44 protein-coding genes, 1 pseudogene and 1 riboswitch (1 of these 46 running past the window's edge) are annotated in these 57,671 nt (G+C 41.0%); of the genes and pseudogenes, 31 read left to right on the top strand and 14 right to left on the bottom strand.

The genetic code is table 11. The features are described from left to right. The 3 genes from nifJ to AACS98_RS16365 all read left to right on the top strand — a co-directional run. Positions 1 to 827 carry the final stretch of a pyruvate:ferredoxin (flavodoxin) oxidoreductase gene (gene nifJ, locus AACS98_RS16375; protein WP_066381775.1) on the top strand. Its footprint begins 2,791 nt before the window's first position, so the window shows 827 of its 3,618 coding nt (coding positions 2,792-3,618); its start codon lies off the left edge, out of view; the stop codon is at positions 825 to 827. 94 nt (positions 828 to 921) lie between these two features. Further along, positions 922 to 1,953: a dihydroorotate dehydrogenase-like protein gene (locus tag AACS98_RS16370; protein WP_066381773.1), complete on the top strand. Its 1,032-nt coding sequence runs from the start codon at positions 922 to 924 to the stop codon at positions 1,951 to 1,953. A gap of 110 nt (positions 1,954 to 2,063) precedes the next feature. Continuing rightward, on the top strand, positions 2,064 to 3,164 hold the full coding sequence (locus AACS98_RS16365; RefSeq protein WP_066381726.1) for an ATP-dependent 6-phosphofructokinase: 1,101 nt from the start codon (positions 2,064 to 2,066) through the stop codon (positions 3,162 to 3,164). Here the strand turns inward: AACS98_RS16365 and AACS98_RS16360 are convergent. Both AACS98_RS16360 and AACS98_RS16355 read right to left on the bottom strand, forming a co-directional pair. After that, positions 3,161 to 3,391: an AbrB/MazE/SpoVT family DNA-binding domain-containing protein gene (locus tag AACS98_RS16360; RefSeq protein ID WP_066381724.1), complete on the bottom strand. Its 231-nt coding sequence runs from the start codon at positions 3,389 to 3,391 to the stop codon at positions 3,161 to 3,163. The two genes, AACS98_RS16365 and AACS98_RS16360, sit on opposite strands and share 4 nt — an antisense overlap. Positions 3,392 to 3,484: 93 nt before the next feature. Next, positions 3,485 to 6,799 carry a PAS domain S-box protein gene (locus AACS98_RS16355; RefSeq protein ID WP_232317161.1) on the bottom strand — a complete coding sequence of 1,105 codons (3,315 nt, stop codon included), beginning with the start codon at positions 6,797 to 6,799 and terminating at the stop codon, positions 3,485 to 3,487. A 910-nt stretch (positions 6,800 to 7,709) separates the two neighbouring features. On the opposite strand from AACS98_RS16355, the gene AACS98_RS16350 reads away from it, so the two are divergent. The 5 genes from AACS98_RS16350 (at position 7,710) to AACS98_RS16330 (ending at position 12,508) form a co-directional block, all read left to right on the top strand. Next, positions 7,710 to 8,039 carry a putative quinol monooxygenase gene (locus AACS98_RS16350; RefSeq protein WP_066381721.1) on the top strand — a complete coding sequence of 110 codons (330 nt, stop codon included), beginning with the start codon at positions 7,710 to 7,712 and terminating at the stop codon, positions 8,037 to 8,039. Between the two features lie 1,077 nt (positions 8,040 to 9,116). Then, positions 9,117 to 10,280 (top strand): helix-turn-helix domain-containing protein, encoded by a 1,164-nt coding sequence (locus AACS98_RS16345; RefSeq protein ID WP_066381720.1) that lies wholly within the window; start codon positions 9,117 to 9,119, stop codon positions 10,278 to 10,280. A gap of 172 nt (positions 10,281 to 10,452) precedes the next feature. Continuing rightward, positions 10,453 to 10,947 (top strand): hypothetical protein, encoded by a 495-nt coding sequence (locus tag AACS98_RS16340; protein ID WP_066381719.1) that lies wholly within the window; start codon positions 10,453 to 10,455, stop codon positions 10,945 to 10,947. 40 nt (positions 10,948 to 10,987) lie between these two features. Beyond that, entirely contained in the window at positions 10,988 to 11,857 is an 870-nt protein-coding gene (locus AACS98_RS16335) for a polyphosphate kinase 2 family protein (RefSeq protein WP_066381717.1), read from the top strand. A 429-nt stretch (positions 11,858 to 12,286) separates the two neighbouring features. After that, complete coding sequence (locus AACS98_RS16330; RefSeq protein ID WP_066381715.1) at positions 12,287 to 12,508, top strand: DUF4327 family protein; 222 nt, start codon at positions 12,287 to 12,289, stop codon at positions 12,506 to 12,508. Between the two features lie 175 nt (positions 12,509 to 12,683). Here the strand turns inward: AACS98_RS16330 and AACS98_RS16325 are convergent, their stop codons facing one another. After that, positions 12,684 to 12,914 (bottom strand): hypothetical protein, encoded by a 231-nt coding sequence (locus AACS98_RS16325; protein ID WP_066381713.1) that lies wholly within the window; start codon positions 12,912 to 12,914, stop codon positions 12,684 to 12,686. A gap of 409 nt (positions 12,915 to 13,323) precedes the next feature. On the opposite strand from AACS98_RS16325, the gene ppsA reads away from it, so the two are divergent. The 8 genes from ppsA (at position 13,324) to AACS98_RS16285 (ending at position 22,040) form a co-directional block, all read left to right on the top strand. Continuing rightward, the gene (gene ppsA, locus AACS98_RS16320; protein ID WP_066381712.1) at positions 13,324 to 15,777 is read left to right on the top strand and encodes a phosphoenolpyruvate synthase; all 2,454 of its coding nucleotides are present in this window, start codon (positions 13,324 to 13,326) and stop codon (positions 15,775 to 15,777) included. A gap of 129 nt (positions 15,778 to 15,906) precedes the next feature. Further along, a complete protein-coding gene (locus tag AACS98_RS16315) occupies positions 15,907 to 16,431 on the top strand; it encodes a universal stress protein (protein WP_066381711.1) in 525 nt (174 codons plus the stop codon). Positions 16,432 to 16,459: 28 nt separating this feature from the next. Continuing rightward, positions 16,460 to 17,974, top strand: a complete 1,515-nt coding sequence (locus tag AACS98_RS16310) for a pyruvate kinase (protein ID WP_066381710.1) — start codon at positions 16,460 to 16,462, stop codon at positions 17,972 to 17,974. A 463-nt stretch (positions 17,975 to 18,437) separates the two neighbouring features. Further along, positions 18,438 to 18,932 carry a hypothetical protein gene (locus tag AACS98_RS16305; RefSeq protein ID WP_066381709.1) on the top strand — a complete coding sequence of 165 codons (495 nt, stop codon included), beginning with the start codon at positions 18,438 to 18,440 and terminating at the stop codon, positions 18,930 to 18,932. Between the two features lie 86 nt (positions 18,933 to 19,018). After that, the gene (hemB, locus tag AACS98_RS16300; protein ID WP_066381708.1) at positions 19,019 to 20,026 is read left to right on the top strand and encodes a porphobilinogen synthase; all 1,008 of its coding nucleotides are present in this window, start codon (positions 19,019 to 19,021) and stop codon (positions 20,024 to 20,026) included. A gap of 224 nt (positions 20,027 to 20,250) precedes the next feature. Continuing rightward, positions 20,251 to 20,517, top strand: a complete 267-nt coding sequence (locus AACS98_RS16295) for a hypothetical protein (protein ID WP_066381701.1) — start codon at positions 20,251 to 20,253, stop codon at positions 20,515 to 20,517. A gap of 273 nt (positions 20,518 to 20,790) precedes the next feature. After that, complete coding sequence (locus tag AACS98_RS16290; protein WP_066381700.1) at positions 20,791 to 21,204, top strand: DUF1636 domain-containing protein; 414 nt, start codon at positions 20,791 to 20,793, stop codon at positions 21,202 to 21,204. A gap of 83 nt (positions 21,205 to 21,287) precedes the next feature. Next, complete coding sequence (locus tag AACS98_RS16285) at positions 21,288 to 22,040, top strand: cobalt-precorrin-6A reductase (RefSeq protein WP_066381699.1); 753 nt, start codon at positions 21,288 to 21,290, stop codon at positions 22,038 to 22,040. 168 nt (positions 22,041 to 22,208) lie between these two features. Here AACS98_RS16285 and AACS98_RS16280 read toward each other — a convergent pair whose 3' ends face one another. The 3 genes from AACS98_RS16280 to AACS98_RS16270 all read right to left on the bottom strand — a co-directional run bounded on the left by AACS98_RS16280 (position 22,209) and on the right by AACS98_RS16270 (position 24,380). Then, positions 22,209 to 22,400, bottom strand: a complete 192-nt coding sequence (locus AACS98_RS16280) for a DUF2795 domain-containing protein (RefSeq protein WP_066381696.1) — start codon at positions 22,398 to 22,400, stop codon at positions 22,209 to 22,211. Between the two features lie 164 nt (positions 22,401 to 22,564). Continuing rightward, a complete protein-coding gene (locus AACS98_RS16275) occupies positions 22,565 to 23,134 on the bottom strand; it encodes a Uma2 family endonuclease (RefSeq protein WP_066381694.1) in 570 nt (189 codons plus the stop codon). Between the two features lie 34 nt (positions 23,135 to 23,168). Then, entirely contained in the window at positions 23,169 to 24,380 is a 1,212-nt protein-coding gene (locus tag AACS98_RS16270; protein ID WP_066381692.1) for a bifunctional cobalt-precorrin-7 (C(5))-methyltransferase/cobalt-precorrin-6B (C(15))-methyltransferase, read from the bottom strand. Between the two features lie 97 nt (positions 24,381 to 24,477). Next, positions 24,478 to 24,570: riboswitch (adenosylcobalamin-variant (AdoCbl-variant) riboswitch) on the top strand. A gap of 46 nt (positions 24,571 to 24,616) precedes the next feature. On the opposite strand from AACS98_RS16270, the pseudogene cobG reads away from it, so the two are divergent. The 5 genes and pseudogenes from cobG to AACS98_RS16245 all read left to right on the top strand — a co-directional run. After that, positions 24,617 to 26,020: pseudogene (gene cobG / locus AACS98_RS16265) on the top strand (precorrin-3B synthase); the annotation flags it as partial. Between the two features lie 93 nt (positions 26,021 to 26,113). Further along, the gene (locus AACS98_RS16260; protein WP_232317162.1) at positions 26,114 to 26,740 is read left to right on the top strand and encodes a precorrin-8X methylmutase; all 627 of its coding nucleotides are present in this window, start codon (positions 26,114 to 26,116) and stop codon (positions 26,738 to 26,740) included. A 2-nt stretch (positions 26,741 to 26,742) separates the two neighbouring features. Continuing rightward, positions 26,743 to 27,447: a precorrin-2 C(20)-methyltransferase gene (locus tag AACS98_RS16255; protein ID WP_066381689.1), complete on the top strand. Its 705-nt coding sequence runs from the start codon at positions 26,743 to 26,745 to the stop codon at positions 27,445 to 27,447. A 145-nt stretch (positions 27,448 to 27,592) separates the two neighbouring features. After that, positions 27,593 to 29,314 carry a precorrin-3B C(17)-methyltransferase gene (gene cobJ, locus AACS98_RS16250; protein WP_066381687.1) on the top strand — a complete coding sequence of 574 codons (1,722 nt, stop codon included), beginning with the start codon at positions 27,593 to 27,595 and terminating at the stop codon, positions 29,312 to 29,314. A gap of 1,023 nt (positions 29,315 to 30,337) precedes the next feature. Next, positions 30,338 to 30,688, top strand: coding sequence for a hypothetical protein (locus tag AACS98_RS16245; RefSeq protein ID WP_066381685.1), 351 nt, complete (start codon positions 30,338 to 30,340; stop codon positions 30,686 to 30,688). 148 nt (positions 30,689 to 30,836) lie between these two features. Here the strand turns inward: AACS98_RS16245 and AACS98_RS16240 are convergent, their stop codons facing one another. Continuing rightward, positions 30,837 to 31,385 carry a pentapeptide repeat-containing protein gene (locus AACS98_RS16240; RefSeq protein WP_066381683.1) on the bottom strand — a complete coding sequence of 183 codons (549 nt, stop codon included), beginning with the start codon at positions 31,383 to 31,385 and terminating at the stop codon, positions 30,837 to 30,839. Between the two features lie 760 nt (positions 31,386 to 32,145). Here AACS98_RS16240 and AACS98_RS16235 point away from each other — a divergent pair. After that, positions 32,146 to 32,796 carry a hypothetical protein gene (locus tag AACS98_RS16235; RefSeq protein WP_066381682.1) on the top strand — a complete coding sequence of 217 codons (651 nt, stop codon included), beginning with the start codon at positions 32,146 to 32,148 and terminating at the stop codon, positions 32,794 to 32,796. Here the strand turns inward: AACS98_RS16235 and AACS98_RS16230 are convergent. Further along, positions 32,763 to 33,686 carry an SGNH/GDSL hydrolase family protein gene (locus tag AACS98_RS16230; protein WP_066381771.1) on the bottom strand — a complete coding sequence of 308 codons (924 nt, stop codon included), beginning with the start codon at positions 33,684 to 33,686 and terminating at the stop codon, positions 32,763 to 32,765. The genes AACS98_RS16235 and AACS98_RS16230 overlap by 34 nt on opposite strands. 618 nt (positions 33,687 to 34,304) lie before the next feature. On the opposite strand from AACS98_RS16230, the gene AACS98_RS16225 reads away from it, so the two are divergent. The 4 genes from AACS98_RS16225 to AACS98_RS16210 all read left to right on the top strand — a co-directional run bounded on the left by AACS98_RS16225 (position 34,305) and on the right by AACS98_RS16210 (position 42,458). Continuing rightward, the gene (locus AACS98_RS16225; protein WP_066381680.1) at positions 34,305 to 37,187 is read left to right on the top strand and encodes a glycerol-3-phosphate acyltransferase; all 2,883 of its coding nucleotides are present in this window, start codon (positions 34,305 to 34,307) and stop codon (positions 37,185 to 37,187) included. 501 nt (positions 37,188 to 37,688) lie between these two features. Next, positions 37,689 to 37,964 carry a hypothetical protein gene (locus tag AACS98_RS16220; RefSeq protein ID WP_066381678.1) on the top strand — a complete coding sequence of 92 codons (276 nt, stop codon included), beginning with the start codon at positions 37,689 to 37,691 and terminating at the stop codon, positions 37,962 to 37,964. A gap of 1,216 nt (positions 37,965 to 39,180) precedes the next feature. Further along, positions 39,181 to 40,848: a bicarbonate transporter BicA gene (gene bicA, locus AACS98_RS16215; RefSeq protein ID WP_066381675.1), complete on the top strand. Its 1,668-nt coding sequence runs from the start codon at positions 39,181 to 39,183 to the stop codon at positions 40,846 to 40,848. Between the two features lie 194 nt (positions 40,849 to 41,042). Continuing rightward, positions 41,043 to 42,458 carry a cation:proton antiporter gene (locus AACS98_RS16210; RefSeq protein ID WP_066381674.1) on the top strand — a complete coding sequence of 472 codons (1,416 nt, stop codon included), beginning with the start codon at positions 41,043 to 41,045 and terminating at the stop codon, positions 42,456 to 42,458. A gap of 79 nt (positions 42,459 to 42,537) precedes the next feature. On the opposite strand, the gene AACS98_RS16205 is transcribed toward AACS98_RS16210, so the two are convergent. After that, entirely contained in the window at positions 42,538 to 43,116 is a 579-nt protein-coding gene (locus AACS98_RS16205; protein ID WP_066381672.1) for a GNAT family N-acetyltransferase, read from the bottom strand. Between the two features lie 349 nt (positions 43,117 to 43,465). Between AACS98_RS16205 and bioB the strand changes: the two genes are divergently transcribed. After that, positions 43,466 to 44,470, top strand: coding sequence for a biotin synthase BioB (gene bioB, locus AACS98_RS16200; RefSeq protein WP_066381669.1), 1,005 nt, complete (start codon positions 43,466 to 43,468; stop codon positions 44,468 to 44,470). Between the two features lie 220 nt (positions 44,471 to 44,690). On the opposite strand, the gene petL is transcribed toward bioB, so the two are convergent. Further along, positions 44,691 to 44,786, bottom strand: a complete 96-nt coding sequence (petL, locus tag AACS98_RS16195; RefSeq protein WP_066381667.1) for a cytochrome b6-f complex subunit PetL — start codon at positions 44,784 to 44,786, stop codon at positions 44,691 to 44,693. Positions 44,787 to 45,393: 607 nt separating this feature from the next. Between petL and aroB the strand changes: the two genes are divergently transcribed. From aroB to AACS98_RS16180, 3 genes are all read left to right on the top strand, one after another. Next, positions 45,394 to 46,488, top strand: a complete 1,095-nt coding sequence (gene aroB, locus AACS98_RS16190; RefSeq protein ID WP_066381770.1) for a 3-dehydroquinate synthase — start codon at positions 45,394 to 45,396, stop codon at positions 46,486 to 46,488. Between the two features lie 302 nt (positions 46,489 to 46,790). Further along, the gene (locus AACS98_RS16185; RefSeq protein ID WP_066381664.1) at positions 46,791 to 47,318 is read left to right on the top strand and encodes a type IV pilin-like G/H family protein; all 528 of its coding nucleotides are present in this window, start codon (positions 46,791 to 46,793) and stop codon (positions 47,316 to 47,318) included. 164 nt (positions 47,319 to 47,482) lie between these two features. Next, positions 47,483 to 49,702, top strand: coding sequence for an O-linked N-acetylglucosamine transferase, SPINDLY family protein (locus AACS98_RS16180; protein WP_066381663.1), 2,220 nt, complete (start codon positions 47,483 to 47,485; stop codon positions 49,700 to 49,702). Positions 49,703 to 49,858: 156 nt separating this feature from the next. On the opposite strand, the gene AACS98_RS16175 is transcribed toward AACS98_RS16180, so the two are convergent. The 3 genes from AACS98_RS16175 to AACS98_RS16165 all read right to left on the bottom strand — a co-directional run bounded on the left by AACS98_RS16175 (position 49,859) and on the right by AACS98_RS16165 (position 55,217). After that, complete coding sequence (locus AACS98_RS16175; RefSeq protein ID WP_066381661.1) at positions 49,859 to 50,491, bottom strand: transposase; 633 nt, start codon at positions 50,489 to 50,491, stop codon at positions 49,859 to 49,861. 108 nt (positions 50,492 to 50,599) lie between these two features. Beyond that, positions 50,600 to 54,559 carry an FkbM family methyltransferase gene (locus AACS98_RS16170; protein WP_231866929.1) on the bottom strand — a complete coding sequence of 1,320 codons (3,960 nt, stop codon included), beginning with the start codon at positions 54,557 to 54,559 and terminating at the stop codon, positions 50,600 to 50,602. Positions 54,560 to 54,809: 250 nt separating this feature from the next. Beyond that, on the bottom strand, positions 54,810 to 55,217 hold the full coding sequence (locus AACS98_RS16165; protein WP_066381660.1) for a tetratricopeptide repeat protein: 408 nt from the start codon (positions 55,215 to 55,217) through the stop codon (positions 54,810 to 54,812). A gap of 754 nt (positions 55,218 to 55,971) precedes the next feature. Here AACS98_RS16165 and AACS98_RS16160 point away from each other — a divergent pair. Then, a complete protein-coding gene (locus AACS98_RS16160; RefSeq protein ID WP_066381657.1) occupies positions 55,972 to 56,190 on the top strand; it encodes a DUF4327 family protein in 219 nt (72 codons plus the stop codon). A 58-nt stretch (positions 56,191 to 56,248) separates the two neighbouring features. Here AACS98_RS16160 and AACS98_RS16155 read toward each other — a convergent pair whose 3' ends face one another. Continuing rightward, positions 56,249 to 57,532, bottom strand: coding sequence for an FHA domain-containing serine/threonine-protein kinase (locus tag AACS98_RS16155; protein ID WP_066381768.1), 1,284 nt, complete (start codon positions 57,530 to 57,532; stop codon positions 56,249 to 56,251). Positions 57,533 to 57,671: the final 139 nt, after the last annotated feature.

Here is a 57,671-nt window from a genome sequence, read left to right as displayed (position 1 = left end):
TTTGGGAACAGCGCGATCGCGTGCAGCTACTCAAACAACGGTTAGCAGCCATCGCCAACGAACACCCCAAAGCCCAACAACTCTTAAGTCTGGCTGATTATCTCGTGAAAAAGAGCGTCTGGATTATCGGCGGTGACGGTTGGGCTTATGATATCGGTTTTGGCGGATTAGATCATGTCATAGCCAGTGGTCGCAACGTGAATATTCTCGTGTTAGACACAGAAGTGTATTCTAACACAGGCGGACAAATGTCCAAATCTACACCCAAGGGGGCGGTAGCTAAATTCGCGGCTGGCGGTAAACCGGCGACGAAAAAAGACTTGGGTTTAATCGCCATGACTTACGGTAATGTTTACGTGGCGAGTGTAGCGATGGGTGCAAAAGATGAACATACCCTCAAAGCCTTTTTAGAAGCTGAAGCTTATGATGGCCCTTCCATTATTATTGCTTACAGCCATTGTATAGCCCACGGCATCAACATCAGTACAGCCATGCAGAATCAAAAAGCCGCCGTTGATTCTGGTAGATGGTTATTGTATCGCTATCATCCCGACCTAGTGAAGCAAGGTAAAAATCCCCTACAACTTGACTCACGTACACCCAGATTACCTGTAGAAGAGTCAATGTATCGAGAAAACCGCTTCAAGATGTTAACAAAAATTAACCCAGAAGTTGCTCAAGAATTGCTGCAAGAAGCGCAAAATGATGTGCATTTGCGCTGGCAAATGTACCAATATTTAGCGGCGCGACAAGTAGCAAATGGTACTAGCAATAAATCAGAGAAGAACGGGAAAGATATCTCGCATTCTCCAGGTTTAGGGGTATGAGGATTCAGGAGTGTCCGGGTTGTCAAGACCTCAATCCTACACTCCTAAACTGCCTAATATGTATGTCTATTTAGATACAAAGGATTATAGCAATATGGATTTAAGCACAAATTATATGGGGATGAAATTGCGATCGCCACTGGTGCCTTCAGCATCGCCCCTGACGGGAGACATTGATAACATTGTGTGGATGGAAGATGCCGGTGCGGGTGCGATTGTCCTGCCTTCCCTGTTTGAAGAACAGTTGAGCATGGAAAGTTACGAACTGCATCATCATCTTACCTATGGAACCGAAAGCTTTCCTGAGTCTTTGAGCTACTTCCCCGAACCGGAAAATTTCCGCCTTGGCCCCGACGAATATCTAGATTTGATTTACAAAGCCAAACAAAAGGTTAAAATTCCCATTATTGCCAGTCTTAACGGTGTGTCACTAGATGGCTGGACTGACTACGCCAGAATGACCGAACAAGCTGGAGCAGCTGCCTTAGAATTAAATATTTACTCTGTGCAAACCAACCCAGACATCACAGGTGAGCAGATAGAGCAGAGCTATATCAATATGGTGAGGACAGTGAAAGCCTCGGTTTCTATTCCTGTATCAATCAAGCTCAGTCCTTATTTTACCAACATGGCCAACATGGCGCAGCGTTTAGATCATGCTGGTGCTGATGCCTTAGTGCTATTTAACCGCTTTTACCAGCCAGATATTAACTTAGAACACCTAGAAGTAGAACCCCATGTATTGTTAAGTACACCCCAAGCCATGCGTTTACCGTTACGCTGGATTGCGATTTTATACGGTCAGATCAATGCTAACTTAGCCGCTACCAGTGGCATTCACAACGCCCATGATGTGTTAAAGATGCTGATGGCTGGCGCAAATATCACCATGCTGTGTTCTGTGTTATTACGACATGGAATCAATCATCTGCGATGTATAGAAAAAGAAATGCTTCAATGGATGGAAAAACACGAATATGAATCTGTACAACAGATGCAAGGCAGCATGAGCCAGAAAAACTGTCCTAACCCCACAGCCTTTGAACGCGCTCAATATATGCGAGCATTGCAAACATATAAACCAGAATGGGGGCGAGTTTACGAACCTTCTCATTATCACGGATGAGGGATTGGGGACTGGGGATTGGAAGGGACTGGATTTTTCCCCTCCGCCTCCCCTGCCTCCCCTGCCTCCCCTGCCTCCCCTGCCTCCCCACTCCCTACTCCCTAATTTTTATGCGTAAACGAATTGGCATTCTTACCAGTGGCGGCGACTGTCCGGGACTCAATTGTGTGATTCGAGCCGTTGTCAGCCATGCTACACTTACTTATGATTGGGAAGTATTAGGTATTCCCTACGCTACTCAAGGTTTATTGGAGCGTCAAACGATCGCTCTCAATTGTCACGGTTGGGATTTGCGCGGTATCGATCCCCTGCTGAATATGGGCGGCACAATTCTCGGCACGATTAATAAGGGCGATACCTTAAGTCGTGTAGATGAAATGCTCGCCAGTTATGAGGCGTTAGGTTTGGATGGGTTGATTGCCATTGGTGGTGATGGGAGTTTAGGCATTATCAATCAACTGGCGCAAAAAGGTAATTGGAATTTAGTTGCTATTCCCAAAACTATAGATAATGATGTCGCCCTGACGGAACGAGCCATTGGCTTTGATACGGCTGTGAATACGATTGTTGATGCTTTAAATCGTCTCACCTTTACCGCCGCTAGTCACGATCGCGTCATGGTTGTGGAAGTCATGGGACGCTCCGCCGGGCATTTAGCACTCCACGCCGGAATCGCTGGGGGTGCAGATGTAATTTTAATCCCAGAACTAGAATACACAATCAAGGGATTATGTCAACATCTAGCAGAATTGCGCGATCGCTGGCGGCGCAAATTTGGGATAATTGTAGTTGCCGAAGGTGCAAAATTGTGCGTAGACGATATGTGCAATTTAGGCAACAAGGAAATCAAAACAGATAGTGCTACCGCTTCTCTCCCCACCCCCAAATGCGGCAAAGGTCAATATATCGCCGAACAAATTGCTTTTTGCAGTCGTGATATGATTGATACCAGAGTTTCTGTTTTAGGACATATTCAGCGTGGTGGGATACCATCAGCATTAGACCGTTTGACAGCCACAGTTTTTGGGAAAGCAGCCGTTGATTTAATCGCTCAAGATAAGTATGGTCAAATGCTAGCTTGGCAAAATGGCCAAGTTGTCTCTGTTCCCATTCAAGAAGCTGTAGCCCAAAGTCCCTTACACGTAGATCCGCATGGCTATTTAGTACAGAGTGCGCGTTCTTTGGGGATTTATGTAGGCGAGAAAAGTTAAAAAATAGCATTATTCATATCTTCAAGAGTCTTGGGACTGCCTTGATACTGCAAACAACCTGCAACATCATCCAAAGTGGTTTCAGGAAAAGTTTTTCTGGGTTTTAAAAGAATCCCATCACCAATTGCAATTACTATTAGTTCCTGGCCAACTTCCCAACCGTGAGATTTGCGTAATTCTTCAGGAATCATGACTCGTCCTTCATCAGACAATTTAGTAATTTCCATCTCTGTTACCAAGCAGAAAAAATATTGATATTGCTAGTATTTTAGCTAATTCGGGCAGCAGCCTCAGTGCATCGATGCCTAATGCCCTGTTTCCTAATTCCTGCCTCCGAGTGTATTGTGCAAGGTATATAACAACTCTTTAGCCGTGAAAGGTTTGGGCAGAACTTGCTGCACACCCATCTCAGATGCTTTTGTTAAGCCTTCCGTGGAACTGATGCCGCTAGAAGCAATAATCTGCACGTTACAGTTCATTCTTTGCATAGTGCGAATGGCAGTAGTTCCATCCATTTCTGGCATCATTAAATCCATGAGGACGACACTAATTTGATGCTTGTGTTGGGCATAAAGTGCGATCGCCTCAATGCCATTACAAGCTGTGATAATTCTATAGTTGTGACTCTCTAGGATCATCTGAACAATTTCACAGATTTGGGGTTCATCATCCACAACTAAAATCAATTCTCTGTTGCCTTGCGGTATTTCTAACTCGTCTGTGGTTAAATCTGGCATTGCTTGTACTGCTGGCAAGAACAGCTGAAATTGACTACCTTGACTCACTTTGCTCAATACAGTCATAAAACCGCCGTGGCTTTTGGTAATCCCTAATACAGTCGCCAAACCTAATCCAGTACCAGTACCTACTTCTTTAGTCGTAAAGAATGGTTCAAAAATTCGATCTAATACTTGGGGCGGCATCCCCACACCTGTATCTATAACTTTTACTAAAATGTAATGCCCGACTTTGGCATTCAGATTCATGCTGGCATAAGCCTCATCAATAAACACATTTTCCGCCGTGATGGTAATTCTACCGCCCTGTGGCATGGCATCACGGGCATTAACTACCAAGTTCATTAAAACTTGATGTAATTGGGTGATATCTCCAGAAACAGCCCAGAGGTCTGATGATAAATTAGTGGTAAATTCAATAGATTTAGGGAAAGTCTGTTTACCAATTAAGATAATGTCAGCAATCAGGTGTTTGAGTTGTACGATGGTGCGTTCTCCTTTAAATCCCCGCGCAAAGGATAACACTTGCTTGACTAAGGCGGCTCCGCGTTTGGCGTTGTTTTCCACAATCTCGATCAGTTGTTGCGATCGCTCTGGATTTTTCTGAATTCTAGTTTTGAGTAGTTGAGCCGATGCCACAATCGGAGTCAAAATATTATTTAAATCATGGGCAATTCCACCAGCTAGTGTGCCTAAACTTTCTAACCGTTGCGCCCGGAAAAACTGCTCTTCGAGTTGTTTTTTTTGGGTGATGTCGGTATCTACAATCAAAATTGATTTAGGTTTGCCGGCTGCGTCGCGCATCAATGTCCAACGGCTTTCCACAATCATATCTTTGCCGGATTTAGTCACTTTCTGCAATTCACCATGCCACACCCCAGTCGCAATGACAATCTTCATCGCTTCTTGATGAATGGGAGACATTGGTTCTGAAGATAATAAATCCTGGGATTTTTTGCCTATCACCTCCTCGGCTAACCAACCATAGAGACGCTCGGCTCCTTGATTCCAGAATGAAATCTGATGTTGTAAGTCTTTGACAAAAATCCCATCGGTAGCAATGTCGAGTAGGGCAGCTTGTTCGTGGATTTTTTGTTCAGCTTGTTTACGCTCGGTAATATCAGAAAAGGAAGCCACCACTGCATAAGGACTGGTTTCCTGTTCCCGCAATAGCGGCTGAGAATTAATTGAAATCCAGCTAAGTTGTCCGTTGGGTTTGCAGACTCCCATCACTACATTTGTGCAGGGTTTGCCTGTACGTAATGTCACCATCGCGGGATGCTGTTCACCAGGAAAGGCAGAACCGTCTTCATAAGTGGTATGCCAAGCAGCATCACAACACGCACGCCCTAATATCTGATCTTGAGATAATCCCAAAATCCTCTCCGCACTGGCATTACAAGCGATGATTCTCCCATGATGATCATGTAGCACTACGCCCTCTTGCATGGCTGTAACTACAGAACGATAACGTTCTTCACTTTCTTGTAAGGCAATTTCTGCTTGTTTGCGTTCGCTGATATCTCTAGTTGTCCCTACCATTCTCATCGGCTTACCGAGTTGGTCACAGTAAGTTACAGCTTTGCTGCTTAACCAGTGGATGCTACCATCAGGACAAACAACGCGATATTCAAGCGCAAATTCTTGCTGTTGCTCAATACTCTGCTGCACAGCCCGAATGAAAGATTGTCTGTCTTCAGGATGTAATAGATTGATAAAGTCTTCCTGACTCGGACACAGAGTTGCTGCCGGTAAACCATAGAGTGGCCCCATATTGGCAGACCAAATAGCATCATTAGTCAAGAGATTCCAGTCAAATAGACCCATACAGGCGGATTTCAGAGCTAAACTCAATCTTTCCTCGCTTTGGCGTAGGGCTTCTTCTGCTTGCTTGCGCCCTGTGATATCTTCAGCCATGCCCGCATAACAGTAAATCGTGCCTGACTCGTTACGGATGGGAAAATTGCGCTCCCAAATCCAACGCATTGAGCCATCAGGGCGGAAAATGCGGTATTCTATATTGGTAGCTTGGGCGTGAGTGGCGATCGCTGCCAGAAGGCGATCGCGATCCTCTGGGTGTACAGCTTCCAACCAAGACTCAGGATGACTGTGTAGACTTTCACAAGAGCGTCCCCAAATTTTTTCGTAAGCTGGGTTTACATATAATAATTCTCTAGAGTGATTGCGTTCTATCCAAATTACTGCTTGGTGGTTTTCGGCAAAATGGCGAAATTTTGTCTCGCTCTCTAGTAATGCTTCCTCGGCTCTTTGACGCTCGTTGATTTCTTGTTGCAAACGCTGATAGGATAATTCTAATGCTGCCGTTTGTTCTTCTAGTGGAAAATTCTTTTGACTGGAGCAGTGTCCCGATTTGTAGCTTTGCTGATTGAGTTGTTGTTGCTCTTGTTCTCTGCCTTCAATCATGCTCACCATCTGTGACTGATTCAATGCTTGTAACAAGCCGGTTGTGGTGATCACTCCTAGCAGTTCCCCGTCATCGTCCAAAATTGGCAAATGCTCAAGCTGATAATCCTGAAATAACGACAAGATGCTGAAAAAATTATGGCACTGTGACAGTTTCCTCGTGATTACTGGCTGTGTCATCACTTGCGTCATTGTCACTTCACAGAAATTGATTTTTGATGCCGCCAGTTTCACTATATCCTGCGCTGTGAAGATGCCTACTAACTGTCCTGCGTCTACAACTAAAACATAATTGGTGTTTTGTAAATGCCAATGGCGCGAGTTGAGGTGAGTCAAAGGCCAACTTGTACTTGTTTGTGGATTCATTAAGCTGATGGCATCGACTACATAGCTATCAGAGCTAATCGTCAATGGACAACGGTTGATTACATGATGCGGAAGAGGTAAGTCGATGAGCCGCTCGTTGAATTGCATAGTTAATTCGTCAATTTTCATTATCCTATTGACAACATGACGAGTAAGCGAAACAGGCAGTAAGCTAATGGTACTTTAATCAGCTTGCTGTCAGATGATTACATTTCATAACAGTTTTGAGATACATTGTGATATCGCTATCATTAGGCCGATAGCCTAGTTGATGCGCCACATAGATACAGTCGGGGATGCTATTACTATTTAGGCACTGTTGCTAATTATTCTCTTGTCAATCTAGAAATAGATAACCTCCTACTTTAAAGAGATTATCGTATTTGATGCTTTTACGGATCTACTTGAGTTGAAATTTATCAGATTATTTTTTTTGAGCTAGCGATCGCCTGAATCATTGATGTATTTTAAAATTCTGTCAACTAACTGACACTAACATGGTCTCAGACAAGCAGTCACAACATTCCCAAATTTAATTATTTTGAGTTTTTCTTGCAGGCTTAAGTGACGATTTTTACAAAAATTTAACTTTTATTACTTAACCCAGAAAATATAGAATGGTGACAAAATTTTGATTGTCAATTGATAATTTTCTACCATTAACTATTTTATCTGCCAATTGCCCAAAGAAAAAAAATACTTATAGATAGCATTGATAATAGTTGATAATTTGGCCTGTAAATTTATATTTCTTCAGGAAGATGAATCAGATAACAAATAGCTTCATCATCTGATTTCCCAGTTTTTCCACACAAATATCAAATTAAATCAACTAAATCTTAATTTTTGATTATTTTTTCGCAGATACGTGTCATATTTATTGCCGCTTGTCGTATGGTAGATACAGTAAATACGCCTGAAGTCTAACTGGGAAAACGTATTTACCACCGAACTTATCTGTCAATATTGCCGCTAGCATTACAGATGCTCAACAAGCAAATACGGAGTAAAATTTTATATGGACTTTCAAGATTTTCTCAGACATCAGTTTGCTCATGTAGTGGTTGGAGAATTCAAGCCAGGGCAATTTGAAGTTGCCAAACAACTCTATGAAGAAGCTGTTTCAACCTATAAGACAGGGTTTAAGAAAGCATACCTATTACAAGAACCAGGAACAGATAAAGGCGTATCGATTATTTTCTGGGAAAGTGTAGAAGATATGGCAGCCAATCAAAGTGAGGCTTACCAAAATATCTTAAAACAGATGATGCCCTTATTTGCCCATCCACCACAAACGACTATATACGAACTGGTTTGTGAAATTCAGCCAGCACCAACACAAGAGTAAGCAAGTAGCTGCGAATATAGTCAGATAGTGATGAGATAACTCTAAACCTCAGAATTGCGAACTTGACAGTCATAGTTTAGAGTTTCTCAGGTAGACAATAAAAAATGTAACAAATCTATGTATAATAAATGACTTTTTAAATAGGTCAAAATAATTAAAGATAAAATCATGATGGGATAGATCCCCGACTTTTTAAAGAAGTCGGGTATCTGATTATTACCTTTTTTTAAGTTGAGCTACTTAGTTATAACCCTAGTATTACTACTGCGGAAAAGTATGGACAATTTGCCGAAAATACAAGACAATTACTCGGCTTTTTGGCTAAGGATGATCCAGCCAAAAATGAAAATAGATTAAGTAACAAACAATTGTATTGCTCACTACATCACAGCTTATATTAAAGTCTATATATAAAGTCATAGTGACTTGATGCCAGTGGTGGAAGTCTGGCTAGTTACTGGTAGTTATTCTGGTGAAAGTATGGTGATACTTAACCACAGTGATGGAGTGTAGTTTCATGTCGAGGCTGCTTCAGCCTGAGAACACCTGGAAATACCAACCAAGTCTTCCTACTGACGCACCCGATTAACTGTTTAGGTTCTTGAGCAATCAAAAATTTAATTAATTGACCATTTTAACAGGAACTTGGCATCATCTACTGAACCATTGTCTTTTTACTGCTGCAATTGCACAAATTTGTGAATTTACTACCAAAGATAGATGTCATGTCAAGCAATAAGCCTTATGATATCTTTTCCCGGTTTTTTTCAGTCAATATCATAAATTAGGTTTATGCCATGCCACGCTGATATCTACATATAAGAATATCCCTGGAATTGCAAATTTTAGTGTGTCCATTTTTAGTATCCCAATGGTTGTGCTAGTGGTTTGGTTTGAGATAGAAAAATCAGCTAAATCCCAGTAGAGATAGATATTGTGAGCCTTTATTGTTGCGGTAATTGTAGTTTATTGCATACACATTTTACCATTGATAACTTCAGGCTCGTTGCACTTCCTCTCAAGATTGATGGAGTTAGTTTTGCCGTAACCTCTGCAAGCAATTCGTGAGAATCTAAAGTGAACATAGAACAATTTATCCAACGAGCAGAAGCATTACACAAACAACTAGCAGATTTATACCAAACTGCTAGCGTTTTACCTTGGATTCCACCAGATTTGCTACCCCAAGCTTTTAAAGAACTCTATAGCAACTCCAAAATGGTGCAGTTAGCCGCAGAAGAACTATATCAACAAAACGAGCAACTGTTAAAAACCAGGAATCTGTTAGAAGCGGAACGTTTACATTACTATGATTTATTTGAGTATGCACCAGATGGCTATTTGGTAACTGATTTAGAAGGGATTATCCAAGAAACTAACCTAGCCGCCGCTAAGTTGCTGAATGCTGCCAAGTATAACTTAGTCGGTAAATCGATAATGAACTTTATCCGACTGGAAGAAAGAGAAAGCTTTAGGAGTGAACTAAACGAGTTATTTGAGTCTGACAGAGTTAGAGAGTTAGTGTTGCGCCTACAGCAACATCATGGAGAATCTTTTGATGCAGCTTTGAAGGTGACGGTAGTTCGTAATCAACATGGTAAGGCTACCTCTTTACGTTGGTTACTGCGTCATATTAATCAACATCAGCAACAAGACTTAGGATTAGTCAATAATGATCAATTCCTCAGTCAAGAACGCCCAATTTGTACATATACTAAGGGTGAAAACATTCCCCTACACCCGTTAGTAATTTGGTATGTTCGCCAAGGTTTAGTCAAACTTAGTACCTTTTGTGAGGCTGGGGAAGAAGTTCTCATCGGGTTAGCAACATCACAAATGGTGTTTGGCTCTAGTATGACATCTTTACCTCTCTACCAAGCTACAGCCCTATCAGATGTAGAACTCGTATCAATTAATGCTAATGAGATGGCAGTAACTCCCATACTCAGCCATATTTTATTACCTAAAATCAATCAGAGGTTAAGGCAAACTGAATCTTTGTTAGTGATTTGTGGTAGACGACGAGTAGAAGAACGCCTACATCATTTATTGCAACTCTTGAAACAAGAAGTAGGTGAACCTGTAGCTGAAGGAATTCGCTTACCTGTTCGCTTTACTCATGAAGATATTGCTAGTGCTTGTGGTACTACGAGAGTCACGATTACACGATTGATGGGCAAATTACAACAACAAGGGTTAATTAGTTTTGACTCGAAGAAACACATAATCTTGAGGGAGTAGGGAAGGGGAGGAAGGGGAGAAAACGGAGGAAGAAATTATTTCTCAGTCAAGAGTCCCTCATCCCCAGTACCCTATCTGATGATGTAGGGAGGGTCAATTCTATGACTACGGATTGCAAGGTTGGGAGTGATTCGCTAGGCTATTGATAAACCCGTTTCTTCTCAGGCGTGCTATGGATGTTGAAAGCAAAGCCAATGTCTCAAATGCTCCAAATCAGACGGAATTTATGCAACCTGTGACAGTACGCAAACCATTGGAATTGTTGCGTGATACTGAAGCTTTCATCCGTCGCCCCACTGTTGCGACATTGACACCAATTTTACCGCCAAAGTTGAGCGATCGCTTGCAAGTAGCCTCAAATTTGGCTGATAACTCCTTGCAAGAACTCTCAAATATTGACTTAGAGCAAATTAGCGACTGGGAACTCAAACCCGCAAGGATTCTTATAGGTTTAAGCTTTGTTGGTTTTGGGGCGTTAATGCTTCTGATGTTGCTGCTGTATGTTCACACATTGCACCCAAACCTCAATACCATTGAGCAGATTCGTCAATACTGGTATGAATATGTCTGGTGTGTCAGTTTGGGAGTGGCGGGAATGTTTCTCTTAGGGCGGGAAGCTATGCGCCCTACTCCTAAATCACAAAAAGTGAGAAAATCAAAACTTTAATATTCAGCCATTCATCGTAATTTACAGGTTTTTAATTTTAATGAAACATGATGATTTTATTTTTCCAGCCGGGTCAAAAGTTTCTCTATTAAAACATTATGACCCAGCTTACCATGATGCTTATCATGATAAAGCTGAGGCGGTGAAAAAATTACAAGCCAATATTGAAAAACTAGCAGAATATCAAGATGTTCTTTATGCTCAAAATACCTACGCCTTGCTGATTATCTTTCAAGCAATGGATGCGGCTGGCAAAGATAGCACCATTAAACACGTTATGTCTGGTGTGAATCCCCAAGGTTTTCAGGTATTTAGTTTTAAATCCCCCAGTGCAGAAGAATTAGATCATGATTATCTCTGGCGAACCATGAAATCCTTGCCAGAAAGGGGACGTATTGGCATCTTCAACCGTTCCTACTATGAAGAAGTTTTAGTAGTTCGGGTGCATCCAGAAATTTTACTTAACCAACAATTACCCCATCATCCCAAAGGTAATCAGATATGGAAACAACGTTTCCACGAAATCAATAATTTTGAAAAATATCTAGTCCATAATGGAATTATCGTCTTAAAATTTTTTCTGAATGTTTCCAAGTCGGAACAAAAAAAGCGGTTTTTACAAAGAATTGAATCCCCGGAAAAACATTGGAAATTTTCTGTAAATGATGTCCGCGAAAGAGCTTTCTGGGATGAGTACATGAAAGCTTATGAAGAAGTTTTTCATCACACCAGCACTGAACACGCTCCTTGGTATATTATCCCTGCTGATCACAAATGGTATACACGTTTAGTTGTGGCTGATATTATCTGCTCAAAGCTCAAAGAACTAAATCTGCAATACCCTACAGTTAGTGAAGCATATAAGCAAGAACTTTTGCAAGCTAAGTATATTTTAGAGCAGGAAGAATAGCTGTAGTCATTAGTCATTAGTCATTAGTCATTAGTCATTAGTCATTAATCATTAGTCATGAATTTTTCTTCCCCTACTTATATCAAGTTCTTTCATCTGACACGATGTCAAGTATAGCCCACCTTAACTGTATTTCCTACATCAAAGCTGATTCAACCACAAGAGAGATTAATATACTCTACAGGAATATTTATCACTCATATTCAGTAGTTAAATAAATGGTATAATTTAAGTCAAACTCATATATACATAATGCACAAATTCGTCAATAATGAGTCTATCTAAAGGCTGAAAACAAACTTAGATAAATAGGCTTTAATCTTTAGAGTCTTCACAATTTCGACCAATTTTTTTGATAAGTTTAAAGTGGAGTCAAAACATTTGTTGTTTTAACTCTTTATTCCTTGATGAAATAAGAAGGAACGAGCTATGGATACTGCTGTCAAATACGATATTGAGGTTATCAAGGATGAAGCACGTCAACTCGTCTCCAAAGGGCTAGTTAACCGTCAACAGCCAATTTATACTCTATGTAAATACATTTCTGAGCGTGAATGGCCATTGTTTGAGTTGGAATTGGAAAAAAATGAATTTTTGCTCAGAGATAGAATTATTGACTTGTTGAGCCATGAAAGATGGGAAGAAGACTAAATCTCTCATTTAACCTTGATCCCCATAAATGCCATTCTTGAACAATCACAATCTAAAATTCTCACAAAAACAACAACCCTCGAACTAATTCGAGGGTTTGAGATCAGAGGTAAAAGTAGTTGACAAATGCGCTAGTTTATGGAGGGGGATATTGTCATGTTTACAGGCGATCGCTCTATAGTGGCACATCTTGGAGTTCATGCGATTCGATATATTCAACAGTCGCAGCCGGTTCTCGCGGCTCAAAACCACGAGAGAGTTTTGCAACAATGATCTCAACTAAGGAACCAGGAGTTTCCATACTGTAGACTGGCATATCTTGCCAACAGTGGCGACAAAACCAATGAACTTCAGAACCACGGATATGTGGTAACAGTAAACCAGAACAACATGGGCAGCTAATCATAACCGTATATCCTCTTTGAAAACAGTATTTATCGAAAAATAAAAAAGTGAATTGAAAAAATAGAACTATAAAAAACTTATTTCTACTTTCAGAATAGTAATAAATTATGAGGATTCTGTGAGGAAAAACATCATACGCAATAGTTCGTAATTTTTGTACATTAAATTAGAAGTGTTCACTCACAAAAGGGGACTCAGGAGAAGCGGAGGGAGCGGAGGAAGCAGGGGGGAAAATCTAGTGCATCGATCCCCAATGTCCAATCACCAATAACTAATGACTAATGACTAATGACTAATATCCTCACAAGATCCTCAAAATATCTTCCTATAAACATAGGTGTGAGGCTTAGGAGTAGTTCATTTGACTACATTTTCTTAAGTATCTCTTAATGTTATTGGGGATATCAAACATGGTTAACATCTTGCTAAATCGACCAACGGACAATTCATTTTCCAGAGAACAAGCTTTAGTATTACATTTCAACCAAGTCGGGATTGCAGACATACCCTTAGTTGGGGGGAAAAATGCTTCTTTGGGGGAAATGATTCAGCAACTACGACGCAAAGGCGTAAAAGTTCCGACTGGATTCGCTACAACTGCTTATGCTTATAGATATTTCATTTCAGCCGCAGGTATAGAAAAACAACTAAGAGATATTTTTGCAAATTTAGATGTCGAAGATGTGAACAATCTGCGCCAGTGTGGTAAGCAAGCAAGATTGTTAATGCTGCAAACGCCATTTCCGCAAGACTTACAGGATGCGATCGCAGCTGCTTATGAAAAGCTGTGTCAAGAGTATGGTGCAGATACCGATGTGGCTGTACGTTCTAGTGCTACCGCCGAAGACTTACCCGATGCTAGCTTTGCCGGACAACAAGAAACCTACTTAAACGTCCACGGCTTGCAAGCTGTTCTGGAATCCTGCCATAAATGCTTTGCGTCTATCTTTACTGACCGCGCTATTTCCTACCGCCAAATCAAAGGCTTTGACCATTTTAACATAGCCCTATCCGTCGGCGTGCAGAAAATGGTACGTTCTGACTTAGCTACCTCTGGCGTGATGTTCTCCATCGACACCGAAACAGGTTTTAAAGATGCGGCTTTGATTACCGCCGCCTATGGCTTAGGTGAGAACGTGGTTCAAGGCGCAGTTAACCCCGACGAATATTTAGTTTTTAAACCCACACTGCAACAAGGATACCGTTCAATTATTGAAAAACGCCTCGGCAGCAAAGAAATTAAAATGGTTTATGACCTAGGTGGCTCAAAATTGACGAAAAATGTTGCTGTTGCACCTTCAGAACGTCATGTTTTCGCCCTCAACGACGACGAAATTTTACAATTGGGTAACTGGGCTTGCATAATTGAAGAACATTATTCTCAAGTCCGTGGTGTCTACACACCAATGGATATTGAATGGGCTAAAGACGGCTTGACTAATGAATTATTTATAGTACAAGCCCGTCCTGAAACAGTGCAATCTCAGAAAACTAAAAACGTACTGCGTAACTATCGATTACAAGGGAAACTTGAAGAACAACCCAAACCTGTGGTAATTGGTCGTAGCGTTGGGGAAATGATCGGACAAGGTAAAGCCAGAGTTATTCTTGATGTGCATCAAATTGGTCAGTTTCAACCCGGTGAAGTGTTAGTCACCAACCGCACAGACCCAGACTGGGAACCCATTATGAAACGTGCCAGTGCAATTGTCACTAACTCCGGCGGTAGAACTTGTCACGCGGCGATTATTGCCAGAGAGTTAGGAATTCCGGCGATAGTGGGATGCGGTAATGCAACCACAGTTTTAAAAACAGGTCAAGAAATCACAATTAGCTGTGCGGAAGGGGAAACAGGTAAAGTTTATCCGGGTTTATTAGCTTACGAAATTAATGAAGTTCCCCTGGAGAAATTGCCCCGCACCCACACCCAAATTATGATGAATTTGGGCAACCCTGAAGAAGCTTTTGGCTTAACTAATATTCCGAATGATGGTGTGGGTTTGGCACGGATGGAATTTATCATTAACAACCACATCAAAGCCCACCCCCTAGCATTGATTCATTTTGATGAGTTAGATGACGAATTGGCGAAATACAAAATCGCCGAGTTAACCGCCCAATACGCAGATAAAGCCCAATTCTTTGTAGATAAACTCGCCCAAGGTATTGCTACTATCGCCGCAGCTTTCTATCCCAAACCTGTAATTGTGCGCCTCTCTGACTTCAAGAGTAACGAATACGCCAATTTGTTGGGTGGTAAGCAATTTGAACCCCAAGAAGAAAACCCGATGATTGGCTGGCGTGGTGCTTCTCGCTATTATGATCCTCGTTACCGTGAAGGTTTCGCCCTAGAGTGTCAAGCCATGAAGCGGGTACGGGATGAGATGGGTTTAACCAATGTAATTTTAATGATTCCTTTCTGTCGTACCCCCAACGAAGGGCGACGGGTGTTAGCTGAGATGGAACAACATGGTTTAGTGCGGGGAAAAAATGGCTTACAAGTCTACGTTATGTGTGAGTTACCCAGTAACGTGCAGTTAGCCGACGAATTTTGTCAAGTCTTTGATGGGTTCTCGATTGGTTCTAATGACCTGACACAGTTGACACTCGGACTAGACCGAGATTCGGAATTAGTCGCCCATTTATTTGATGAACGAGATGAAGCTGTTAAGAGGATGATAGGGAAAGCGATCGCCACTGTCAAAGAATATGGACGTAAAATTGGTATTTGCGGTCAAGCACCTAGTGATTACCCAGAATTTGCCCGTTTCTTAGTCGAACTAGGGATTGATTCTATTAGTCTTAACCCTGATTCTGTCCTCAAAACCATGTTAGAAATCGCCGCCGCCGAACAGGGTAATTAACATCAGACCCATTTTTCTGATGACTAATGTACGGGCGGGTTTACTCAGAATTATGATGGCTCTACAGATTATCTGGTAAACCCGCCCCTACTGACTAATGACTAACGACTAATAACTAATGACTACACTATGTTTAACAGAATTTTAGTTGCTCTGAACAACAATGAAGTTGGTCAACAGGTTTTTGACCACGCTCTGACTTTAGCCACAGCAACTCATGCAGAATTGTTGTTGTTACACGTTATTTCTCCTTTTGAGGAAGATTATCTTAACTCTTCCGCAATGGAAACATACAGTGTCTATGACGATTATCAGGCTGATAAGGTGGAATATTATGTCAATCAATGGGAAACTTTAAAGCTGGCAGGAATTGAGTTTTTAACATTATTAAATAATCAGGCGATCGCTAAAGGGATAACATCTGATTTCACCCAAGAATTAGGCGAACCTAGCCGGATTATCTGTCAAATTGCTCGCAGTTGGAATGCGGAATTAATTGTTTTAGGTCGTCGGGGACTCAGTGGATTAAGTGAATTTTTCCTGGGTAGTGTGAGTAATTATGTCTTACATCATGCACCCTGTTCTGTGTTAACAGTTCAAGGCAAAATTCCGGAAAATACACCAACTTCTGTGGACACACCCACAGTTAATTAAACAATTGATGTCTTAATTTTTAATTGTTATGTCATCCACTAACTTACAACCTCCATATTTAGCCACAGAGTTATCACATCCTCAAACTTTACTGGCTCATTTGCGAGAACTGCGTCAATCAGTGTATCAAGAAGGTCAGGCACTTTTTCAAGAATGGCGATCGCATATTCAACGCCCAGCTTTTATTGATAGCAGTCTGAACTTAGCTTACTACTTAGCATTGCGACGACATGATTTAAGACCTTTACAAGCTGCTTTAATGCCTTGGGGTGTATCTTCTTTGGGAAGAATTGAAGCCAGAGTCATGGCTAATTTAGATGCGGTGATTGCAACTTTAGCCGCCGTTTGTCATGAGCAATCGGATAGTCATCCACCTGTAGAAGCATTTTTTGAAGGCGATCGCTTACTCAAGCAGAACACTGAGGAGTTATTCGGCAAAACCTTAAGTCATCGCCGGGTAAGAATCATGGTGACATTGCCCACACAAGCCGCCAGCAATTATGATTTTGTCAGAAATCTCATCCATTGCGGTACAGATTGTGTCAGAATTAACTGCGCCCATGATACATCGAAAGAATGGTCAGCGATGATTGATCATGTACGTTTAGCACAATCAGAAATGGGTCGTCCTTGCAAAATCTTCATGGATTTAAGCGGGCCTAAAATTCGCCTGCAATACGCCATTGCACCCCAAGCTAAACAACGTATTTACCGAGGTGAGTCTTTGTTACTTACCCGTGATTTACCAACTACCATTGACTCGGTTTGTTTCCAGGCAAACTGTACATTACCGGAAGTATTAGAACGGCTAGAAGTTGGTGCTACAGTATGGATTGACGATGGTCATATTGGTGCAGTTGTAGAGGCGATCGCACCGGAAGGAGTATGGTTAAAAATTACCCATACACGCCCCAAAGGTGAAAAACTCCGTCCCGATAAAGGTATTAACTTTCCTTACACAGATTTAAATCTTAGTCCATTAACTGATAAAGATCGACAAGATTTAGATTTTATAACTGCTAACGCCGATAATATTGATATTATCGGCTATTCTTTTGTGCAGAAACCAGAGGATATTGAGATTTTGCAAGGAGAGTTAGAGGCTAGATTACCAAAAAATGCACCTATACCGGCGATTGTTGCCAAAATAGAAACACCCCTAGCTGTCACCAACCTCCCAGAATTAATAGTGCAAGCCGCAGGTAAACAACCCTTTGGAATTATGATTGCTAGAGGAGACTTAGCCGTTGAAATTGGCTACCAACGTCTAGCAGAAATTCAAGAAGAAATTCTATGGCTATGTGAAGCTGCCCATGTCCCCGTAATTTGGGCTACCCAAGTCTTAGAAAACCTCGTGAAAAATGGTATGCCATCACGAGCAGAAATGACAGATGCAGCAATGGCAGAACGGGCAGAATGTGTGATGTTAAATAAAGGAGCTTATATCGTTGATGCCGTCGAAATTTTAGACGATGTGCTGACGAGAATGCAAGCACATCAAGTTAAGAAAACTCCACAATTACGCGCCTTGCATTCCTGGTGAATATTTAGCCTAAAGATAAAAAAAGAGTGGGAGAAAGCATATCAATCGCTTTCATCTCCCACTCTGCCATTTGCCACTGTAGCGGTTAGGCACTTGTATAGTTTTTGTCATTTATTTTGGGGGGCTAATAGGAGGTTAATGACAAAACCAATACAAAGTCATCCCTGTTGTGGCAAATGCCAAGTTTAATTGTTTAAATTGCCAATGAATTCTACATAATTGTATTTACTAAATCATGTTTGATAAAAAGATGTGGATAACTTGGTAGCCCCTGACAACCACATCTTGGAAGTCGTTTATCTTCTATATAACTTAACTGAGAAAATTTGATTGTAGTTGCCATTTTGGCAGATTTTTTAAATTCCTCAGTCTGTTGGTAGAAGCTCACCAGTTTACTGAGGGACTTCCCACACCGAATGCTAAACTTGTTTCATTAAAGACGGAGTGAGGAGTCAGTCAGGTGATGAAGTTTATACCTCATTTAGTTGCTGCTGTGGCAACAAGTTCAATCTTGAGTTTAGCTATTAACACTCGCCCAGCCCAAGCTCAAGTAGCCTATGGTAGTTATGTAGGTATTGGCCCTACTGTCGGTATGACTGATGGTATTCAAGTAGGTGGGGTGTTGGCTTTTCGCTACAAACTTTTAGAAGCACCAATTTCTTTTCGCGCTCAAGCTTTAATCGGTCAGAATACAGCAGTTGTCCCCACAGTATCCTATGACATTCCTCTGAATTGGCAAACTGATGCTTACTTAGGCGCAGGTTTAGTATTAACTGGTGGTGAAAGTGCTTCTCCTGTAGGTAACAAAATGAGTTTTGCCTTACAGCCAGGTATTGATTACGCTGTGCCTAACAGTAATACCGTGTTTTTTGGTAACGCCATTATCGCTTTTGATGCTTACCGTAATGGCGGTGGTACGGCTGTTTCTGTTCAAGGTGGTGTAGGCTTGCGATTTTAACAAACTTTGACAGGCTGATCACGACATCATACTGACTTGGCTTTTATGAGATGATAATCATTATCAATCTCATAAAGATTTGCACGATGACAGTTGAAGATTCTCAAGTTAAAACCGACAGATTAATTTATCGTCCCCGTCGTTTGCGCCGTACAACTGCTTTACGGCGTATGGTGCAAGAAACAACGCTGACTGTGAATGACTTGATTTATCCACTATTCGTCATGGAGGGAGAACAGCAAAAAGTTGAAATTGCTTCGATGCCTGGGTGTTATCGCTATTCCCTGGATTTATTACTGTCAGAAGTACAACAAGCTTTTGATTTGGGAATTAATGCGATCGCACTTTTCCCTGTCATCTCAGAACATCTCAAAGATGACACAGGCACAGAAAGCCATAACCCAGACGGACTGGTACAGCGTACTGTCAAAGCTATTAAACAAACAGTTCCCGAAATCGTCGTTATTACAGATGTTGCCCTTGATCCCTTCACCACTCACGGTCATGATGGTTTAGTCGATGACAAGGGTATTATTTTAAATGACCCGACTGTAGAAGTGTTGGTAAAAATGGCACTTTCCCAAGCAGCAGCCGGGGCTGATTTGGTTGCACCTTCCGATATGATGGATGGTAGAGTCGGGGCAATTCGTCGCGCTTTGGATGCTGCCGGCTATTATGATGTAGGGATTCTCGCATATTCTGCTAAGTACGCTTCGGCTTATTATGGCCCCTTCCGTGATGCTTTAGATTCTGCCCCCAAATTTGGGGATAAAAAGACTTATCAAATGGATGCAGCTAACGCTAGAGAAGCTATCAAAGAAGTGGAATTAGATATTGCTGAAGGTGCAGATATTGTGATGGTGAAACCTGCTTTAGCTTATCTTGATATTATCCATCAAATACGTGAATATACGCATCTGCCTGTAGCAGCTTATAATGTGAGTGGGGAGTATGCCATGATTAAGGCGGCCGCACAGCATGGTTGGATTGATGAGAAAAAAGTTATTCTGGAAAGTTTAACCAGTATGAAACGTGCTGGTGCTGATTTGATTTTGACGTATTTTGCTAAGGATGTGGCTTTGATGTTGGTTTGAGGTAGTTTTCAGGGTAGAGGTTTTCTACCCACGAAGAATTTTACTTGTCAAAAATAATCTATGTAAGTCTGATGGTATAGGGCTAATCACCGAAAAATTACTTCTTGTGGCCGTCAAGGCATAATCTGATTCTACCTTTAGATTTATGAATTTCTGACAAACGATTCTTAGCATTTAAAACATTAGGTAACTTTTACCTAATTACGTAAGTGAGGTAAACAATTATGTCAGTTAAAATCAACCAACCTGAGCTACTGATAGAATTATCTAATGAGCAACAACAGTTGCTATCAGCCGGACAATTCCCCGGAGGACAACCCCCAACCGGACAATTCCCCGGAGGACAACCCCCAACCGGACAATTCCCCGGAGGACAACCCCCAACCGGACAACCTTCAGGAGGCAGTCAATGCCCACCGTACTATTATTGCGGTGGCTACTACTACTACCCATATACTGGAAGAACTGGCGGTGGTACAGGGGGATATTAAGTCACCTCAGTCAAGAGATGGGATAGTAACGGCACTTAACTTTACCAGTGAATAAAATTCTTGCCTGACAAGTATTCTTGACAATACGACCGCACACAGCTAGGTTATGTGCGGTCGTTCTGTGATTTATGGAATTTTCAGGGTAGAGGTTTTCTACCCTTGGTATTTTTTTAAACGCGGAGGGGCGCGGAGGTAAACGCGGAGGAACGCGGAGTTTTTTTGAGTGTGTGGGTGAAGGTATAATTAATTTTTCTATACATCTGCGAGGTATGGATGATTACTGGCGATTCTCTGGATACTGTTTCTCATCGGTTATTTGTTTGTAAAACCTGTGCTAGTGTTTGGCAAGATGGTAAGCGTGTCGGTGAAAGTGGTGGCGAAAAACTTTTACGTCAGTTGCAGGAGTTGGCGCAAAGTTGGGAATTACGAGATGAGTTTCCTATCGAAGCTGTTGAATGTATGAGTGCTTGCAACCGTTCCTGTGTGGTGGCTTTTGCTGGTGCTGGTAAGTTGACTTATATGTTTGGTGATTTGACTGTAGATGACTGTGCCTCTGCGGTTTTGGAATGTGCTAGTAAATATTATGCTAAGTCTGATGGGTTACTACCTTGGTCAGAACGTCCTGAACCTTTAAAGAAAGGCATTTTGGCGAGAATTCCGGCTTTAGGTATGGGAAAAGGGGAGTAGAGGGAGATGAGGAAGATGAGGGAGATGAGGGAGAATAACTAATGACTAATAACTAATGACTAATAACTAATGACTAATAACTAATGTTGCGTGTTTTAATTCTGGGTGGTACTGGAGATGCAGCACAATTGGTTGCTAGAGTTGCTACTATTCCGGGTATGGAAGTGATAGCATCTTTAGCGGGGCGCACTCGTGATCCTACTCTCCCGGCTGGTAATGTGCGGGTTGGTGGGTTTGGTGGTGCGTCTGGACTGGCTGAGTATTTACGTCAGATGCAAGTTGATGTCCTCATAGATGCGACTCATCCCTTTGCTAATCAGATTACCTGGAATGCGGCGACGGCTGCACAGGAAGTAGGGATACCCAGATTAATGTTAATTCGTCCGGCTTGGGAACAGGTAGCTGGTGATCGCTGGATTGAAGTTGATAGTCATGTCTCCGCCGCATCTGTTTTAGAAAACCAAGCCAAACGGGTATTTTTAACGGTTGGTAGGCAAGAATTAGCGGCTTTTGCCCATCTTAAAGATATTTGGTTTTTGATGCGGATGATTGACCCGCCGGCGGCTGATGCTTTAGTACCACCGGGGATGATATTGTGCGATCGCGGCCCCTTTTCATTAGATAATGAACGGGAAATTTTAGTTCAACACCATATTGATACTATCGTCAGTAAAAATAGCGGCGGCAATGCCACCTACGCCAAAATTATTGCAGCGCGGGATTTGAATATCCCAGTAGTAATAATTCAACGTCCTGTCACACCACCCGGTGAACAAGTAGCAGATGTTGATACTGCGGTGGCTTGGCTACTTGAACAACTACACAGTCAAAAATAAATAATCAGATTAAATAGTCCATGTTCTTCCTAGGTGGAAATTAAATAATCAGGAAGAACATGATGATGTTTCAGAACGGGACTGTCTGATAAATTGTGTCTAAGATTGTGCCACAGTCAGAAAATTGCTGAATGAATTAACCAAGCAAGACACTAACTCATGCAAAAATTATCTAACTTCTCCAAACGCTTGTTCTACGTCTGCCATATTGTTATATTCCCGTTCTGGCATTTTTTGCAGGGTTTCGATTATCTCCTGACTAGCATTTTTCTGTCTGGCATGATTGATTAAATCTTGTTTATTTCCTGGAAAATCCATGCCACTGAGATTTCTAGAAATATCTACCGCAGATACAGCCATGACTTAACCTCTATGTAATTTGCTTGTTTTATACATCTAGGCTATTGGCAATTACTCTCTATTATTATCTACCGAGAGATATAACTTTAACTTCTAAATATTTGTGCTTTTCTATATATTCATTTTGGTAAATTATCAACTAATAATTAATAGCAATCTCAGCATTATTGAAAAACTACATCCTCGTAAATCTCAGCCATTTTCCCCTCAAAATTAATACTGTTGAGTTGGAAAAAATTGTTTTGCAATGTATAAGTTTGCAAAACCCACAAGCCTTGTTCATTGCGTCTAAAACATTCAACTCGCTGACGTTTAGTATTGATTAAAACGTATTCTTGTAGGGTAACAATTTCTTGATAATCAGCGAATTTATCACCTCTATCAAAAGCTTCAGTAGAATCAGATAAAACTTCCACAATTAAACAGGGAAATCTCTTATAAACAGATGTTTCCTCATCTCTTTGGTCACAAGTTACCATAACATCAGGATAGTAGTATCGATTTAGCGACTCAATTCGGGCTTTCATGTCAGAGATGTAAACACGACAACCAGAACCGCGTACATGGCTACGAAGAAGTATAGCAAGGTTGAGAGCAATGGTAACATGAGAGTCGCTGGCTCCCGCCATTGCGTAGATGTAGCCATTGATGTATTCGTGTTTGATAGAGCTTTCCTCCTCCATTTGGAGGTATTCTTCAGGAGTCAGGTAGTTTTCTTGGGGGGAAGCAATCATAGTTAAGTTAAAATTCAAAATGAAAGCACTTGAATTAATCTTTGACTACTATCCATTGTGTAACAGGAGCCATTGCCCGCCAACCTAAAAATTTCCCAATGGGTTCAGCCCGTTGAATAGCAATACGGGTGAAACTGCCGCCCACTTTCTGATACCATTGAAATAATGTCTGCTCACCTTCGATAGTGACAACGTTAGCAACTAAACGTCCACCTGGGCGTAATGCTTGCCAACAAATATCAAATAAACCATCGGCTGTGACTCCACCACCAATGAAGATAGCGTCTGGTGTGGGTAAATCTTTCAGGGCTGAGGGTGACTTTCCAGCGATAATTTTTAAGTTGGGAGTACCCAAAGCTGTGGCATTATCAGCAATATATTGTAGCCTAGTGGAATTTTGTTCAATAGCGATCGCTTGACATCGGGGATGAGTCCGCATCCATTCTATAGATATCGAACCACAACCAGCCCCCACATCCCAAAGTAATTGTCCAGGTGTCGGTGCTAAACTAGAGAGAGTCACCGCCCTCACTTCCCGTTTAGTTAGCTGTCCATCATGATGATAAGCTTCATCTGGTAAACCTGGTAATCTAGATAAAGGTAAAACCCCAGCATCAGCAATACAATGGACAGCGATCGCATTTAAATCTGCAATATCCGTTTCCTGCCAACTTGCGGCTGTTCCTGTGACTATTCTCTCATGAACACCGCCCATCCGTTCCAAAACAGTGATGACACTATTACCAAAACCGCGCTTTGTCAGAATTTCCGCCACCACACCCGGCGTACTTTTCCCTGCACTCAAAATCAACAACCGCGCCCCCGGATAAATATAACACTGAAGCAAAGCCGGAGGACGACCGCATAAACTTAAAGTTTCCACCTCAGTCAAAGACCATCCCAACCTAGCACAAGCCAGACTAAAAGCCGACGGTGCCGGAATAATCGTCATTTCCGAGATAGGAACGCAACGTAAGAGCGTCACACCAATACCATAACACAAAGGATCACCACTAGCCAACACACAAACCGACCGACCGCGAAACTGCAAAATAGCTTCAACCGAACCACTAATAGGAGAACACCAAACTAACTTCTCCCGTGCGTCATCCTTTCCTAACATAGCCAGATGACGCTCCCCCCCCACAATAATCTCAGCCTCAGCCACCAAAGAACAAGCGATCGCCCCCAACCCCTGTAACCCATCCTCACCAACACCCACAACAGAAAGCCACTTCCTCCTCATAACCTCCTCTTTGCGCCCCTCCGCGTTTACCTCCGCGCTCCTTTGCGTTTCAAAAACTCCCCCTCAAAACCCCACGACTCATGCTAAACTAGCAAAGCTTGAGATTGGGAAACTCTGGTGAGATTCCGGGACTGTGCCGCAGCTGTAATAAAAACCAAAAAAGTTTTTGAGTCAGAATGCCAACCTCAAGAGTTTACCATCTACTCCCTGCGTCGCACGGGGAAGGAGCTTGAGCCTTGCAGTCTGGAACTACACCTTGTCCTGGTTTATTTTATGCCACACCTGCCCAAGATGGAATTCTATCACGTATTAGGATAGCAGGTGGAATCATCAATAGTAAACAAAGTCAAGCGATCGCAGATATTGCCGATAGATATGGCGGTGGGTATGTAGACATAACCAACCGTGCCAACCTGCAAATCCGAGAAATTCGCCAAGATATAACAGCAGAAGACCTAAAACACCTGCAAAACTTAGGAATAGGCTCTACCAACCCAGAAGTAGACCAAATTCGGAATATAATGACAAGTCCCACAGCAGGTATTGATCCCCAAGAAATCATCGATACCCGCCCATTAGTGCAAGCCTGGGACAAATACATCACCGAACATAGCGAATTATCGCAACTCTCGCCGAAATTTAGCGTATGTTTTGATGGAGGAGGCTTAATTTCAGTGAGCGATCGCCTAAACGACATCACACTAAAAGCCATCACCATAAATTCTACAACATACTTCCGCCTCCACCTAACCACCGCAACAGAAATCATCATCTTACCAGAACAAACCCTACCAACTCTCACCGCCTTAACCAACACCTATCTAACCAACTCTTATCCCCTTTGCGCGACGGACACTTTGCTCAAGTCGGCAAAGCCGCCCACGCAAGTGTCCTCCTCTGCGCCTTTGCGCGAAACAATTAAAACAAATTTTCAACGCAAACCCAGACTAAAACAAATCATCAACCAACTAGGACTAGAGAACTACCTAAAACAAGCCCAGCAACAACTACCATTTAAATTAACCAGAAAACACCCCATCCCCCCCACAGAGAAATCAAACAACCGATATCACCACATAGGGATACATCCCCAACGCCAACCAGGACTATATTACATCGGCGTAGTCTTACCCCTAGGACGCTTAGAAACGCAACAACTCAGAGGTTTAGCCCACCTAGCCGAAAAATACGGTAGTGGAACACTGCGACTTACCCCTTGGCAGAATGTACTATTAACAGACATTCCCCAAGACAAACTCACGGATGTTCAAAGACAAATTACTGAATTAAAATTAGATTTCTCAGCAACTAACATCAAAAGTGGCTTAGTAGCTTGTTCTGGTAAACATGGGTGTGCATCTGCGGCGACAGACACCAAAACTCATGCGCTGACATTAGCAGAGTATCTGCAATCTCATGTTAACCTAGAACATCCGGTAAATATTCACTTGAGCGGCTGTGAAAAATCCTGCGCCCAGCATAGTAAAAGTGATATTGCTTTACTAGGTGTGAGTGAGGAACGCTATCAAGTTTATGTAGGAGACGGAGACAGTGATCAAAAATTTGGTCGTGAACTTTATCATGATGTGCTGTTTACCGACTTACCCGCCCTCATCGAGCAGATGTTAAACGTGTATAAAAACCAACGTTTAAATTCATCGGAAACTTTCGGAGAATTTACCAACCGCTACGCACCAGTGCAACTACAACAGTTATTCTCACGCCCGAACTCCATGACTGACTACATCCGTGATGCTAATGAAATTTATCGTAATTCCTTTGCCATTATTCGCTCCGAAGCCAATCTAGATATACTCCCAGCAGATGTAGCAAAAGTTGCTGTAAGGCTAATTCATGCCTGTGGAATGACGGATATTGTCACCGACTTAGGATATTCACCAACGGCGGTAGAGTCGGGGAGAAAAGCATTAGCAGCTGGCGCACCGATTTTATGTGATTGTCGCATGGTAGCGGACGGCGTGACCAGAAAACGTTTACCTGCGAACAATCGAGTTATCTGTACCCTGAATGAGCCAGAAGTCCCACAACTAGCGCAAAAGTTGGGTAATACGAGGTCGGCGGCAGCTTTAGAATTATGGAAACCGTATCTAGAAGGCGCAGTTGTCGCCATTGGCAATGCACCGACAGCATTATTTAGATTACTGGAAATGTTAGATGCAGGTGTGCCTAAACCGGCGGTAATTTTAGGTTTTCCCGTGGGGTTTGTGGGTGCAGCCGAATCAAAAGCCGCATTAGCAGCAGATAGCCGCAATGTGCCATTTATCACTTTACATGGACGGCGGGGAGGGAGTGCGATCGCAGCCGCCGCAGTTAACGCCCTGGCAACGGAGGAAGAATAATCATGACAGCCAAAGGTCGCCTTTACGGTATTGGTGTAGGGCCAGGAGATCCAGAATTATTGACACTAAAAGCCCTGCGGTTATTACGTAGTGCGCCTGTAGTGGCGTATCAATCAGCCACCGATAAAGAGAGTATAGCCAGGGGAATTGTTGCCCAGTATCTCACAGGCGAACAAATCGAAGTAGGTTTTCACCTCCCCCGCGCCTTAGAACCAGAGAAAGCCAAGGAAATATACGATCAAGAAATTGCACCCATCGCCGAACATTTAGCAGCCGGACGGGATGTAGTAGTATTGTGTGAAGGCGACCCGTTTTTTTACGGTTCATTCATGTATGTCTTCACACGTTTATCGGAACAGTACCAAACGGAAGTCGTTCCCGGAGTATCATCATTAATGGCTTGTCCGGTGGCTTTGGGTGTACCGTTCACCTATTACAATGATATCCTGACTGTGTTACCTGCGCCACTGCCAGCAGAAGAACTAATTTCACAACTACTAACCACCGATGCCGCCGCCATTATGAAACTCGGCCGTCATTTTACCAAAGTGCGAGATATCCTGCATCAATTAGGATTAGCTTCACGGGCATTATATATTGAACGGGCAACAATGTCACAGCAGAGAATTATACCCTTAGATGAAGTTAACCCGGCGGAAGTACCTTATTTTGCGATGATTGTCATACCTACTAAAAATCGACTGTAAAATTTTTCATCCGCGTTTATCTGCGTTTATCTGCGTTCAATTATTTTCCTGTATTTTAAACGCAGAGTCACGCAGAGGTAAGCGCAGAGGTACGCGGAGTTTTGGTTTTGTATTAAGATATCTATTCTAAAGTTCAAGAACTCCCATGAAGAAGGTTGCACCTGCCGTTGTTGTATTAAGTCAAAATAGTGTAGCACTAGCCCGGAAAATTATCACCGTCTTACCAGGGGCGACGCTATACGGGTTAGCAGGGCGCACCTCACAGGTTGATGTTAGCTTTACTAATTTCGGTGACACACTGCGGGAATTGTTCGCGGAGGGTACGCCGTTAATTGGTATTTGTGCGGCGGGTATTCTCATCAGAACTTTAGCACCTCTGATTTCTGATAAACGTCAAGAACCGCCTCTGTTAGCTGTGGCTGAAGATGGTAGCGCGGTTGTGCCTCTGTTGGGGGGACTAAATGGGGTAAATGATTTAGCACGGCGTATTGCTGAGGTGTTGGATACTCAAGCAGCTATTACTACTACAGGTGATATTCGGTTTCGTACTGCTTTGTTATCTCCTCCGCCTGAATATCATTTAGCTAACCCAGACGACGCGAAAAAATTTATCTCTGATTTATTAGCAGGGGAACAGGTAAAACTAGAAGGAATTGCACCTTGGTTAAGTCATAGTCAGTTACCCTTTGACTCTCATGGTAATTTAACTATTACTGTCACAGAACGCTGTGTGACTACGACAGCTAACTGTTTAGTTTATCATCCCAAAAATCTGGCGATCGCCATCTCTGACAATTCTGTTACTCTAGACTCTATCCAACAGTTACTCACCGAGGCTCAACTTGCACCTGCATCTATAGCTGGGATATTTGCACCCCTCACCATCGCCGCACAGCCAGCAATTCACCAGATAGCTGATGCTTTTGGTGTACCGACTCGCTTTTTCACCACCAGTCAACTAGAAAGTTTGTTATCTCAAGGTTATCACCTCGCCGCAGCTGTCGCACTCGCCGCCACTAATTCATCTGGTAAACTGCTTACTGCTTCATCTTCTCAGATGGCGATCGCTATTTCTCCCCAACCCATCGACTCGAACACCATCGGTCAACCACAGGGAAGATTAGCAATTATTGGTACTGGCCCCGGTGGTTTACAATGGATGTCACCAGAAGTTAAAGACATCCTCAAATCGGCAACTGATTTAGTCGGTTACAAAACTTATCTAGATTTAGTCGGTTCTCTGGCGGTGGGAAAACAACGCCATGAGTCAGACAACCGCGAAGAAATCGCACGGGCAACAATGGCACTCGATTTAGCAGCTACCGGACGCTATGTAGCGGTGGTTTCTTCCGGTGATCCTGGTATTTATGCAATGGCGGCGGCGGTGTTTGAAGTTCTGCACCACCACCATAAACCCGAATGGGATAGCATAGACATTCACGTTGCGCCAGGAATTTCCGCCATGCAAGCCGCCGCCGCTACCGTTGGCGCGCCTTTAGGACATGATTTTTGTGCTATCTCTCTGTCTGATATCTTAAAGCCTTGGCCAATTATCGAGCAACGAATTGCCGCAGCAGCCCAAGCAGATTTTATTATGGCTTTTTATAATCCTATATCAAAAGAGCGCACTTGGCAATTAGCAGCAGCGAAAAATATTTTATTGCAGTACAGACAACCTTCTACGCCCGTGGTGTTGGCGCGGAATGTTGGCAGACCAGGGCAAAGGGTGAGGGTAATTACACTTGAGGAATTAGCACCAGATACCGCCGATATGCGGACTGTAATTCTTGTTGGTTCGTCTCAAACTCAAACTATTAAACGCAGTGATGGCAGTATCTCTGTTTATACGCCCCGTCGATATCATTAAGACCAATTATCATGCTAGCAAAAGAAATTTTTTTCAACAAGTTATGAAAGGTAAAATGCACAAAATGGTAATCCATCGCGGATAAATATCAATTTTATTTGACGTTTTTAAGTAAATAAAGTAAAACCCCAGAACTGGGAGTTTCTGGGGTTGATAACCTGACCACCTCTACTTTTATAAATCAAAATTGATAGGAGTTTATCATTTACTTCAGACGTAAAAATGTGTTTTTTGTCCGAAATTATTCACGGTTTTCAAACTATAGTTGAGATAATTTTCAATAAACTCCTTACCCTAGCTATAATCACACTGAAAAATTACATATTTTCGGTATATTTCTATAATAGAATTACCAAATAATCCAGATATAATTCCATAGTTTATGTCTAATTGTGTCAGTTTTATATATTGTCTTATTACTGGAATTGTTCAAAAATAAAAATATCATGTGTAACACATGATTGTAGCCAATCAAAGTGACAGAAAACCTCATAAATGTCTGCTTAGGCAGACATTTTTTATTGCTGAAAAGTGTAAACCGAAGTAGTTGATAGCGGTGACGATATAGGTGATGACGTGATTGATTACTAAATAGTTCTTAAATGATGTATGAAAGATGGCGATCGCTCAGAAATTATTTATAAAGTAAACCTGAGATTGTAGTGGACTGACACAGCTAATTTAGTACATTAGGAAACTCTTGTGGGATGGTCATCTTGCCTGCACCACAAGAAATCTTGAATTATCTTTGTGCATCATTTTAGTCGTGTCAGTCCACTACTTAATATTTACTTGCTAAATAGCCCTCAATCACAAATAATACAGTTTTTCTATCCAAACCATAGTTTGATGATGATGAAGATGATTATCATCTCAGTGCTTCCCTGAGACAAGGGAGAAAAATTGAGGCTCCATTTCCCATTTCTCACCTGCTTCTGTTAATATTCCTGATAGACATTAAAATGCTTTGTAAAATTTAATCGGATTATTCTGAAGAGTCAGGATTACTTTTCCAAAACACCCATGAACAAATTTATACTTAGCTTACTCTCTAGCCCTGTCTTGATTGCATCTGTACTGTCTATGACTGTTATGGTAAATCAAGCGCAAGCTGTGGAGGCACAAGCGAGAACCACAGATAAACTATCTTGTATTAGAAATAAACATAAAGTGGGTTTAGTATGTACTAGGTCTTCTGTATTAGCTCAAGTGCCTCAATATCAACAAGAAGTAGAGTTTTCTCGTGATGATGCTCCGATGTTAGCTTTCAACGTAGAAGAAAGCAATATGGCAGTTGATTTATTTGGCTGTGATTGTCCTGCTTGTATCAATTCTTTGCGTAAAATGCGAGGTGTGACACCTTTGGTGTATTAGTATTCCATGGGCGATCGCTTCACGGCTCACAACATCGATAGCCAAAACTATCAAAGGCAGTCGCCATAATCAAGGTTAACTCTGTTATGGCGACTGCCTCAGCATTTTTAGAGTCATAGTTACTGGTATATTCCGGTTTGAGATTGATTTAGCGACAACCAGCCCAAGTTATCCATTTATGGGATACGCTGATGCGTACAGATGTGCCAGTCATTTCTTTTTCTGTCACCATTGCCTCGGCGATATCTGCACCTCTCAGTTCTGCCTCAATCATATTACTACCAATCAAAGTGGTTTGCTTGAGATTAGCATTACTCAAGTCAGCACCACTCATTTCTGCTTCACTGAGATTTGCACCCAGTAGGTTAGACATCGTTAGGTTAGCACTACGCAAATCAGCCCGGCTGAGGTTACTTTCTTGAAGGTTGGCTCTACATAAATAGGCTCCAATTAAGTTTACCTCATGTAAATTTGCACCAATTAAGCTCGCGCCAGTTAAGTCAGCATCAGTTAAATTGGCTCGACTGAAATCACATCCATCTAAATTAGCTTGACTCAGGTTAGCACCACTTAAGTCAGCCTCAACAAAGTTGGCACCACTTAAATTAGTGCCGGAAAGATTGACTTGATGCAAATTTGCGCGCTCAAATTTTCGTTCTCCTGCTGTATATGAATCTAGGAGCTTGTGAGCATCCATGTTTTCACCTCCCAATTTTGACAAATATCTGTGTTTAGTTGTGAATTCACACTACCCAAACCACACCCAAGACTATTTGTTAAGTCTTCCCAGACTTGATTTTTAGTGAAAAATGGTAACTATATTGTGCTAAATTTTTTCGTCTTCGGCGCAATTACTTCATAGAAATATACTTAATTTTACAGCTAAAAGCTAGAGAGCATAAGGGAACAGCAAAAAATAAATTATCCAAATCGACTGTTAGTAGGGTGCGTCAGTCTGAATATTTTCTTGGTATAGCTAGGGTTTCGCGTTCTGACGCACCCTAAACTTGGGATATTTTTTATCTGGAAGTCCCTAAGTCATGAATCTGTTGCTCTATCTCTTTAGTTATAAGAAAAATCACCTATTTAATTGAATGTTTTGCATTCAAAATATGTTTTATTAAAACAATTTATATGAAAATACTGTATAAAATCCTTGAAACGAGTCAGTTAATAATATTGCATGAATTTTCAAGTCTTTTAATATTTAGTAAATTTTTTATAACTTTCGGTAGCAAAAAATGGTTTGATGATAAATATGTCAACTTGATATTTTCCTCTATCAAGCTGCAAGCGATCGCCTCAGTCACCATCTAAGCGATCGCTTTTTATTTCCACCTGTAAACTCAGGCGATGACACCATTTCATCGGTGTCAACTCAGTGTCAAATTATCATATAATATTACCAAATAATTGCTATTTTCAAGATTTAACAATAAAGAAAAGATTAAATTATCATGACAGCTACCAATACTGAGAATTTTCTTAGCACTTTATGCCAAGCGGCTGCTGCATATCGCGGAAAAAATGCGACAAATCCCACAGCCAAGGAAGTAGTAAACGCCTTATTAGCAGCAGAAAAAACCGCCAAACAGCAACGATTAACTTATAATTTTGAGTCTTTGGTGGGTAAATGGCGGTTATGTTTTGCCACGGGTACTAAAAAAGCCAGACAACGCGGAGGGATTATTTTAGGTAATGGTTGGTATGTGCCGCAACTGGTAACAATTCATATTTCATTTAGTGTAACTCCAGAGGCAGATTTTAATAGAGGGGGAATTGCTAATCAGGTACAATTGGGAGCAATATTATTAAAGCTGACAGGGCCAACCAAATATTTAGGGAAGAAAAATATACTGGCTTTTGACTTTAACCAAATGTGCCTGAGTGTATTTGAACGCACTATTTACAACAAACCTATTCGGGCGGGTAAGGTGGAAGCTGAAGATTTTTACAGCCAATCTATCGGTAAATTACCCTTTTTCGCCTTCTTCTTAATTACAGAAGACATGATTGCCGCCCGTGGACGTGGGGGAGGTTTGGCGTTATGGATACGTGACGATGATAGACTGAATCAGAGTGAAGCGATCGCCCGCTCAATTTCTTGACTGACTAACTTGTTACCTTGTAAATTCAGGTGAATATGGTCTTGGTATAAGGCTGGTGGTTGAGGATTAGCGTTAAATATCGGCAGAAAATCGATATAAGTAATTTGCTGCGCTTGGGTAAAATCCTTGAGACGTTGACGGGCTTTAATCTCATAATCACGAGAACCAGGTTCACCGATTTCTCGCAATAAGGGAGTCATCACCAACAAGAATTTACAATTATTTTGCCGAGTTAACGCTTGAATTTGAGCAATTGCCTCTAGGTTAACACCCACGCGATCGCCTGATTCTTTCTGTACTGCTTTTAATTCAGGAATCGGTGGCTGTTTTTTGCCGTAACGCTGCCATACTTCCACTAAAGCTAGGGGTGGTTTTTTATCTGGGTAATTGCGATCGCGTCCCACTGGTAAAGAAGTAGGTGCAGTAGCAAATAAATCATCGGTATTAATCACCAAAACCACCACCTCAGCCTGAAACGTGCCAAATTTCTGGAGATAAGCCAATTCATTTCTTGGCCCCCAAGAATTAGCAGAAGCATTTAGCACCTCGGTGGGCTGATGTTGAGACAAGCTAGCCATCATCAAGCTAGAAATAGTATGAGTCTGATCAGTCCACCAACCACCATTCACAATTGAGTCGCCCAATAGTAGAATGCGCCGTGTCGAGGGTGCAAGAGTCGGAGATATAGAAGCACTCCGCATAGAATATTGATTAATCTCAATGCGCTTACCAAAACGACGAGTGCGTTGATTAGGTGCTAACAAATAACCGACTTGGGAATCAGCAACATAAGTCAGAGGATTACCAAAACCAAACAGCGATCGCAATCCTATCTCCAATGCCACCAACACCACCACCAGCACCAAATTGATCACCAATACTAACTTCACTTGTAAACAACCTCCGTGATTAGTCATTAGTCATTAGTCATTCTCTCCCTCATATCATGTCCGTTTGAATAGTTATCATATCTGTTGGGGTAGGGAACAGGAACAGAGAAAAGATCAGCATCGAAAACTTATCATAAGTAATTAGCCGGACATGATATCATCCCCCAATCCCCAATCCCCAACCTCTATACAACGTTGCAAAGCTTAAAGTAAATATTATTTATCAGACAGTCTCATCTTTATATAGAAGGTCTAAAATCAAAACGGACAGACTAGCACTGTAACAAAGGGAGGATTACAATAGCTATGTCCGATTTAAACCGAGGAATCATGAAATTTGAAGGGGCAGACTCCCCCAGAGTAGTAACCATCTCTACTGTGTTACTATTGGGATCAATCGCCGCTTTGATTATTTGGGCGTTACAGGCTGCCTACGCGCTAAACTGAAACAATATCTGCCCACAAGGACATCGGCAACCCAGCTTTCTAGGTTAGCCGATTGTCCGTTGAGCAAATCACCAACGCGCCCTAAAAATTCTCAAAAAATTGCGGAAAAACTTGATAATTTGAGATTTTAGATTTTAGGTAGGAAAGAAAATCTCAAATCCAACATCCATAATGATAGAACTTTGGGGTGCCTTATTTATTTTAATTGTCTGTCCCAGCTTGGGTGCGTTGCCAGTCATTGCCTGGATTACCTACGCACTGAAGCGGAAACGCTTGACGCAATTAGGGACAGGAAACGTTAGTGTCTCCGCAGCTTTTTACCACGGTGGCACACTCGCGGGTATTCTGGCAGTTATGTCAGAAGCCATGAAAGGAATAGCAGCAGTGTTAATAGCCCGTGCGTTTTTCCCAGAGGGATCATTTTGGGAATTGCTGGCTCTAATTGCTCTAGTATTTGGTAGATACTCGATGGGGCGAGGGGCAGGAACAACAAACGTTGTTTGGGGCTTGCTGGTACATGATCCACTTTTAACGATATTTGTCGGTTTAGTGGCAATGATCAGTTTTATGCTGTTGCAATCGCGGAATGTAGTCAAGTATGGAGTTTTATTTGTGTTTCCTTTATTTGTGGTACTCCTCCATGCTGAAGATTTTCCCAGGATTCTCGCAGCAATTGCCCTAGCAGGATTATTGGCGTGGATTTACAAACAAATTCCCGATGATTTGAATTTACCAGCCCAAGAGGTAGATGACCAATCACAAGCAGTATTTGAATATTTGCAGAGCGATCGCGCTATCCTCAGCTTAGACGATGAGTTAGATGTGCCTCTCGTCGGGCAGAAAGCCGCTACCTTATCCCAAATTAAACGCTGGGGTTACTCAGTACCGAAGGGATGGGTATTGATTCCCGGTGATGAACCCGAAAAGTTATTAGAATTTCTTCAACCCTCAGATTTATCCCCCTTGGTAGTGCGTTCCTCTGCCATTGGGGAAGACTCAGAACACGCTTCTGCGGCTGGGCAGTACGAAACAGTGTTACAAGTTACCAACAAAGAGCAATTGCAGCAAGCCATTGCCTACGTGCGAGATTCTTACAATCAAGCATCGGCTGTGCAGTATCGGCGCGATCGCAATTTACCAGATGCAGCAATGGCTGTATTAGTTCAACAACAAGTTCAAAGTGCCTATTCTGGGGTGGCGTTTAGTCGTGATCCCATTACCCAGCAAGGCGAAGCAGTAATTATTGAAGCCTTACCCGGTAGCCCGACGCAAGTTGTTTCTGGTAAAGTCACACCCGAACAATATCGGGCTATTGTTATCGAAACAGACAATCATTCCTCTGTACAATTAGAAGGAACTGGACGAGTTCCCCAAGCATTACTGAAGCAAGTTGCATACCTAGCCCGTCGCCTGGAAAAACGTTACCTCGGTGTACCCCAGGATATTGAGTGGAGTTATGACGGTCAAACTCTGTGGATATTGCAAGCTCGACCTATCACTACTTTACTGCCAATCTGGACACGCAAAATTGCCGCCGAAGTCATTCCCGGTGTGGTGCATCCGTTAACATGGTCAATTAATCGTCCTTTGACTTGTAGCGTTTGGGGAGATATTTTTAGTTTAGTCTTAGGCGATCGCGCACAGGGATTAGACTTTACAGACACAGCAACGCTGCACTACTCCAGAGCTTATTTTAATGCCTCCCTCCTGGGGGATATTTTCCTACGGATGGGCTTACCTCCAGAAAGTTTAGAATTTTTAACCAGGGGAGCAAAATTCACTAAACCGCCCTTGCAGTCTACCTGGAAGAGTCTGCCGGGGTTAATCAAGTTACTGCGTCAAGAACTGAATTTAGAAAAGGATTTTAAACAAGATTACAAACAGGTATTTATTCCCGGTTTGTCACAATTAGCTAATGAAGACACAGAACAACTACAGCCAGCCGAATTATTAGACAGGATAGACTTAAACCTAGAACTACTGCGGCGTGGCACATACTACAGCATTTTAGCCCCCTTAAGTGCAGCCATCAGACAGGGAATTTTTCGGGTGAAAGATGAGCAAATTGATAACAGCGTCACCCCCGAAGTCGCCGCCATGCGTTCCCTGAGAGCCTTAGCCGCCGACGCTAAACAAGTATTAGCTGAAGAATGCGAGCCGGAGCAAGTATTTGAGAAGTTAGAGCAAACCCCAGAGGGGAATAAGATTCTTTACGAATTAGATGAACTATTAGAGGATTACGGCTATTTAAGTGATGTTGGTACTAATATTGCCATTCCTACCTGGAAAGAAGAACCCCAACCCATCAAGCAATTGTTTGTACAGTTAATTCAACTGAGTGAACCAGAAAAGGCGCATTTTGAACCCAGCCCACGGAAAGGTGGGATAGTACAACGACGTATAGATATCAAAGGACGAGTAACTGAGGTTTATTCGCGCTTGTTAGCGGTATTGCGTTGGAAATTTATGGCTTTAGAGCAGATTTGGTTAAAATCCGGCTTACTTAAACAAGCGGGGGATATTTTCTTTTTAGAATTGAATGAAGTCAGGCAGTTAGTGGCAAATGCCGATGTAGAATTACAGCAACAGTTCAGGGAAAAGATTAAATTTAGGCGATCGCAATTTGAGCAAGATAGCCAAATTGAGCAAATCCCCCTTGTCGTCTACGGTAATATCCCGCCCCATCCCACACCCGCCGCCAGTATTTACACAGACCAAATATTACAAGGCATTCCCGCCAGCCACGGACAAGCCGAAGGTAGAATCAAGGTAGTGCGGAACTTACAAAACTTGCCAGCCATAGACCAAAATACAATCTTGGTAGTACCTTATACAGACTCCGGTTGGGCTCCATTATTAGTGAGGGCGGGCGGTTTGATTGCTGAAGCCGGAGGTAGACTTTCTCATGGTGCGATCGTTGCCCGTGAGTACGGTATTCCTGCGGTTATGGATGTGAAAGGTGCTACATGGATTTTACAAGATGGGCAAAGAGTCAGAATAGATGGCTCTAGGGGTACAGTGGAATTATCTAATGATTTAAGACCGACTGGATGACTATAGTTGGTGCTGGCAATTTTCGCCATCATGTCCCTATTTCTGTTAGTTAAGTCAGAAATTTAACCAGTAGATTTAAAGCAGTTTGTGTGAGTTTTATACAGTCATCTACCGCAGGCGATCGCAACTTACCAAATTAGTATTGAGTGTGACTAAATTATCAATTCTTCAACCTTGATGCGTAAATCTTAAGGTTATTTAAGGGAACACCAAAAAATAAATTATCCCAATTGACAGTTAGTAGGGTGTGTCAGGATGAATATTTTCTCGGTATACCTAGGGGTTCTCGTACTGACGCACCCTACATTTTGAATATTTTTTTATCTGGAAGTCCCTTAGTCGTGTCAGTCCACTAAAATTTAATACTGACTTTATAAATCATCTCTTAACTTTGATAGACTGGATTTAGACCTAACCCAACATTTAGCATGCAAATATTTATTTGCTAGTATTTAATTCCCCATCCCTATTACACTAAAATAACTCATCACCTAAGCAAAGATGGAAGTTAGAGAACTCAAAAAAACCTACAAGCCAAGAAACCAAGACAACGAAACCAGAAATTTTCAACACGTTAAAATACTCGACTGCACCCAGCCAGTTCATCGAGTCATTTTTGAGTGTTGGCACTGTAAACAAGGTTTATTAACTGAAGTAGAAGTGGAATCTTCACAAGCTTTGGATGTTCGTTGTCCCAATTGTGGCAAAACAGCAATCAAGTTAATGGCTAATAAGGTAATTTCAACAACCGCAATTCCTTCGCCTTGGCAATCATAGAGTATCAACTGTGACAACACTAAAACTCTCCTCTAGCTATCTTTAAGATTTGTGAAAGTTAATCACCCCGGTTTCTTGGAGAAACTGGGGTGATTAATTACGGCAATTTTCGGATCAGCCGTAAAACAGTCCTAAAAGGACGGGTTTACAAACCCTACCAACAAATACAAGCAACACAAGGTTTTTTGTTACCTGTGTTGATTGAAAACATCTTAGAAAGAACAAGTTACGCATTCACGCATTCAAAAAACTTGCAACCTGTTGGAATGTATGAAATAATCCTTTTTTCGCCCCTACAACCCTACATCCTACATCCATCTTGATTGAAAGGTGTAGAAACATTGCATAGCAACGGTTATACAGGCGTTATTATTTTAGCAATTTATTTTGTTAACCTATGATGATTTTGGGAATGATACAAATTTCTAACCAGTAACTTAAGCTGTTTTAATTAATTTACCAACAGTCAAGCAAGTATTTACTAAATCTATACAATTACGTTAATATATTCATTAAAAATAATTATTAATCATGAGACATATTCTGTTATTGTTTATTTCAAGCCAGTTGTGTGAACCGGTGAACAATGACTGTAAATGTACGGCTGTAACTATGTAATGTCATTCTGCAACCCTTGGTCAACAACTGGCGATGGGCTAGGAATACAGAGACAACGCTTGATCCCTGCCTTATATTGCTGTCTTGCTATACCAACTATTCCTTTTGATATATCTATTACAACCGCTTGCCCAATGTTGCAGTTGCCAAATTGCCAAAACCTCTACCCCAGCAGAAAGTAAATGGTTGCACCTAGAAAACATAAAGAAACATTACCAATAGAGCAAAACTTGTCTGTTTTATGTTTAACTCACTTTCTTCAGTAATACCATTATTTATCAAACCGAGATTTATTGAGATGTATAAGTGTTTATTGATGATTATGATTTAATATTGTTTTAACGATTAAGAAATCAAATGTACAATATTGGGTTTAAACACTGTAAGCTATTCTCATCTGTGAATTTATTTAGCTATAAACAAAACTTACTCGTGATGTAAGAGGGTTATATAGCTTTTTTTGTAAGTGTCTTTGACTTATCAAGAAAATTGTGTTTTCTTGTTTTGACTTTTCATGCCTATGAAATAAAAAATTTAGTCAAGACTGCCCAAATTTTTGTCAACCTTCAAAACGTCTTTGCTTGTTTTAGGAAACCAAATGTCCTTGACCAACACTATCCACTTTAGAAACCTGCGAGGGGATATATTCGGTGGTGTAACTGCCGCAATTGTCTCTCTACCACTAGCTTTGGCTTTTGCTGCGGCTTCTGGTGCGGGGCCGGCATCTGGTCTTTATGGTGCTGTTTGTGTCGGCTTTTTTGCCGCATTATTTGGCGGTACACCAACCCTAATTTCTGAACCTACAGGGCCAATGACTGTAGTCATGACGGCAGTTGTCAGTTCCATGACTGCCAAAGATCCCGAAAACGGATTAGCAATGGCCTTTACTGTAGTCATGCTAGCTGGGATATTTCAAATATTATTTGGGGTATTTAAGCTGGGTAAATATGTTACCCTGATGCCCTACAGTGTAATTTCTGGCTTCATGTCAGGGATTGGGGTAATTCTCATTATTTTGCAAATCGCGCCTTTTGTCGGGCAACCAAACCCGAAAGGTGGAGTGCTGGGAATGGTGCAGAATTTGCCGGAACTTTTGACAAAAATCAATCCGGCTGAAGCAACTTTGGGTGCGCTGACACTGGCAATTATTTTCTTGATGCCATCTAAAATCAAGCGTCTTGTTCCACCACAGTTAATAGCGTTAATTGTTGGTACTGTAGTTTCTCTCGTCTTTTTTGGCAACGTTGAAATTAGACGAATTGGGGAAATCCCAATGGGACTACCAACATTGCAAATGCCGACCTTTACGCCATCGGAAATCACAACCATGATTGTTGATGGTGCGATGTTGGGAATGTTGGGTTGTATTGACACCCTACTAACTGCGGTGATTGCAGATAGCTTGACCCGTACTGAACATAAATCTAATAAAGAGTTGATTGGTCAAGGCATTGGTAACTTGGTATCTGGTTTGTGTGGTGGATTACCTGGTGCTGGTGCGACAATGGGAACAGTAGTTAATATCCAAACTGGTGCTAGAACTGCTGTATCTGGTTTAACTCGTGCGTTAATTTTGTTAGTGGTTGTATTGTGGGCAGCGAATTTAACAGAAAGCATCCCAATGGCGGTATTGGCAGGTATTGCCTTAAAGGTAGGGATTGATATTCTGGACTGGAGTTTCCTCAAACGCGCTCACAAGGTTTCTTGGAAAGGTACAGCTATCATGTACGGTGTATTATTCCTCACCGTATTTGTAGACTTGATTGTGGCTGTAGGTGTAGGTGTTTTCATTGCTAACATCGTCACTATTGAGCGTCTTTCAGAATTACAAGCGCAAGAAGTTAAAACCATTAGTGATGCTGATGATGCCATCGTCTTGAATGAACAAGAGAAGCAATTGATCGATCAAGCTGATGGACGCATCCTGCTATTTTACTTGAGTGGGCCGATGATTTTTGGAGTTGCCAAAGCCATCTCTCGTGAACATTCAGCAATGGCAGATTCTGATGTGTTAATTGTCGATCTCAGCGACGTACCTATGTTGGGTGTAACTGCATCTTTGTCCATTGAAAATGCTATCAAAGACGCTTCCGATCAAGGTCGTCATGTTCTCATCGTCGGTGCAACCGGCAAAGTCAAACGACGCTTAGAAAGCTTTGGTGTTTCCAGATTTGTACCTCCACATCACATGTTTGTAGACCGTGTAGAAGCCCTAAAACAAGCTGTTACTTTAGTTAAGAGTAATGACACTACCACTGTCTACTAATCAAACCAGTCAACAGGAAACAGGCAAAACGCAACAGTAAAAATGTTTTCTATTTCCGATTTCCCATTCCCTACCCTACTAAATCAAGCTAAACTCTAGCAAAAGATACAACTAAATTGGACAGGTAAACACCTGTCCAATTATTTGCGCCCAAATCAATCAGTAACTGACTTGAGCAGTTACAGATAAGTCAAATGATTTGTTCAGAACCAATAGTTAATGTGATGAATTTTTTTACACCTTTAACTTCCATCTTCCCACCTTTGTTGTTGACAACAGAAAACAACGCCGAAAATGCTCCCATTGTGTTAACTGGTGTACTACTCAGTTTGGTAGTCATTTATCTGGCCAGTAAGATTGGGGGTGAGTTGTCTAGAATCATAGACTTACCGCCAGTTTTAGGGGAATTAGTTGGTGGTGTATTAGTGGGTGCTTCGGTGCTGCATTTGGTTGTGTTTCCCGAAAGTGGTGCCACAGCCAGTGATTCTGTGATTATGACAGTGCTGCAAACGATTAATAATCTTACCCCTGATGCAGCCACAGCCATCTTTAACAGCCAGAGTGAAGCAATTTCGATTTTGGCTGAATTGGGTGTGATTATTCTGTTATTTGAAATCGGTTTGGAGTCAGATTTAAAAGAACTGCAAAAAGTCGGTTATCAAGCGACAATTGTGGCTTGTGTCGGGGTAGCAGTTCCTTTTGCGGCGGGTACAGCCGGACTGATTTTATTATTTCATGCCCCAGTTATTCCGGCGATTTTTGCAGGTGCAGCCCTGACAGCAACAAGTATTGGTATTACCTCCAAAGTTCTCTCAGAACTCGGTCATCTCAAATCTAAAGAAGGTCAAATTATTGTTGGTGCAGCCGTCATTGACGATATCTTAGGCATCATCGTGCTAGCAGTGGTTGCTAGTTTGGCTAAAACTGGCGAAGTAGATATTTTCAATGTCATTTATTTGATCGTCAGTGCTACTGTTTTTCTGATTGGCTCAATTTTACTGGGCAAATTTTTCAATCACACCTTTGTCGCCATTGCCAACAAATTACAAACACGAGGTAATTTAGTCATTCCCGCCTTTATCTTTGCCTTCTTTATGGCATTTTTGGGTAACGCCATTCATTTAGAAGCAATCTTAGGCGCGTTTGCGGCTGGCTTAGTTCTCGATGAAACTGATAAGCGCAAAGAGTTAGATGAGCAAGTTAAGCCTATTGCTGATATTCTTGTACCAGTTTTCTTTGTCACAGTCGGAGCTAAAGTTGATTTAAGTGTACTGAATCCTGTAGTTCCTGAGAATCAACAGGGATTAATTATCTCCTTGTTCTTAATTGTGGTGGCAATTATTGGTAAAGTTGTCACCGGTTGGTCAATTTTTGGTCAGCCTGGTGTTAACCGTTTAGCGGTTGGTGTGGGTATGATTCCCCGTGGTGAAGTTGGTCTAGTGTTTGCAGGTATTGGTGCTGCTAGTGGTACTTTAGATAAACCTCTGCAAGCCGCAATTGTGATTATGGTGATCCTGACTACCTTCTTAGCACCGCCTTTGTTGCGTCTTGCGTTTAAAAAGTCTGTGGATGCGTCAGAATCTTTAGAAAAAGCCGATTTAATTGGTTAATTCGGGACTGGAGACTGGGGACTGGGTAAAAATTCTTCTCCCCCTACTTCCCTGCTCCCCTGCTCCTACTCCCCACTCTCTACTCCCAATTGTTTACTTGCCAGTTAGGGTTAATCAAACTTGTAAGAATATGGTCTTGCCACTTGCCGTTAATTAATAAATAATCTCTAGCATAACCTTCTACCACAAACCCCAGTCTTCTGAGTACGTTGCCACTACGTTGATTGTGGGGCATATAGTTAGCCATAATGCGATGAAAATTTAATTCTTGAAAGACATATTCAGTAGCTGCACCTAATCCTTCAGTCATATAACCTTTACCTTGGGCAGTCTCAGCTAGACTATATCCCACATGACAAAAATGGGCAGCACCTCTAACAAAATTATTAAAATTAATAGTGCCAATCACTTGTGTGGGTTGTGTTTTCGGAAATATAAATAACTTTAAAGATTGGTCGTGAATAAATTCTAAAACATTATTTTCTACTTGATGTTGCCAATAGTATTTTGTAAAAAAATGTTCTACCCAGGTAGGATAAAATGGGGTGAGAAAATCTCGATTATCTAGAAAATATTTGAGTATTTGTGGTATATCTTCTTGAATACCTATTCGTAATAGTAGGCGATCGCTTGTAATTATCGGTAGTTCTGATTTCATACTCTAGCTTGACTTATATGGTTTTTTTGCCCAAATTCTCGATAAATTGTCAATCAGGTGGCAGAAATTCTTGACATCTTGCTGACATTTGCTTTCTAGCAGCAGTCATCTTTTTTGTATACTGAGGCTTGACTGATATATCAAAGTATGGTATATGAGTAATGACTTTGGTGACAACTACTATAGTGAGTATTTTGCCAAATCTTGATCAGCTAAGTCTCATATCTACACCAGAATTAAGAGATGAGCCATAAAACTGGTATGCGATCGCTGAACTCAAAAGATATACTTTGCTGAGATATAACAACAAGACAGCTGTTGATCAATCCAGTAAAGAAGAAGGATACTAATGTCGGGAATACGCTACGATTGGCAAGAAGCAGAGATTAGGGCAATATACGAAACACCATTGCTAGAGCTAATTTATCAAGCTGCTAGTGTCCATCGCCAATATCATAACCCCAAACAGATACAAGTCTGTAAACTCATCTCGATTAAAACAGGCGCGTGTCCAGAAGATTGTAGCTACTGCGCTCAGTCTTCCCGTTATCAAACCGAAGTCAAACCCCAAGCACTCTTAGATAAGCAAACAGTCCTCAACATTGCCGAAACCGCTAAACAAAAGGGTGTCAGTCGTGTTTGTATGGGTGCAGCTTGGCGGGAAGTGCGGGATAATTCTCAATTTGAGAAAGTCCTGGATATGGTGAAAGATGTCACCGACATGGGTTTAGAAGTATGCTGTACCCTAGGGATGTTGACAGCAGACCAAGCCAAACGCTTGGAAACTGCGGGACTATATGCTTACAACCATAACTTAGATACCTCAGCAGAATATTACAGTACAATTATCACCACGAGAACTTATAGCGATCGCCTGAACACAATTGAAAATGTCCGGCAGACCAATGTTACCGTATGTTCTGGCGGTATCCTGGGTTTAGGCGAAACCGTCGAGGATCGGATTTCCATGTTACACACCCTCGCTAACCTCAATCCTCACCCAGAATCAGTACCAATCAATATTCTCTCCCAAGTAGCAGGAACACCCCTAGAAAATCAGCCAGATGTCCCCATTTGGGAAGTTGTCAGGATGATAGCCACAGCACGTATAATTATGCCCACATCAGATGTGCGTTTAAGTGCTGGTAGAGCCAGACTTTCTCAAGTTGAACAAGCATTATGCTTTATGGCGGGGGCTAACTCCATCTTTTCCAGCGACGACAACAAGATGTTAACAGTCACTACCCCCTGTCCAGATTATGACGCAGATCAAGAAATGCTGAATTTACTTGGCTTAGAAATGCGTCCCCCATCCCAAAGACCAAATCGTGTAGTGAGTCAAATAGGAGTTTAGGAGTTAAGGGTGTAACTGACTTTTCTCCGTATTTGGAAAACCCCTCTCCAAACCTCTCCCCTACCAGGAGAGAGGCTTTAACTGTTCCCCCTTCCCTTGTAGGGAAGGGGGTTAGGGGGTTAGGTTTCGCGTTAGCTTTTCCACTTAACGTGACAAGTCAGAAGGGTGTAAAGGTGTAGAATTCTCCCTCACTTTCACCCTACACCCCTATACCCTTAAATTAGAGAATTTTGGCGGAACGCAGACCAAACAGCAAACCTACAGCGATGCCAGTGAACACAGCCAAAAAGCCAATATAAGCTACTACTGCTAACATTTATCTTTCTCCACAATACTTTACTAACTATATTGAACCATTAATTTTTGGTCGTTAGTCATTAGTCGTTAGTCGTTAGTCATTAGTCATTAGTCATTAGTCATTAGTCATTAGTCATTAGTCATTAGTCATTAGTCATTAGTCATTAGCTTCTTTGTCCGTTAAACTAAACTTGCTTAAATCTGTTCAAAGACTTAAGACGTTAGCTTCCTGTTTCATTCTGGTAATGTCGGCATTATCCAGTCCACAGGCTTAAAATCGGGCGTAACTCACCCTATTTTGGAGTTTTTACATTGAGAGGCTTTGCTACTTTACTCCCTGATTTTCAGCCATTTAAAATTTCTGGATTTTCTCAATTACCTTGCTACAGGCTGGCTACTCTCAAAAGTTTTGTACAGGTTCTCAAGCCTAAAATTTTTTTAGCTTGGTTTTCGCTTATCCCTAATCATAGTGGATTTTGAGTAAGTTTGAGCAAGTTTTTCAGCACTGTTTAATTCCCCCTTCCAGTCCCCAATCCCCAGTCCCCAGTCCCCAATCCCCAGTCCCCAATCCCCACCCCCCAAAATGCGGTAAAATACAGCCCACTGTGCTTGTTGGGGTTTGGGTAATGACTTCTATAATTAATGTGAATTTACCACAGCAGTCTTATGAGATTGCGATCGCACCTGGAAGTTTAGAACAACTTGGTCAACGGATGGCTGATTTGAAACTAGGCAAGAAGGTATTGCTGGTTTCTAATCCCACCATATTTAAGCATTATGGCGAAAAAACTATAAATTCCCTGGAATCTGCTGGGTTTACAGTGGCTAGCTATTGCCTACCAGCCGGAGAACGTTACAAAACCCTCAACTCTATTCAAAAACTCTATGATGTCGCCTTAGAAAACCGCTTAGAACGTTCCTCAACAATGGTAGCCTTGGGCGGTGGGGTAATTGGTGATATGACTGGTTTTGCTGCTGCTACTTGGTTACGAGGAATTAATGTTGTACAAGTACCAACAACGCTCCTAGCAATGGTAGACTCAGCCATTGGTGGCAAAACAGGCGTAAATCATCCCCAAGGTAAAAACTTAATAGGGGCTTTCCATCAGCCACGTTTAGTATTAGTAGATCCAGAAGTGTTAAAAACTCTGCCCATGCGTGAATTTCGCGCCGGAATGGCAGAGGTAATTAAATATGGCGTAATTTGGGATGCTGAATTATTTGCCCAAATGGAAGCCAGTAAACATCTGAACCAACTACGCTACATCAAGCCGGAACTCATAAACACTATTTTAACCCGTTCTTGTCAAGCCAAAGCCGATGTCGTCAGCAAAGACGAGAAAGAAGGCGGACTGCGGGCAATTCTCAACTATGGACATACGATTGGTCATGCAGTCGAAAGCTTAACAGGTTATCGGTTAGTGAATCATGGTGAAGCTGTAGCCATTGGCATGGTAGCAGCCGGACAAATTGCTGTCGAATTGGGAATGTGGCAGCAGCAAGACACAGAACGTCAAAATGCGCTGATTCAAAAAGCGGGTTTACCGACAAAGCTACCAGAGGGTTTAGATATTGAAGGCATAATTGACGCACTGCAACTAGATAAGAAAGTCAAAAATGGTAAAGTCCGATTTATTTTACCTACCCAAATGGGCGTAGTCACCATTACCGACGAAGTACCAGCAGATATTATCCGCCAAGTTTTACAGAATATGTATTAACTGGGGTGTGTTACGGTTATGTCAGAATTAGCCGTAACGCAAAATCATTTTATTACGTGTTATTTTTTGCTTTAGCATATCCTATTGATTAAACCGGAATTTGATGAAGATACTACGTAAAAAGCACGATATCAACTCTAGATATCTATAGCCGATAGGAGTAAAACTCGTAAATATACGTAGGTAAAAATTGAGCAGGAAAATTTTTTTACTAAAGTGATATGTTGCTGATTGCAAGTGGGTAAGTTAATTCCAGAACAGAGCGATCGCAATCTACTTACCCCAAACTTCAGGAGACACCCATGCTCAAGCCAGAACTGCAAGCCAAATTCCTCAGCCACCTCAGCAACCGTAAGAATAGAGAAGAAGAAGGTTTTACCTTAATTGAATTGTTGGTGGTAGTAATTATTATCGGTGTACTGGCAGCTATTGCGTTACCTTCACTACTGGGTCAGGTAAATAAAGCTAAACAATCAGAAGCTAGAAACTACGTAGGTACAGTCAACCGTTCTCAACAAGCATACTTCCTAGAATACCAAGAGTTTGCTACCAGTATTTCCCAATTGCAAGTAGGTATCAAGACGCAAACGGAAAACTTCGTCTATGAAATTACAGGTACTACTACTGGCCCCATCCAATTTAAAGGGACAGCCGCTAAAGCTGCTCTGAAATCCTACTATGGTTTAGTAGGTACGACAGTGGGCGATAGTGCTACATCCGAAGCACTTACTATAGCAATTGCTTGTGAATCACCTAATCCTACAACAACAGTCGGTAACTATACTGACATCAATGGTTGTCAAGGTAGTTTCCTGTCTTTGGCAAGATAAGATAAGTTAGGAATTTTTCTCATCGCTTTCTTAGGCAAGATTACATAGAAATTTTGCTCAATTGGGTAATGTGCCACTACATTACCCGATTTCTGCAATTTTTTCATCAGATATCTATCAGATGATAGCTATCCGTTATTTTGGGAAAATTTTGGATAACTTTTATGCTTTCCTCCTCAACTTCCACTCAATTGGTTCAGCGTGCAGAAGAATATTTTCTGAAAGGAAATTACATCCATGCTGCTAGTCTTTATGAACAAGCGATAACTTTAGAGCCTGATGTTCAATCTCATTATTGGTATCTAGGATTAAACTTGTTATTACAAGGACAAGATGCAGAAGCGCAAACAACTTGGTTCATGGGAATGATGCAAGTTGAAGGTGAACAGGTAGATAATGAAAATATAGATTTATTTAATATTTTACAAACAGAAGCTGAACGTCAAGAAAAATTAGAAGAATATTCATTAGCCGAAAAAATTCGTTGTCATATCAAGGAAATTTATCCGCAAAATCTTCAAAATATTTTGCAACTTATTCAGCTATATATCAAATTAGAGAAATATACAGAAGACCATTTACAAGAGCTTTGTGTAATTGATTTAATTAAATCCACATCGAATAACGAAATAAATTTAAATATTTTATCTGAAACGTTACGTAATATTTTAAATTATAATCCGCTACAACAATCTACTCTAGAATTATTGGAAGCTGTTGTTTCATTTTTTAGTGAAAACACCGATATTTTACTGGGAATATTGCTACCTGTTGCAGTCAACATAGCTTATGCTCATAGGCAAGCTAAATTAGCATCAAAATTAATTGAAGTTTATTTACGGTTAGACCCTAATAATCCTGAATGTATAGGACATTTAGCAGGTTTTTATCAAAATGCTGGCGAATATGAGCGTGGCATAGAAACAGCTAAACACTTCTATTCTTTAGTGGATAATTTGCCAGACAAGATTTTTGCTAATCGCCAGATATTAAGAGGCTTAATGAGTGCTGGGGGGCATTGGGAAGAATCTTGTGCAGTAAATCAAAGACAGCAAGAGCTATTACAGGAATTAATTCGACAAAATCCTAAAAATTTGTCACAAATTAATGTAGTCAGGCTGATAAATGCCAATTTTTTTGCTCCTTATATTGAAGATCATCCCCTGAAAAATCGACCTATTCAGAACCAGATACTTCAGCTATGCCAAGAGAATCATGCTATTTATGCACAAGAGCAATTAGACAAATATTCACAAGGCCATTTAGACAGAAAAAAAACCAAAAAATCTCATAAAAAAATTAAAATAGGATATTTGTCACATTGTTTGAAAAGTCATTCTGTTGGCTGGCTAGCGCGATGGCTATTTGAATATCATGACCGAGATCAATTTGAAATTAACGGTTATTTTATTGCTAATGATACAGAAGCTGATCTATTACATCAATGGTATACCGTCCAGGTAGATAAAGCCTATAAATCATATAATGTTTGGTCACTAGCGGAAGAAATATACCAGGATGAAGTTGATATATTAATTGATTTAGATAGTATTACTTTAGATACAACCTGTGAAGTTATAGCATTTAAACCAGCACCAATACAAGCTACTTGGCTGGGTTGGGATGCGTCAGGTAGTCCATCTGTAGATTATTTTATTGCTGACCCCTACGTTTTACCAGAATCAGCATCAGAATATTACAAAGAAAAAATTTGGTGCTTACCTCAAACATACATAGCTGTTGATGGTTTTGAAGTCAATGTACCTAAAGTACATCGTGAGCAATTTGATATTCCGAGTGATGCGGTTGTTTATATGTGCGGACAAAGAGGATTTAAACGTCATCCACATATTACAAGATTACAATTAAGAATTATCAAAGAAGTACCTAATAGCTACTTTTTAATTAAAGGATTTGCTGATGAAAAATCAATTCAAAAATTCTTTTATGATTTAGCGGAAGAAGAAGGCGTAGATGCCTCTAAACTCAGATTTCTTCCAGGTGCGCCTTCAGAGGGCGTTCACCGAGCTAATTTAGACATTGCTGATATAGTATTAGACACCTATCCCTACAACGGTGCGACAACAACCTTAGAAACCCTGTGGATGTGTATTCCTATGGTGACACGAGTAGGTGAGCAATTCGCCGCTCGTAACAGCTACACTATGATGATGAATGCTGGTATTACAGAAGGTATCGCCTGGACTGATGAAGAATATGTAGAGTGGGGTGTGCGTTTAGGTAAGGATGAAGCATTAAGACAACAAATCGCTTGGAAGTTGAGACAGTCAAGAAAAACATCGCCGCTATGGAATGGTAAGCAATTTACCCGTGAGATGGAAAATGCTTACACCCAAATGTGGCAGAAATATATTAGTTCGTAGTAAGCGGCTCTAGCCCTGAGAAATGTTGAGGGCTGAAGCCCTCACTACAAACACAAAACATCACTGCTATGGAATTTTAAGTTTAGGTTCGTAGTAAGCGGCTCTAGCCCTGAGAAATGTTGAGGGCTGAAGCCCTCACTACAAACATTACAAACATTAGGAATCATCCCAATCTTTGCCATAATCTCGCACTGGATATTTAACCCAACAATCGCGTAACCATTCTCGGCCATAAACTTGTAAATACCAGTGAACACTACTTTCAACCCAGTCATAAGGAGATGTTACTAAACCATGTTTGACTGGGTTGTAATGAATATAGTTAAGAGTTGTGTAGTAATGTCTTTCAGTGCGAATTGCGCGATCGCTCCAAGAATACCAAACTTTTCGCTTAGTTATATTATCCTCAATATTCCATTGGCGTGAAGTCAAACCATGTATCTTACGAAATAACTCACTTAAGACATCAAAATTTACAACCTGAAGCAATAAATGATAATGATTAGGTAAAACAACCCAAGCAGAAATCGTGATGTTCGTAGTAAGTGCTTCAGCACTGTCTTCTTCACCTCCACTCTCACCAAATCTATCAAATATCATCTTTAGCAATTGCTGACGACGAGATTGACAGTGCATATAACACTTATGTTCATAACAAGCCGCAGTCAACAAATAAAGTCTTCTATCTTTTATAGGATGTGGCGGTGCATGAGGAGGATAACCACGACTCAAGCGTTGTTCAACTAATTCTGCTTTTTGTCGTGGTGTAAGCTTACCATATTCATACATATATTTTTAAAGCACTGAAGTCTTGAAAAATTTTGTTCGTAGTGTTCGCGTAGCGTCTCGCAGAGAGGACTTTAGTCCTCATAATGAAAACAGCACTCTTCGTGCTTACTACGAACCTAACCCCACAACCTTTTTATAAAACTCTTCCAACCCAGAGACACAAACTTGATCATCAAATAATCTGTCGTGATTTTGACTCATTCGTTCTGAAATATCGCGTCGCCAAGCTGCATCTTGTGCTAATTTGACAGCAATTTCAATGTATTCCACTTCATTTTTAGCAATAGTATCTGTCACTCCCAACATTTTTAAGAAACTATCAGAATGACGACCCCGCATAAATTCCCCTGGACAAGTTACCACGGGGAGATTACAAGCGATCGCTTCTAAGGTAGTATTACCACCAGACCAAGTAAAAGTATCTAGATACACATCTGACAGTAAGTTAATCATCAGATAGTCGAGCCGTTCTGGAATATTTAAAAATACACAATAATCTTGAAATTCCAGCCCCACAGCCGCAAAAGCTCGCTGTAGGCGTTCTTGAAGCAGCGTACCACGCAAAAAGATAAATTTAGCTTGCGGTACACGAGCCGCTATTTCTGCAAAAATAAAATCATATTGTGGTAAATATTTAAACGGTGCTTGACAGCATAAATAAAGAACAGCATCATCTGACAAGCCAAAATCGGTGCGACTTTTAACCACTGGTGGAATGTAGGGTTTTGGGTAAGAAACACCAATATTAGGTAAGCGAATTAATTTTTCTGCATAATGTTCTTCAGCATTGTCTGCTTCCATTAATTCGCTAGATAAAAAGTAATCAATTGTCGGTAAACCAGTTGTTACCGGATGTCCCCAAGCAACACATTGCACTGGCGCAAGTCGTAAAGCTGCCATCAGCATAGTGTGGGGATTCATGCCGATTTCTGGATACACTAAAATGTGTAAATTATCAGAAATTATTTGTTCACAAGCAGCAGACAAATTGAGAGGAATGTGATAGAAGAAATCACTATATTCCCTAAATTTTTCTGTCACTGCATCTGGTTCATTACCTGTGTAATAACAGTAGATTTCAAAATTGTGGCGTTCGCAGTATTTTAACCAACCAGTTAACCACAGTGTACCACTATAAGAATGTAGATAATGGGAAGCGTAGCCAATACGAATTTTTTGATCAGGTTGGACTTTTGGCATAGATAAAGGTACAACCCATTGGGGAAAGTTAGCTGCCATAATCTCATGTATTAACTTTCCGTATTGACGTTGTAAATCTCTATCATTTTGTGCCTGATAAGATAGGTAGAAGTTTGTCAGCCTACTAATACCTGTTAAAGCATTCTGTTTTTCTGCAATGGTGTTGAGAGATGTTTCTTGAATTAAATTTTGCAACCCTTGACTATAGCGTTGGCGATAAATTCCTATCTCTTCTTGAGTGTTATAAATAGTCGGAACTGTGAGATATTTCAGAATTTTAAACGTATAATCATCAGGTAAACATTGACAAGCCTTCTCAGCACAGTTAATTGCTGCCTGAGTACGCCCATTGCGCCGCAAGTCAATAATTAATGTAAAGTGTAGCCTACCATCTGTAGGGTAATTTTCAATTCCTTGCTCTAGAGTTTGAAAATACTCATCTAGTAGGTTTAACTGTCTGTAACACTGGCTTAAATTCCAGTAAATATCTGCACTATCTTGGTGTAATTTTATCACTTGTTGATATGCAGCGATCGCTTCTTGCCATCTGCCCTCACTATATAGTTTTTGGCTCAAGTTAAAAAAAAACTTTTCTTCTTGCGCCTGGTTCAAACTTTCTAGTGTGTAGCTTGACAAGGTTTCTGCTTTAACTTGAATGAGTGCTTGTTGATTTTCATGTTCCAAACAAATTCGGCCATGAATACGAGGTAGTAAAGCTTTCCACTGGATATCAGCCAAATTTACCACCAGAGAAATTTCTAAGCCATCAGTAATATCTAAATCTTCTTCCATCAGAAGAGTCATGGTGACACTAGACAGCAATAGTTCAGCATCTTCCCCAGAAATATTAGTAGTATCAATTAGTAAAGTAGTCTTGCAACTATCAGGAGAAGTTGCTAGTGTCCTAATTACTTGTGCTAACTCTAAACTGATTGACTCTTCCGATGCTGACCAATCAGGGAAGATAATGAAATTAACCTGTTTTAGATTTAATGATAGAAGAGTAGCATCAATTAAAGCAGAACTGACAATATCTGCCATTTTCGACCAAGAAAACTTTTGTGCTTGGGCTAAACCCGCAGTAATTAATGATTGACGAAGACTAGGTTTTTGTACATCACAAAGCGCATTTGCTAAACCATCTACATCATCGTCATTAATATATATTGCAGCTTCTCCTGCCACTTCTGGAATTGAAGCATTAGGACAAGTAATCACCGGACAACCACAAGCCATCGCTTCAATTATCGGCATTCCAAAACCTTCATATTTAGAAGGATAAACTAAAGCTATAGCACCAGAATAAGCTATTGCTAACTCTTCATCACTGAGTTGTAACATATAGACAGCACTACCTGAAGTATGTTCTCTAAATTCAGGTGCTAATATACCGCCGCTACCCGTGCAAATAATATCAAATCCATAGCTACTAGCAAGTTGCGAAAAAGCCTGGAAGAATAAAATACTGTTCTTATAACCAGCCCCACCACCAACTAATAAGAAGTAAGGTTTACTAATGCCATATTTAGTTTTAAAAATATTAATGTCTTCAAACTTTGCAGGTGCAAAAGTAGCATCAACTCCACAATGAGCTACAGTAATAGCATCTATCGATATATCTGGAAAACAGCCTACAAGGTCACGCGCTGTATGTGCGGAAATTGCTATATATGAAGAAGCGTGCTGAATACCTTGATGCTTTTCTCTCCACATGGGATTATTCATATCCCACCCCATTATTTCTGGAATCATGTCATAAGCCATGAATACAGAAGGTGTTGTAATTGATGTTGTGTAGTATGAAGAAATAAATAAGTCTGCTCCTACTTCATCGCATATTTGTTGAAGCATCTGTTTATCAGCTTCTGCATTGTTATAGTCGTAAGGGGGAATAGTACGATAGCAAATACCATTAAATTTAGGTGCTGTGTTACCTCGATCTAAGACTAAGATATGATTAGCAAAGCCAGTCTTTGCCCATTGTTGCAGCAGACTTCGCCAAACTCTAGCAATTCCTGTTTGATATAGTTGGAAAAATACAGCATCAATTATAATAATTGGCTTGACTAAATTTAAATTTTCTATATTAACTTGATTTGTTTCCAGTGTTGGGATTGAATGATTCATTGAATTTAATATTCTGTTTAATTCATTTATTTTTCTTTGTTGTTCAATTAATCTGTAGTCTACATAAAAATCTAAAACATTAACAGGGAATAAAAAATGTTTTGCCAAATCGCTTGACTCTTCTGCTATGTAATAATCATTAATTCCATCAAAAAAAACGTGCTGATAACCTTGAGATTGTAATAATACAGGAATATTATTGTCAACGCGAATATTAGTATTTGGTATAGTCGTTTCTATGACTAATACTGTTGGTCTAAACTTTTCCCAATTAGCACCTAAAATAACTTGTTCTTCTAATCCTTCAACATCAATTTTGATAAAATCAATCTTTTTGTTGACATATTCTTTGCATACTGCTTCTAAAGTCTTGACAGCAACCGTATATTGAGAAACTTCTAAACCTTTTTCTTTGGCAATTGCATAAGCTATTGCCTTATTTAAAGTAGAGTTTCCTGGCTGTCCTACTAATTGAAAAAACTCTAATGTTTCTTCTGAATTACTTATGGCAATATTCAGGTTAATATCTCTTGAGCGTTCTTTTTGAAATAAATTATAGTATTCTTGTATTGGCTCAATATTTATTCCTGACCATCCACGATCATAAAAAGCTTTGGTTACTGAATCAACAGTTGGATGTAATGCTCCTACATCAATATAGAAACCTTGCAATTTATTTTTAAATATTCTATTTAGTAAAACATCCTCAAAATTTTGGGCATAGGAAATAAACTGTTTCATAATTAATCTCTACGTTTATTTTTAGTAACAATCTTTTTTTAGTTATTTTTCAAATTTAAAAATCATTTTTGTCAATTTTTATTCTTGTCTAATTTAAATCAGTCAATTGTGGCACCCTAATAACAACCTTTTGGTCACTTCTCTCTGAGAAAATATAAATATTTATGTAAATTTATTTCGATTGGCACTTATTATGTCTAAATCTGAACCAAGATAGTTTGATATTGAGCTAAATCTATCTACTGGTGAGCTAGCGATCGCTCTGACTCTCCCCCATTCTTTTCTTCACATCCGCAAACACAGTCTTATAATCCTGTCGTTCAGGATGCAATTTAACCAACCTCTCCATAAGTTCCATTGCTCCTTGAGTATCTCCTAACTTTAACCGCATAATAGCCAATTTCTCCAACGCGCTTTGATTATCTGGTTCTCGCTGTAAAACTAATTCGTAACCCTTGGCTTGTTGTTGCAAGGAAGACTCAGCCGATGTAGTTGTATTTACTGACGCAGGACTCTGGATAGCGCGTTGTATAGCTGGAATGGCTGCAAATGCTGTTGAACCCACGAAAGAAACAATCGAAACTATTGTTAAAATTCGTTTCTTCCGTTCAATCTGCCTTTTACGGACAACAAAATAGTCTTCACCTGAACTAGCCATATTTTTATCTGGGTTGTGGTAAATACTTAGTTACAACAAGCTTCTAGTTAAGAGATTACCCATTACTTCACAGAAACTAACACCTAAACCAAAAATTTTTTATGCTGCTATCAGACTCAACATCAAGATATGTTAACTATGCACCAACTACCACATCTAAACCAGCACTTCACAATAGCTGTAATCAAACACTTAAGCAAAAGTAACAATATACGTAAGTATCTACCATTTGAGGATCAGTAGGGAATAAGGAGATCGCCGACTGCTATATGTCTGCTTAATCTCTAGAGAAAGATTAAAAATATATTAAGATTTACGATAACTTGATTTAATTCTAGAGGTTTGCGTTATTGTAGATAAGGTTTGAACCTACAGAGTAAAAATTCCCTAACTGTAGTTTAAAAATCTTCAATCAGCCGTTAATTTATGGCATTTTTAGCAATTGCACAGATTCCGGTAAATATAAACCATAAGTTTTTAGGATTTCTCCCACGGTGCTGTTACTGCAACCTTGAGGGGGACTGTTTTCTAAGTTGAGCAATCACCATGTATACTTGGTGAGATTTGAGTTTTGTGGAGTAATTACCGTACAGAACCGAATTTGGTCGCAACTTAATAGAGTTTGTTATGGTATATTGAAAAAGTTAAGACTCGCTTTGCCAAATACACACTCTACGCATTGTTGACAGTTGCAAAACGGAAAGCAGTTTTGATTAAGCATTTACCCAATAAAATTTTGAATTGAATCGAGGTTATGACTCAGCAAGTAATTCACCCAATGGTGAAATTGCAGCGTAATGTGCAATCACTCGTAGAATCGAATATTATCAAGCCGACTGATAGCATTTGGAAGATTGCGCTGCTTTATGGCAATGATTGGCAGCACTGGAAACAGGAACTGCTAGATTTTGGTTTCAGTATGCAAGATCCAGTTAGCGAATTGCTAGACGTGGAAGCTTGGGATGAAGATTAGGGACTGGGGAGATGAGGGAGAATTATTAATGCCCCAATCCCCAATCCCCAGTCCCCAATCACCATTGCCTTGTTTGACAAGCTGCTAAGGCGGCGGCTAATTCCTTTGCTGACTGGAAGCGATCGCGCGGTACTGGTTCTGTCACTTTCTCAATAATCTCCCGCAACTGTGGTGTCAAAGTCGGAATTTTGCTGACATCGAAGCGGAAACCTCGCCCTTTTTGGCGATAAAACTTAAAAGGGTTTTCTCCAGTGATCAGAAAAATTAAGGTGGGGCCGATCGCATATAAATCAGATTGTGTTAAAGGTTGTCCTCGTTCCTGTTCCGGCGCACAATAACCTTCAGCACCAATGCGCGTCCCCGGCGTTGTGCCAATTTCCTTCACCGCGCCAAAATCCAGCACCACTATTTGATTATTCCCATTCCGCACCATTAAGTTGGCGGGTTTAATATCACGGTGAATTAGTGGCGGTTCTTGGCTATGCAGATAGTCGAGAATATCGCAGGTTTGAATCATCCAGGCGATCGCTTGCTGGGGTGTCACAGGGCCATTAGTATAGATGCGTTTTTCCAAATCCTGCCCATGCACTAACTCCATTGCCAAGTATTTCTTACCACCTTCCACAAAAAAATCATAATACTTAGGAATTCCTGGATGATTCAGGGATTTGAGAGTATTCGCCTCTCGCTCAAACAACTCCTGAGCCTTGGCAATTTTCGCCATATCAGCATTCATTTGCTTCAACACCAATAATTGCGGCTGTCTAGCAATCAACCCGGCAGCATCCCAAGCTAGATAGGTAGTACCCATCCCTCCCTGTCCCAAAGTCCGCAAAACTTGGTAATAGCGAATCGTCTGCTGTACCGTAAGCGGTTGTCCGCAGTGGATACAAAATAGATTTCCCGGAGAATTACCTTCATGGGTGCAACTGGGCGCAGAATTGGATCTTTGTGAGGTGACTGGTACAATCATATTTTCCGACGTACCGCCCACCGTAGGCGATCGCGAATTATCTGGTGCTGTCGCCTCCTGAATTTGAAATTGTAAAATTGGCCCTCCCTGTGCTAATTGCAACAGAGAATTATCCGGCAAAGAACTCTGAATTACCAGCACACCATTGAGAAAAGTGCCGTTCGTACCTTTACTAAACACCTGCCACGCCGCACCATTCTTAGCAGAACTTACTTGCCGAATTTCCAGATGATGGCGGGAAACCAAAGTATCAGTTAACACAACATGATTATCCGCAGCGCGACCAATCCGAATCACTGCGGAATTTTCAAAGCACCACTGTTTCAGGGGTGTTTTTTGTTGCGGTTCTAACAAGGTCAGAGTAACCACAATACAACCTGGATAATAATTAGGGATTAGGGCATGGGGGAGGTAGCCACGTCGGCGGGTTTCCTGACTTGAGCGGACTGCCGTCATGGGGCATAGGCCATCAAACAACTCAAAAGTCAATAATTCTGGCTAAAAATTT

It is taken from the genome of Anabaena sp. CA = ATCC 33047 (genome assembly GCF_963870205.1).
Classification (GTDB): domain Bacteria; phylum Cyanobacteriota; class Cyanobacteriia; order Cyanobacteriales; family Nostocaceae; genus Trichormus.
This window is presented reverse-complemented; position numbering and strand designations above follow the sequence as displayed.

What these genes read in the sequence shown, in the direction of transcription:
- AACS98_RS16370 (WP_066381773.1), top strand. Translation starts at nt 922, where the DNA reads ATGGATTTAAGCACAAATTATATGGGGATGAAATTGCGATCGCCACTG.
- AACS98_RS16365 (WP_066381726.1), top strand. Translation starts at nt 2,064, where the DNA reads ATGCGTAAACGAATTGGCATTCTTACCAGTGGCGGCGACTGTCCGGGA.
- AACS98_RS16360 (WP_066381724.1), bottom strand. Translation starts at nt 3,391, where the DNA reads ATGGAAATTACTAAATTGTCTGATGAAGGACGAGTCATGATTCCTGAA.
- AACS98_RS16355 (WP_232317161.1), bottom strand. Translation starts at nt 6,799, where the DNA reads ATGCAATTCAACGAGCGGCTCATCGACTTACCTCTTCCGCATCATGTA.
- AACS98_RS16350 (WP_066381721.1), top strand. Translation starts at nt 7,710, where the DNA reads ATGGACTTTCAAGATTTTCTCAGACATCAGTTTGCTCATGTAGTGGTT.
- AACS98_RS16340 (WP_066381719.1), top strand. Translation starts at nt 10,453, where the DNA reads ATGGATGTTGAAAGCAAAGCCAATGTCTCAAATGCTCCAAATCAGACG.
- AACS98_RS16335 (WP_066381717.1), top strand. Translation starts at nt 10,988, where the DNA reads ATGAAACATGATGATTTTATTTTTCCAGCCGGGTCAAAAGTTTCTCTA.
- AACS98_RS16330 (WP_066381715.1), top strand. Translation starts at nt 12,287, where the DNA reads ATGGATACTGCTGTCAAATACGATATTGAGGTTATCAAGGATGAAGCA.
- AACS98_RS16325 (WP_066381713.1), bottom strand. Translation starts at nt 12,914, where the DNA reads ATGATTAGCTGCCCATGTTGTTCTGGTTTACTGTTACCACATATCCGT.
- ppsA (WP_066381712.1), top strand. Translation starts at nt 13,324, where the DNA reads ATGGTTAACATCTTGCTAAATCGACCAACGGACAATTCATTTTCCAGA.
- AACS98_RS16315 (WP_066381711.1), top strand. Translation starts at nt 15,907, where the DNA reads ATGTTTAACAGAATTTTAGTTGCTCTGAACAACAATGAAGTTGGTCAA.
- AACS98_RS16310 (WP_066381710.1), top strand. Translation starts at nt 16,460, where the DNA reads ATGTCATCCACTAACTTACAACCTCCATATTTAGCCACAGAGTTATCA.
- AACS98_RS16305 (WP_066381709.1), top strand. Translation starts at nt 18,438, where the DNA reads ATGAAGTTTATACCTCATTTAGTTGCTGCTGTGGCAACAAGTTCAATC.
- hemB (WP_066381708.1), top strand. Translation starts at nt 19,019, where the DNA reads ATGACAGTTGAAGATTCTCAAGTTAAAACCGACAGATTAATTTATCGT.
- AACS98_RS16295 (WP_066381701.1), top strand. Translation starts at nt 20,251, where the DNA reads ATGTCAGTTAAAATCAACCAACCTGAGCTACTGATAGAATTATCTAAT.
- AACS98_RS16290 (WP_066381700.1), top strand. Translation starts at nt 20,791, where the DNA reads ATGATTACTGGCGATTCTCTGGATACTGTTTCTCATCGGTTATTTGTT.
- AACS98_RS16285 (WP_066381699.1), top strand. Translation starts at nt 21,288, where the DNA reads ATGTTGCGTGTTTTAATTCTGGGTGGTACTGGAGATGCAGCACAATTG.
- AACS98_RS16280 (WP_066381696.1), bottom strand. Translation starts at nt 22,400, where the DNA reads ATGGCTGTATCTGCGGTAGATATTTCTAGAAATCTCAGTGGCATGGAT.
- AACS98_RS16275 (WP_066381694.1), bottom strand. Translation starts at nt 23,134, where the DNA reads ATGATTGCTTCCCCCCAAGAAAACTACCTGACTCCTGAAGAATACCTC.
- AACS98_RS16270 (WP_066381692.1), bottom strand. Translation starts at nt 24,380, where the DNA reads ATGAGGAGGAAGTGGCTTTCTGTTGTGGGTGTTGGTGAGGATGGGTTA.
- AACS98_RS16260 (WP_232317162.1), top strand. Translation starts at nt 26,114, where the DNA reads ATGACTGACTACATCCGTGATGCTAATGAAATTTATCGTAATTCCTTT.
- AACS98_RS16255 (WP_066381689.1), top strand. Translation starts at nt 26,743, where the DNA reads ATGACAGCCAAAGGTCGCCTTTACGGTATTGGTGTAGGGCCAGGAGAT.
- cobJ (WP_066381687.1), top strand. Translation starts at nt 27,593, where the DNA reads ATGAAGAAGGTTGCACCTGCCGTTGTTGTATTAAGTCAAAATAGTGTA.
- AACS98_RS16245 (WP_066381685.1), top strand. Translation starts at nt 30,338, where the DNA reads ATGAACAAATTTATACTTAGCTTACTCTCTAGCCCTGTCTTGATTGCA.
- AACS98_RS16240 (WP_066381683.1), bottom strand. Translation starts at nt 31,385, where the DNA reads ATGGATGCTCACAAGCTCCTAGATTCATATACAGCAGGAGAACGAAAA.
- AACS98_RS16235 (WP_066381682.1), top strand. Translation starts at nt 32,146, where the DNA reads ATGACAGCTACCAATACTGAGAATTTTCTTAGCACTTTATGCCAAGCG.
- AACS98_RS16225 (WP_066381680.1), top strand. Translation starts at nt 34,305, where the DNA reads ATGATAGAACTTTGGGGTGCCTTATTTATTTTAATTGTCTGTCCCAGC.
- AACS98_RS16220 (WP_066381678.1), top strand. Translation starts at nt 37,689, where the DNA reads ATGGAAGTTAGAGAACTCAAAAAAACCTACAAGCCAAGAAACCAAGAC.
- bicA (WP_066381675.1), top strand. Translation starts at nt 39,181, where the DNA reads ATGTCCTTGACCAACACTATCCACTTTAGAAACCTGCGAGGGGATATA.
- AACS98_RS16210 (WP_066381674.1), top strand. Translation starts at nt 41,043, where the DNA reads ATGATTTGTTCAGAACCAATAGTTAATGTGATGAATTTTTTTACACCT.
- AACS98_RS16205 (WP_066381672.1), bottom strand. Translation starts at nt 43,116, where the DNA reads ATGAAATCAGAACTACCGATAATTACAAGCGATCGCCTACTATTACGA.
- bioB (WP_066381669.1), top strand. Translation starts at nt 43,466, where the DNA reads ATGTCGGGAATACGCTACGATTGGCAAGAAGCAGAGATTAGGGCAATA.
- petL (WP_066381667.1), bottom strand. Translation starts at nt 44,786, where the DNA reads ATGTTAGCAGTAGTAGCTTATATTGGCTTTTTGGCTGTGTTCACTGGC.
- aroB (WP_066381770.1), top strand. Translation starts at nt 45,394, where the DNA reads ATGACTTCTATAATTAATGTGAATTTACCACAGCAGTCTTATGAGATT.
- AACS98_RS16185 (WP_066381664.1), top strand. Translation starts at nt 46,791, where the DNA reads ATGCTCAAGCCAGAACTGCAAGCCAAATTCCTCAGCCACCTCAGCAAC.
- AACS98_RS16180 (WP_066381663.1), top strand. Translation starts at nt 47,483, where the DNA reads ATGCTTTCCTCCTCAACTTCCACTCAATTGGTTCAGCGTGCAGAAGAA.
- AACS98_RS16175 (WP_066381661.1), bottom strand. Translation starts at nt 50,491, where the DNA reads ATGTATGAATATGGTAAGCTTACACCACGACAAAAAGCAGAATTAGTT.
- AACS98_RS16170 (WP_231866929.1), bottom strand. Translation starts at nt 54,559, where the DNA reads ATGAAACAGTTTATTTCCTATGCCCAAAATTTTGAGGATGTTTTACTA.
- AACS98_RS16165 (WP_066381660.1), bottom strand. Translation starts at nt 55,217, where the DNA reads ATGGCTAGTTCAGGTGAAGACTATTTTGTTGTCCGTAAAAGGCAGATT.
- AACS98_RS16160 (WP_066381657.1), top strand. Translation starts at nt 55,972, where the DNA reads ATGACTCAGCAAGTAATTCACCCAATGGTGAAATTGCAGCGTAATGTG.